Origin of the sequence: Agaribacterium haliotis (genome assembly GCF_002312815.1) — a bacterium.
Taxonomy (GTDB): Bacteria; Pseudomonadota; Gammaproteobacteria; order Pseudomonadales; family Cellvibrionaceae; genus Agaribacterium; species Agaribacterium haliotis.
This window is the reverse complement of record NZ_NKQJ01000008.1, coordinates 114,908-172,453: the sequence shown is the minus strand read 5'-3', so window position 1 is coordinate 172,453 and position 57,546 is coordinate 114,908. Positions and strand designations below refer to the sequence as shown.

The window sequence follows — 57,546 nt, the reverse complement described above, 5'->3', positions numbered from 1 at the left end:
TTTTGATAATTTTCCAAAATCGCAACCAGAGTACGGCCAACCGCCAGGCCGGAACCATTGATAGTATGCAAAAGTTCAGGTTTACCGGTTTCCTTGTTGCGAAAACGCGCTTTCATACGGCGCGCCTGAAAGTCACCAAAATTTGAACACGAGCTAATTTCGCGATAACAATCCTGGCTTGGCAACCACACTTCAAGGTCATAGGTCGTGCGCGATGAAAAGCCGACATCACCCGCACAGAGAATAACTTTGCGATATGGCAGAGCCAGTTTTTGCAAAATTGCCTCAGCGTGAGAGGTTAAGGCCTCAAGCGCCGCCTCGCTATCTTGCGGTTTGACAAACTGTACCAGCTCAACTTTTTCAAATTGATGCTGGCGTATCATGCCGCGCGTATCGCGCCCATAACTGCCCGCCTCGGAACGAAAACAAGGCGTGTGCGCACAAAAGCGCAGAGGCAGCATGCTCTCGTCAACAATCTCATCGCGCATAATATTGGTGACCGGCACCTCGGCGGTGGGAATCAAATAAAACTCGCGCTCATCGTTGAGTTTAAATAAGTCCTCTTCAAATTTCGGTAATTGGCCAGTGCCAAAAAGGCTTTGCTTGTTGACGATATAAGGTACATTGACTTCGCTGTAAGCGTGCTGTTCGCTGTGCGTATCAAGCATAAATTGAATAAGGGCACGATGCATGCGCGCAATATCTTTTTTTATCACCGCAAAACGCGAACCGGTAATTTTTGCCGCCAGCTCAAAGTCGAGCCCGTCGACACCTGAGCCAACATCGACATGGTCTTTGATTTCAAAATCAAAACTGCGCGGCTCGCCCCAACGGTTTATTTCGACATTATCGCTTTCATCTTTGCCTGCAGGCACCTTGTCAGAGAGCAGATTCGGCACACCAAAAAGCAGCTCATCAAATTTGTTTTGCAGCGTTTTCAGCTCGGCCTCAGCTTGGCTTAACTCGCCTTTTAAACTCTCAACTTCGGCAAGCAGCGGCTGAATATCTTCGCCAGCAGCTTTGGCTTTACCGATATTTTTTGAACGTGCATTGCGCTCGCTTTGCAGTTGCTCGGCCCGGCTCTGCAGCTCGCGGCGCTCGCTCTCGAGTTTTTGATATGCGCTGGCATCAAAAGTAAAACCGCGCTTGGCCAAGTTTGCGACAACGGCATCGAGATCGGAACGAAAAAGTTTAGGATCTAACATAGGTGTTAACTTAACTAATCAATTGTTTTGCGACATAAACACCAAGGCCTGCGCCCAGCACACTCAAAATAGCGGTGCCGAGCCAATAGGCCAAAGCAGTTTTCCAATAGTGATCTGTCAGAAGCGATAACACTTCTACAGAGAACGTTGAATACGTAGTAAAAGCACCGAGCATGCCGACCAGCAAAAAGTGGCGCCAAACATCACTCAGTAAGGCCTTTTCAACAATAAATACAAAACCCAGCCCCATCAGAAAGCAGCCCAGCATATTAGCGGCAAAGGTGGCTATGGGAAAACGAAAGCCGTAAGAGGCAAATGATAGAGCGAGACTGTAACGCAAGCATGCACCGATGGCTCCGCCACAGGCCACTGCCAACCAGTTCATAAACACTCCTTAACTATTCGAACGAGCCTTGTGATTTAATTCACGCAGAGAACGCATTTTTTCAGAAATTTTTATTTCCAGGCCCCGCTCCACCGGCTGATAATAGCTGCGCTCTTCCCAGCCATCGGGAAAATAAAACTCGCCAGCGGCAAACGCGCCCGGCTCGTTGTGGGCATAGCGATACTCGCGGCCGTAACCGAGCTCTTTCATCAGCTTACTGGGGGCATTGCGCAAGTGCACCGGCACATCAAAGCCGGGGCTTTGGTGGATGTCTGCTCGCGCGGATTTGAAAGCATTATACACAGCATTACTCTTTGGCGCCGCTGCGAGATAAAGCACCGCCTGGGCAAGCGCCAGCTCGCCCTCGGGGCTGCCGAGGCGCTCTTGTACATCCCAGGCATTTAAACAAAGCTGTAAAGCCCTGGGATCGGCATTGCCAATATCTTCCGATGCAATGCGCAATAAACGCCTTGCCACATAAAGTGGATCACAGCCGCCATCGAGCATCGCCATCATCCAAAAAAGCGAGGCATCCGCATCGGAACCGCGCACACTTTTGTGCAGAGCAGAGATCTGCTCGTAAAAAATATCGCCGCCCTTATCAAACATGCGCAGGCCATCGCCGATCACGTCAGCGAGCTCCTCTAAACCAATTTCGGCAGCGTCATCGACCAGGTCACTGGCTATTTCAAGCACATTTAAACAGGCTCTGGCATCGCCGCCGCTACTTTTGACCAAGCACTCAAGGGCTTCGTCGGCGATGCTTAACTGGCGCTCACCGAGGCCGCGCTCAACATCCGCCAGCGCCTGCACAACCAGTGTTTTCAGAGCGGCATCATCCAGTGCTTTTAACACATAGGTGCGACAGCGTGACAGCAGCGCATTGTTGACTTCAAAGCTTGGATTTTCAGTGGTCGCACCGACAAAAATGACCGTGCCATCCTCAACATAGGGCAAAAAGGCATCTTGCTGGGCCTTGTTAAAACGGTGAACCTCATCGACAAAAAGAATGCTGCGCTTGTTATTGGCAATACGGTACTGCTTGGCCTGCTCTATTGCCGAGCGCAGCTCTTTGACGCCACTTAGCACCGCCGACACAGATAAAAACTGCGCGTCGATTTCGTTTGCCAGCAGACGCGCCAAGGTGGTTTTGCCGACGCCGGGCGGCCCCCACAACAGCATCGAATGCGGTTGATTCTGCTCGAGCACTTTGCGCAGCGCTCGCCCGCGCCCAAGTAAGTGCTGTTGCCCCAGGTATTGCTCGAGTGTTTGCGGGCGCATGCGCGCAGCCAACGGCGCTGCTTGCAAGGCGCTGGCTTGGCTGTCAAAAAGATCAGTCATTGACGACGACGTCGACCCCCTCGGGCACAACAAAATTAAACAGGGTCTCGTCCATAGCGCCATTGAAAGCTCTATCGCTTAAAACTGTTTCAGTGCGCTGGCGCATGCGGTCTTGCATCTCGATACGTTTTAGGCCGCTGTCATCAAAGTCAAAACGAAGCGAACTGAAGGCGGCGTTTTTTTCTGTGCTTCTCGGCACAAGTAAAAAGCATGCTTGCAATTCGCACTCTTCTTCAGCAATGGCAAACTGCTCGGCCAACTGTTCTTTGCTCTGCGCCAGCATCGTCATCGGACCTTCAAGCATCGCCGCACTTTTGTAGATACTCACCTGCTCAAGGTCGGGGTCGTAGAGCCATATTTTAGCGCCGTCGCCGACAACCAGTTGCTCTTGCGGCTCGCGACAGTGCCAGCGCAGCATGGCTGGGCGTTTTAATTGCAACTGGCCGAGCTGTTCGGCAACGAGCCAGCCGGCGTGGTCGTGCACCTTTTGCTCAAAATCAGCGCTCAGCGACTGCACTGAACTAAGTCGCTCATAGAGCGCATTGGTGGCTTTACTGACACCATCCGCGCCGGCACTGGCGGCGGTGAATACAGCGAGCGCGAACAGCGCCAACTGTGCAGAACAAAAACCTAAAAGACCTGAGTTTTTATACATATTAAGCATTTCCAAACACTGTGCTTTAACGCTTTGGCGGTGGGGGCGCCAAAACTTCCCGATTACCGTTGGCGCCCATAGGGCTTACGACACCGGAACTTTCCATCTGTTCAATCAGCCTTGCCGCGCGGTTGTAGCCAATGCGCAACTTGCGCTGCACCGAGCTGATACTGGCCTTGCGTGTCTCTGTGACAAACTCAAGCGCCTGATCGTACAGGGGGTCACTTTCGTCATCGCCTCCGGATGCGCCGTCGTCCGAGCTGCTGAACCCGGGAACAGGGATCGCTTCAACTTCTTCGCTGAAGATCTCATCCAAATAATTGGGCTCGCCGCGCTTTTTCCAGTCGGCCACAACCTTGTGCACTTCGTGATCGTCGATAAAAGCACCGTGCACACGAACGGTGTGCGCCGTACCTGGCGGCAAGAACAGCATATCGCCGTGACCGAGCAACTGCTCGGCACCGCCTTGATCGAGAATGGTTCGCGAGTCAATTTTGGAGCTGACCTGAAACGCCATGCGGGTCGGCACATTCGCTTTGATCAAACCGGTGATTACATCAACCGACGGCCGCTGGGTTGCCAGCACCAAGTGTATGCCAGCTGCCCTTGCCTTCTGGGCGATGCGCGCAATCAACTGCTCGACCTTTTTGCCGACAATCATCATCATATCGGCAAATTCATCGATCACCACAACAATAAACGGCAGCGTATCCAGTACCGGTGGCTCAAAGCCCTCGGCGCCACTAACCCCCTCATCCATGGCCACATAAAGCGGGTCTTTAATTTCTTCCCCGGCTTTTTTGGCTTCGCGAATTTTTTTGTTGTAGCCGGCAATATTGCGCACGCCGAGCGCTGCCATCAGCTTGTAACGCCGCTCCATTTCGCCAACGCACCAGCGCAGGCCGGTCGCGGCCTCTTTCATGTCGGTAATAACCGGTGCCAACAAGTGGGGAATGCCCTCGTAGACACTGAGCTCGAGCATCTTAGGGTCGACCAGCATCAGGCGCACATCTTCGGGCCCCGACTTGTACAGCATGCTCACCAGCATGGAGTTGACACCCACTGACTTGCCCGAGCCTGTGGTACCGGCAACTAATAGATGAGGCATTTTGGCGAGATCGGCAATAACGGGTTGGCCGCTGATATCGTGGCCGAGCGCAAGCGTCAGCGCCGACTTGGATTTCTCATAGTCCTCCGAGGCAATCACCTCTGACAGGCGCACCATCTCACGGTGTTCGTTGGGGATTTCAATACCGACAACCGACTTGCCCTGAATCACCTCGACGACACGCACCGCACTAACTGCCAGCGAGCGGGCTAAATCGGAACTCAAATTGGTAATTCGGCTGGCTTTCACGCCCGGTGCAGGCTGAAGCTCAAAGCGTGTAACCACCGGGCCAGGCAAGACCCCGACCACTTCAACCACAACCCCAAAATCTTTGAGTTTGAGCTCGAGCAGGCGCGACATTGCCTCGAGGCTCTCTTCGCTATAACCTTTTTTGGTGCTTGGATCGGCAGGCTCAAGCAGCGCGATCGGCGGCAACTCGCCTTCCACCGGTGCATCATCAAAAAGGTTTTGCTGTTTTTCAGCTGCGGCCCGGGCGCTGACCTTAGGCTCAATTCTCGGGGTTTTAATTTTGGGTGGTTTGCGCTTTTTAGCTTCTTTTTTAACTTCTTTGACCGCCTCGCGGCGCTGTTCGACGACTGCGGCCACCTGTTTTTTCTCGGCTTGTTGCAAGCGCCGCTTTTTGAGCCACAATTTGCCTCGCGCGACGGCTTTGAGCACAAATGCGCCGATGGCATCCATCACCGCAAACCAGCTGATCTCAATAAAGATGGTTAAGCCAAATAACAGCATTGCCAGCAACAGCATTGCCGAGCCGAGATAACCAAAACTCGCCCCCATCGCCGAGGCAATTTCCAAACCGAGCCAGCCGCCAACAGAGAACGGCAAATAATCGCTCTCGGTGCCCGCCTGGATCACGGCGATGCCGCAGGCTGCAACCATCACCAAGATCAGGCCAAGCGATTTAACCGCAAAAAGTAAGGGGTCAAAACGCCAGTTTTCACGCTCCCTTAGTTGGTGCCATATCTGGTAAAGTAATAACAGAGGGAATAAATAGGCAATATTGCCAAATAGTGACAGAGCTACATCGGCGACCCAGGCCCCGGCCGGGCCGACGGCGTTTTTCACTTGCGCACTGCTACCGGTTTTTGACCACCCCGGGTCGTGTTCGCTGTAACTGAGCAAGGCCACAGTCAGATAAGCAAAGACCGTTATCAATGCGATAAGTAGTCCTTCTCGTGCAATGCGCGTGCTGAGCGCACCGGCGACCTTGGCCGCGGCAGGTGCAAGCTCCGTCTTCGCTTGTTCTGTCAAAACACATCCCCCAAATATATGCGCGTGATCATAGAGAGTCCGTCGCGGCGCTTCAACTCCCCGACGACATATCTGTGCAAACGAGCCGAGTTACAGCCCAGCAGCGGCTGACAAAGGTTTACAGATGAACAACAAATATAAACAGGGCATGAAAAGCGCCCATTTAATAGACCGCGACACAAGAGAGTGGGTCATTCTCGGTATTTGCCTGGCAGGCGCGCTCGGCGTGCTGCCCTTTACCATTCACCGTTTTCTCGAAGGCGACTGGGCGATTGCGCTGTTTGATTGTTTTGTCATGATCGCCATGCTGGGCTTGTTTTTATACGTTTACCGGGCGCGGCGCACCGAACTTGCCAGCCTTATTCTTGCCAGCCTGCTAATTGTCAGCCAGATTCTCACCGTCGCCATAAAAGGCCCGGACCAGCTAATATGGAGCTTTCCGTGCTCCATCGGAGTTTATTATTTAATTCAACCGCAGTGGGCCCTGCTGAGCTCAAGCGCGGCGGGCTTGAGCATTATCAGTCTGATCAGCAATCAAGTGGACGGCAGTACCCTGGGCGCCTATCTTGTTACGTTTATCGTCACTAACGCCTTTACCATGCTGTTTGTGATGCGCAACCGCTACCAAACCGAGCAGCTCGAAGAACTCAGCTACAAAGACCCACTGACCAACTGTTTCAATCGCCGAAGTTTTGAGCAGGCCCTGCAGGAACTGGCGCTCGCGCCGCCAAATAAAGAGCAGCTCTCTATCGTACTGTTTGAGCTTGAGGACTTTGAGCGCATGAATGCTCAACTCGGCCACCTGAGCGTCGACGAAGCACTGATCCACCTGAGCGACTTAGTGCGCACACAGCTGCACAGCGGCGAGCGGCTCTACCGCATCAGTCGCTCGAAGTTTGTGGTGCTGCCCATTCAGCTCGCCCTTGAAGAGAGCAAACAGTTTGCCAAGCGTATAAAGACCCTGGTCGAACACAGCCAGATCCAGCAGGACGTCAACTTCGAACTGAGCATCGGTGTGGCCGAGCGCGAGCCGGACGAAAGCCCGAGAAACTGCTTGCGCCGCGCCGATAAACACAGAGAGCACAGCACTGTCGACTTTAGCCATCAAAATATCGGTTAATAGTGTGTAGCTATCGGCATTATTTACGCTAGCTCATAGGAGAGCCTCTACAAATACTTTAAACTCTGCGCTGATTTTTCCTGCTGACGGACTAAATATCTTATGAGCGAAAGCAAACATCACCCGTTGATTATTCTGGGCTCAGGCCCTGCCGGTTACACTGCCGCGATCTACGCCGCACGCGCAAACCTCAACCCCGTTGTTATCACTGGCATGCAGCAAGGCGGCCAGCTGACCACCACGACCGAAGTTGAGAACTGGCCTGCGGGCGACCCGGACCTTCAAGGCCCCGACTTAATGGTTAAAATGCAGCAGCACGCTGAGCGCTTTGACACTGAAATTATTTTTGATCACATCGAAAACTGCGACCTGAGTCAGCGCCCTTTTGTGCTCAAAGGCAACGAGACCTACACCTGTGACGCGCTGATCATCTGTACCGGCGCCTCAGCTCAATATCTCGGCCTTGAAAGCGAGCAGGCCTTCCAGGGCCGCGGCGTCAGCGCTTGTGCTACCTGCGACGGTTTTTTCTATCGCGATCAAAAAGTTGCCGTAATCGGCGGCGGTAATACCGCTGTTGAAGAAGCGCTGTACCTGTCTAACATCGCCTCAGAAGTGACTCTTATTCACCGCCGCGACAGCCTGCGCGCAGAGAAAATCTTGCAGGAGCGCCTGCTCGAGAAAGAGAAAAACGGCAACATCAACATTCTCTGGAACCACCAGCTCGACGAAGTGCTCGGTGACGACGCCGGTGTGACCGGCTTGCGCGCCAAGTCCACCGTGGACGATAGCAGCACCGAAATCGAGCTCAGCGGCCTGTTTGTTGCCATTGGCCACAAACCCAATACCGACCTGTTCAAGGGCCAGCTTGAAATGAAAGACGGCTACCTGGTTGTCAACAGCGGCCTCAATGGCAACGCAACACAAACCAGCATCCCCGGCGTATTTGCCGCCGGCGACGTCGCCGACCACATCTACCGCCAAGCAGTTACCTCTGCTGGCTCTGGCTGTATGGCTGCTCTCGACGCGGAGCGCTTCCTCGACGAATAGTGAGCGCCCTGCTTTGGCTGGATGATAAGCATCCAGCCTTTCCGCCCAGCCACCTGGCGCTAGAGGAGCCAAACGGTCTTCTTGCCGCAGGTGGCAATCTTAAGCCTGAAACTCTAGTTGCGGCTTACCGCCGCGGTATCTTCCCGTGGTTTGAAGACGGCCAACCCATATTGTGGTGGAGCCCATCTCCGCGCATGTGCCTTGCACCCAAGGCTGCCCACCTTAACCGAAGCTTAAAAAAACTCGCCCGCAAACAACCGTTCAGCATTAAAGTTGATTCTGCTTTTGAGCAAGTGATGATGCATTGCGCCGATATAGACCGACCGGGGCAAGACGGCACCTGGATCACCGACTCGATGCTAAGCGCATACAGCAAACTGCACCAGCAGGGCCTCGCCCACAGCGTCGAAGCCTGGCGTGATGGCGAGCTTGTTGGCGGGCTATACGGCCTCGCACTGGGTTCTGTTTTTTTTGGCGAGTCGATGTTTTCACGCCGCAGCGGCGCATCAAAGCTCGCGTTTGCATCGCTGCTGATCCAGCTGCAACGCTGGAATTTCAAGCTCATAGACTGCCAGGTACACACCAGCTATCTGGCCAGCTTTGGCGCCAGTGAACTCGATAGAGCGGAGTTTGAACACAAACTTGCACTCGCCCTAAGCGAAGAGCAAAATCAAAACTGGCAGCAACATTGGTCCCTTGGGAAACACGGTTTTGACGGATCTGAGTGAACTTCGCTTTTTTCAAACAGCCGCGCACGATTGCGGCTACCTCGCCGACAAGCAGGCGAGTAATATTTTTGTCGACCCGCAGCAGCAGCTAAGCGGCAGTCTCTACAGCACCCTGTCGGCCTTTGGTTTTCGGCGCAGCGGCCAACACGTCTACAAACCCCGCTGTGCAAGCTGTCAGGCCTGCCAACCTATGCGTGTACTGACCGAGCTTTTCACAGCAAACCGCAGCCAGCGCCGCTGCATGAAACGCAATGAAGATCTCAGCTGTGAACTGCGCCGCGACATCGACACCGATGAGCACTACGAGCTCTACGCGCGCTATATTCAAGCTCGCCATCGCGACGGTGAAATGTACCCACCGAAGCGAGATCAGTTTCAGGAATTCCTGGCTGATGCCTGGGGTATCACCCGCTACCTTTGTTTTCGAGACCAACAGCAAAAATTACTCTCTGTTGCCGTGATTGACTTACTTTCCGACGGCATCAGTGCGATGTACAGTTTTTTCGACCCCGATGAAGATAAGCGCAGTCTCGGCAGCTTTAATGTGCTGTTTCAAATTCTTTGGGCCCGCCAACACCAGCTCCCCCACCTTTATCTTGGCTACCTGATTAAAGAATGCCGGAAGATGGCTTACAAAGCTCAGTATCGCCCCTACCAACTATTGCACGACGGCCACTGGCGAAGCTACGACTAAGCGCCAGCGTTCATGTAATTACGGCGCAAAACTACGCAATTTGCGCCATTTCTGCACTTTTCGCCTTGCTTAAGCTGTGCCGCTAAGGCAGAATTGCCGCCTTTCTTAGCAAAGCAAAACTTTGAGGTAGCAGCCGAATGGCGAAAGAAGACAACTTTGAACTTGAAGGCGAAGTCATCGACACGCTTCCAAATACCACGTTCAGAGTCAAACTGGAAAACGGGCACGTTATCACCGCCCACATTTCTGGCAAGATGCGCAAAAACTACATCCGTATTCTCACTGGTGACAAAGTTAAGGTTGAAATGACGCCTTATGACCTGAGCAAAGGTCGCATCACCTATCGCGCTCGTTAAGCCAAGAGCCAACTGAAGATACAAAAAAGGCCGGGCAAGCAACACTTACCCGGCCTTTTGTTTTCTATACGTTAATTTGCTAGCTGACCAGCTCTTCCTCTTCAAGCACCAACTGATCGTCCTCAACATCGACTTTAACGGTCCCACCTTTATCCGAAAGCGAACCAAAAAGCACCATTTCAGCAAGCGGCTTTTTCACGCGCTCCTGAATAATCCGCGCCATCGGCCTCGCCCCCATTTGAGGGTCATAACCATTTACGGCAAGCCAATTGCGCGCCTCTTCACTGATGTCCAAGCTAACACGCTTATCATCTAACTGGGTTTGCAGCTCCATAAGGAATTTGTCGACCACAGTTTTGACAATATCCAGGCTCAAGGCACCAAACTGAATGATGGCATCAAGGCGGTTACGAAACTCCGGAGTAAAAGTGCGCTTAATGGTTTCCATTCCATCAGTACTGTGATCCTGAGTCTTAAAGCCGATTGAACTGCGGCTCATCTCGGCTGCCCCCGCGTTGGTTGTCATAATTAATACAACATTGCGAAAATCTGCTGAGCGGCCGTTGTTATCCGTCAAGCTGCCGTGATCCATTACCTGCAAGAGCAGGTTAAACACATCTGGGTGAGCCTTCTCAATCTCATCGAGCAGCAGCACGCAGTGCGGTTGCTTGGTCACGGCCTCGGTCAACAAACCGCCCTGATCAAAACCAACATAACCCGGAGGAGCACCAATCAGGCGCGAAACCGTGTGCGCCTCCATGTACTCACTCATATCAAAACGAACCAAGTTGACGCCCATGGCGCCGGCCAGCTGCTTACAGAGCTCGGTTTTCCCGACACCGGTCGGCCCGGCAAACAAAAACGCACCGATGGGCTTATCGTGAGCGGTGAGCCCGGCTCGATTTAGCTTGATACACGATGCGACATTGTCGATGGCCTCATCTTGCCCAAAGACCGTCATGCGCAATGTCTCTTCAAGCTTGGCCAACTGCTGCTTGTCGTCGCTATTGACCGTTTTGGCCGGTACGCGGGCTATCTTTGAAACAACCTCTTCAATATCGCGCACCCCGACAACTTTCTTGCGCTTGTTCTCAGGCCTTAAACGCTGATAAGCGCCAGCTTCATCAATCACATCAATAGCTTTATCGGGCATAAAGCGATCGCTAATATAACGATCAGCCAACTCTGCTGCCGCTTTTAGAGCAGTATCTGTGTATTTTAAGTTGTGGTGTTTCTCAAAGCGGGATTTCAAACCGCGCAAGATTCGATAGGTGTCGTCAACACTCGGCTCTTCGACATCGATTTTCTGAAAGCGACGAGACAGCGCCCTGTCCTTATCAAAAATACCCCGGTACTCCTGGAAAGTAGTCGAACCAATGCAGCGCAGCTCACCACTGGTCAGCAGCGGCTTAAGCAGATTCGACGCATCCATAACCCCGCCAGAGGCGGCGCCAGCACCGATAATCGTGTGAATTTCATCAATAAACAACACCGCGTGTTCGCGCTTGCGAAGCTCGGCTAACAGCCCTTTAAAGCGCTTCTCGAAATCGCCGCGATACTTCGTACCGGCGAGCAAAGAGCCGAGATCAAGCGAATAAACGGTGCTTTCTTCCAATACCTCAGGCACATCACCGTCAATGATTTTTTTGGCTAAACCCTCGGCAATGGCGGTCTTACCAACACCGCTTTCACCAACCAGCAGCGGGTTGTTTTTACGTCTGCGCGCCAAGACTTGTACCACGCGCTCAACTTCTTCGTCGCGCCCCACCAACGGGTCAATGCGCCCAATCAAGGCCTCTTCGTTTAAATTGGTCGCGTACGCTTCAAGTGGGCTTTGCTGAGCATCTTGCCCCGCTACCACCTCCTCTTCTTGAGCACCTTCCGCGCCGTGTTCACCATGGTCAGAGCTGCCACCGACCTTACTGATACCGTGAGTGATGTAGTTGACCACATCAATTCGGGCGACATCTTGTTTTTTGAGGTAATAAACCGCCTGACTTTCTTGCTCACTGTAAATTGCCACCAGCACATTAGCGCCTGTGACTTCATTTTTTCCGGAGCTTTGAACATGAAAAACAGCGCGCTGTAATACACGCTGAAAACCCAGTGTTGGCTGAGTTTCTCGCTCGGCATCGTCCTCGGGAATAAGTGGTGTCGTTGAGTCAACAAAATCACTTAAATCCCGGCGCAACACACTGATATCCAGCCCGCAGGCCGTTAATACCTTGGACGCACTGTCATTATCTAGTAATGCCAACAACAAATGCTCGACCGTCATATATTCGTGGCGCTTTGAACGCGCACCCTTAAACGCCGTATTTAATGTTGTTTCTAGCTCTTTACTAAGCATAAGCACCTTAACCTTATCGCTATTCGCCCTCGTCGTCTGAAGGTTCTATCTCACACAACAGAGGATGTTCGTTTTGTTGCGAGTACGCATTTACCTGCGCGGCCTTAGTTTCAGCAATGTCCCTCGTGAATATTCCACATACGCCCTTTCCCTGAGTATGGACCATTAACATGACCCCCGTAGCCTTTTCCCTATCCATTGAAAAAAAGCGTTGCAAAATATCAACCACAAATTCCATCGGGGTATAGTCATCGTTCAATAACACGACCTTGTACATAGATGGACGCTTTAACTTGGGCTTTTGTTCCTGAAGGGCGACCGAGCCGTCAAAGTCGGCGTGCCATTCATCTTCCTTACTTAAGGTTAGTTGAGAAAAAACAAGATTACGCATTGTCTTACCGTGGGCGTATAACAGTGGCCCCAGTTTACTAGAAAGTACCGAACACTCGCAGCAAAAAACAGCCATCGTGGACAGCGCTATATATTAAAAGCGTTATTTTGTCGTATTTTTTGTTGTACTGCGCTCAAACAAGAGCTAAACAACAAAGCATAGCCTCAACACAAAAGGCGCCCCAAAGCTGAGCTTGTGCGCTTTGAAGCGGTGCAGAGCACAAGGTATGCATTACTGTACAAAAAGTTGACAATTCACCGGGGCTTGGTTAAAAAGAGCCTGTCGGCAGAGACGCTGACGAATCGATAATAATAATGCTTAAGCAGCTTTAAAGATCTCACCTAAGCTCAGCCAATTCAGCTCAGCTTGGGTAAGTTAAAGCGCCAAGCTTAACTAGACTTCAAGGATATCTACCATGCCTACCGGAACTGTTAAGTGGTTTAACAACGCAAAAGGTTTTGGCTTTATTTTGCCCGAAGGCGGCGGCGATGATCTATTTGCCCACTATTCATCCATAGAGATGGACGGCTACAAAACGCTCAAAGCCGGACAAAACGTTAGCTACGAGCTTTCCGATACAGATAAAGGCGGACACGCCAAACAAATAAAAGTCATCGGGGCAGACATAAACACCAACACCGAGCTGCACGCCAGCAGCGCTTAAAAACACACACAACAAAAAACTTGGCTTAGGCCCAATTAAAAAAGGCCGGTATTACCGGCCTTTTTTAAACTTATAACGCATCAATTGCCGCATTAAAGCTCGCACTCGGACGCATAACCTTGGCCGCTTTCTGAGGATCTGGGCGGTAGTAGCCCCCTATATCCTGCTTGCTGCCCTGCACTGAATTAAGCTCCTCAACAATCTTGGCCTCATTGTCACCAAGCTGTGCCGCCAGCGCCGAAAACGCCGCGCTCAATTCAGCGTCCTCAGTCTGCGCCGCCAGAGCTTTGGCCCAATAAAGGGCGACATAAAAATGACTGCCCCGGTTATCTAGTTCACCGGTTTTACGAGAAGGCGCTTTGTTGTTAAGCAAGTACTGCCCGGTTGCTTCATCCAGCGTCTTAGCTAAGACAGCAGCCTTCTTGTTGCCGTTTTTCTCGGCGAGGTGCTCAAAGCTCACCGCCAGCGCCAGAAACTCCCCGAGGCTATCCCAGCGCAAGTGGTTTTCATCAACAAGCTGCTCAACGTGCTTGGGCGCGGAGCCACCAGCTCCGGTTTCAAATAAACCACCGCCATTCATCAGCGGAACGATGGACAGCATTTTAGCGGATGTGCCCAGCTCTAGAATTGGGAACAAGTCCGTCAAATAGTCGCGCAGAACATTACCCGTCACAGAAATGGTGTCTTCACCTTTGGCAATTCGCTGCAAAGAAAAACGCGTTGCCGCTTTGGGCGCCATGATATGCAGCTCCAGGCCATCGGTATCGTGATCTTTCAGGTAGGTATTCACCTTGGCAATCAACTGAGCATCGTGAGCGCGATTTTCGTCCAACCAGAATACGGCCGGGCTGCCGGTGGCACGAGCGCGATTAACCGCAAGCTTTACCCAATCCTGAATCGGCGCATCTTTCACCTGGCACATGCGGAAGATATCGCCCGCTTCGACGCTGTGACTCATCAATACTTCACCGGCGGCATTCAGCACCTTAACGGTGCCCGCAGCAGACAGCTCAAACGTCTTATCGTGAGAGCCATACTCTTCGGCTTTCTGAGCCATCAAACCAACATTCGGAACAGTGCCCATAGTTGTCGGGTCGAGCGCTCCATTTTCTTTACAGAAGTCGATCGTCTCTTGATAAACGCCGCTGTAACAGCGATCAGGAATGACGGCCTTGGTATCTTTCTGCTTGCCATCCGGACCCCACATTTGCCCCGAGGTGCGTATCATTGCCGGCATAGACGCATCAATAATGATGTCGCTCGGCACATGCAGATTGGTAATACCTTTGTCGGAGTTGACCATGGCCAAAGCGGGCTGCTTTGCGTAAAGCGCTTCAATATCCGCTTCGATCTCGGCGCGCTGCTCGTCCGGCAGTGAGGCAATTTTAGCAACAAGATCACCAAAACCATTGTTCACATCCACACCCAGCTTCTCAAGCAGCTCCGCGTGCTTGTCAAAGATATCTTTGTAGAACACGCTGACCATATGACCAAAAATAATTGGGTCACTGACTTTCATCATCGTCGCTTTCATATGCAGCGAGAACAACACATCTTCGTCTTTGGCCTGCTGTACTTGCTCAGCCAGGAAAGCTCGCAGAGCGCGTTTACTCATCACTGCCGAATCAATAATCTCACCCGCCTGCAATGCCAGACCTTGCTTGAGAGTTTCACTGCTGCCGTCGGCTTTTTCCAGCACAATACTAACGGTGTCGGCATTTGCCAGTGTCAAGCTTTGCTCGGAACCATAGAAGTCACCTTCGCTCATACTGGCAACATGGGATTTGGAGTCTTTGCTCCAGGCGCCCATTGAATGCGGATTATTTTTAGCGAACTGTTTGACCGCACCGGGGGCGCGGCGATCGGAGTTGCCCTCGCGCAAAACCGGGTTAACCGCCGAACCTTTAACGCGGTCATAACGCGCCTTAGCATCTTTTTCTTGGTCGCTGCTCGCGTCTTCCGGATAATCCGGCAGCGCAAAACCTTTGTCCTGGAGCTCCTTAATCGCGGCCTTTAACTGCGGCACTGACGCACTGATATTTGGCAGCTTGATAATGTTTGCATCGGGCGTTTTAGCCAACTCGCCAAGCTCTGCCAAAGCATCGGCAATGCGCTGATCTTCTGGCAATAGATCGGCAAAATTTGCGAGAATACGACCGGAAAGAGAGATGTCACGGGTCTCGACATCAACGCCAGCGGCTTTGGCAAAAGCCTGAACTACGGGCAGGAACGAGTAAGTCGCCAGAGCCGGCGCCTCATCGGTTTCAGTGTAAATTATTCTCTCTTTAGTCATAACGTATCCTATGTAAATAATTAAGAACCACGCAGGCTCCTCATCATCGTTGTGCGACGAGTCCGGACCTGGTTCGTTCAAGGAGCGTCGGCCCGAAGGCCTTAGAAGCGGGGCCGGATTATAGCAACTTTGTATGCGCTTCTAAAGATAAGGAACTCCAGATGCAACAGACACTTACAAGCGAACGGCCCCACCTTACTGTCGCCGCGGTTGTTGAGCAAAATGACAAATTCTTATTAGTCAGAGAACTCTGTAACGGAGAACTCAAACTCAATCAGCCAGCAGGCCACGTTGAGAATGGCGAATCCTTAATTCAAGCAGTCGAGCGCGAATGCCTTGAAGAAACAGGCTGGCAGGTCACGGCAAGCTCCTTTTTGGGCATTAGCCAATTTTCTGCACCAAATGGCATCACCTACCTGCGATGCAGCTTTGTGTGCAAGGCCATTAAACAACTCGAGCATTACACCCTAGATAGTGACATCCACGAGGCGCTCTGGTTAAGCCGAGAACAAATTTTCTCTCAGCAGCATAGCCATCGAAGCGCCATGGTAGCCAATGACATCAAGCGCTACGAGCAGGGCCTGCAATTCCAGATAGAGCAGCTATATTGTCTATTAGCTCAATTCGACGCGTAATTTTGGCAGGGGAATCCTTATAACCTTACTGAAACACATACACGGTTTCATATAGGGCCTTATAATGCGCGAAAACGTGGTATGGAATCTGCGTTACCACTTTAGCTTTAAGTCATATAAGTTATAAATGTTGCTGGAGAGCATCTAATGAGTGTTGAAAAGAAGTACCTTAAGTCCAAACCTGTCTGCAAAGTAAAGTTCGTAGCCCCGGAAGAACTTGCCAAAGAGGCAAAAAAAATATACCTGGCCGGTGACTTCAATGACTGGAAATACCAGGAAACCATGCTGAGAAAACAAAAGAACGGCTCCATGGCCACCACTCTCGATCTCAACCCCGGCGAAGAGTATGAGTATCGCTACGTGCTCGACGGCGAACGCTGGGAAAACGATCACGACGCAGATAAATACGTGCCCACAACCATGGGCGTCGACAATAGCGTTGTTATCTGCTGAACAAAAAAGGAATTAAAGCGGCAGCCGTATCCGCCACTTTAATTTCTTCACAACTTCACACTTATTTTTACCGGCAAAGCCAGCCTTTTGCTTGAGGATCTTTGCGCTGCTCGATAAAGACTGCAGCGCCGGACGCCCCGCCCGGCCACACGCCAAACTGCATTGAGCCCGACCGAACTAATCTATATTGCGGTGAATACGGTTTAAACCGTTTAATGCAGCAACACGATAGGCCTCGGCCATTGTCGGGTAATTAAAGGTTGTATTGACAAAGTATTCGACGCTGTTTGCAGAGCCTTGCTGACTCATAATTGCCTGGCCAATATGAATGATTTCCGAAGCCTCCGCGCCAAAACAATGTATACCCAAAATCTGTAAATTGTCGGCGTGAAAAAGGATCTTGAGCATACCCTCTTCTTCACCGCTAATCTGACCGCGAGCCGTGTCTTTGAAAAACGCACGCCCAACTTCGTAAGGTATTTTGGCCGCGGTTAATTCGCGCTCATTCTGACCAATCGAACTAATTTCAGGCAAGGTATAAATACCGGTGGGGGCATCTAAAATAAAGCGCGACTCTCGCCCCATAATGACATCAACAATGGCTCGCCCCTGATCGTAACTGGCGCTGGCCAAACTTGGCCAACCAATGACATCACCGGCTGCATAAATATTTTCAACATCGGTCTGATACTTATTGTTCACTTTAAGCTGACCGCGATGATTTGCGCTGAGCCCAAGCGCATCCAGGCTCAGTTTATCAGTGTTTCCTGTGCGCCCATTGCACCACAACATTGCGTCAGCCTTAATCTTTTTGCCGCTTTCCAACACCAACTCCACGCCGTTTTCATGGGCATCGCAGGCAACAAAATTTTCATTGTGACGAACCATAACACCGTGATCGCGCAACTGATAACTAAGCGCATCGGAAATTTCATCGTCGAGAAAACTCAATAAACGATCGCGGCTGTTAATTAAATCAACCTTGACACCGAGCGCGGCAAAAATAGACGCGTATTCACAGCCAATGACGCCGGCACCGTAAATAATTAAGGTGCGCGGCGTGTGCTGCATATCCAGAACACTATCGCTGTCGTAAATGCGCTCGTGCTGAAAATCAATTTCTTGCGGCTGATACGGCCGCGAACCGGTGGCAATAACAATATGTTTTGCCCGAATTGTTTCGCTGACTCCGGCCTCCAAAGCAATGGTCACTTCATTTGCGCTAACAAACTCGGCCCAACCCGGAAAATAACGTATGCGGTTTTTATTAAAATAGTCCGTGCGCATTTCAACCTGCTTTGGAATAACCTGCAGGGCAGCATCTCGCAATTGGGGGTAGGTAAAGTGTGGCTTCTGCCCCAACTGCTTATAGACGGCGCTGTTGCGAAACTTAATTAAGCGCTTAATCGTCTGCCTTAACGACTTCGATGGGATCGTGCCTTTGTGGGTGCAATTGCCCCCGAGAGCCGAGCGCGCATCCACCACTGCGACCTGCAATTCATTCTTTGCCGCAGCCATTGCCGCAGCCTCTCCGGCAGGCCCTGCACCTATTATCAAAACGTCGTAGTGAAAATCATTCATACGCACGAAAGCGCTCCGCTCGCTTCTCAGTATTATTATTTTGCTTCGTAAAAGTCAGCGCCTGCGCCAGCCGATACTTTCTTTTTTTGCTCTTTGTCGCACTTGGCCTTATCGCCACCGCAAACATCACACTCTGTTTCCATACCGAGCGCCGACATGCCGCCACACGAACCGCTGATCGGTTTGCGGCCGAGGATAACACCAATAGCCATTGCGCAGACAATGACCAGCAATACAACAAACGCCAGGATAAAAGTCGTCATCATTTCACCATGTATTTCTCAAATGCTTGTGTGTAGTTTACGTCAAAGCCATCATCACCACGAACAATAAAATACGCCGCCAGCTGCAGCTTATCCGCGACGGCGCGCCCGCGCTCAGGCCCGAGTACGTTTAGCGCCGTTGCCCAGGCGTCCGCCTCGGCACTACTCGCGGCAATCACGGTTACCGATGCGAGCTTGTGAGTAATCGGCGCGCCCGAACCCGGGTCAATCGTATGGGAATAACGCTTGCCGTTTTCTTCAAAGTAGTTGCGATAGTCTCCGGAGGTCGCCACCGCGACATCGCTGAGCGCCAGAATCTGCGCGGCGCTGCCCTGGCCCAGCACAGGCTTTTCAACAGCAATACGCCACGCCTGAGCCTGAGCGTTTAAGCCACTCAGACTTAGCTCGCCGCCAATTTCAACCATGTGACTGCGCACACCCAAAGCATCCAGATACGCCGCCAAATGATCAACCGCCCAGCCCTTGGCGATGGCACTTAAGTCGATGTACAAGGCCTTGTGTTTGCGCACTAAATTCTCAGAACAATTAAGCTCTAAGGCATCGTAGCCGATACGCTCGCGCACATTGGCCAGCGCTTCTTCACTGGGTATCGATGACCGCGCTTCAGGGCCAAAGCCCCAAAGGTTTACCAGCGGCCCGACGGTCGGGTCAAATGCGCCGTCACTTGCGCGGTAAATTTCTCCGGCCAGCGCCATCAACTGACACAACTGAGGCTCAACACGAAACCACTCCCCCACTGAGGCATGATTAAAACGATTAAGTTCCGAATCGGCGATATAGGTCGACATACTCTGATTAATCGCTTGAAGCTCGGTATCGAGCTGCGCCTGCAGAGCTTGCCGATCAAGCTCCAGGGTATCGGTAGGCGTCAACTTAACGTGGTAAGTCGTGCCCATCGTCGGACCCTGAAGCTGCCACTGCTCGCTTTTGCGTTCGCTGCATGCCGCCAACAGCAACAGACAACAAAAAAAGGCTGGGTAGACCAGCCTTTTTCCGAGTGTGTTTACACTAACATTCACAATTAACCACCGAAGTCGTCGAGCAGAATGTTTTCATCCTCAACACCGAGGTCTTTCAACATCTTGATCACAGCGGCGTTCATCATTGGAGGCCCACACATGTAGAACTCACAATCTTCCGGCGCCGGGTGATCTTTCAGATAGCTCTCGTACAGAACGTTGTGAATAAAGCCGGTCTTGCCTTCCCAGTTGTCCTCAGGCTGAGGATCAGAAAGTGCAACGTGCCATTCAAAGTTATCGTTCTCATCGGCCAGCATGTCGTACTCGTCCTGATAGAACATCTCACGCAAAGAACGAGCACCGTACCAGAAACTCATCTTACGCTTAGTCTTCAGGCGCTTAAGCTGATCGAAGATATGCGAACGCATAGGCGCCATACCAGCACCACCACCAACAAAGACCATCTCTGCATCGGTGTCTTTAGCGAAGAACTCACCAAAGGGACCAAATACAGTCACTTTGTCACCCGGCTTCAAGTTAAATACGAAAGAACTCATCAGGCCAGCAGGAATACCCTGGCTGCCCGGAGGTGGCGTTGCAATACGAATATTGAACTTAACCACACCCTTCTCTTCCGGGTAGTTCGCCATCGAGTAAGCACGGATTACAGGCTCAGTCGTAGTCGACTCCAGATTAAAGAAGCCAAAGCGCTCCCAGTCACCGCGGTACTCTTCTTCGATATCGAAGTCTTTGTACTGAACGGAACCTGCAGGACGCTCAAGCTGAACATAACCACCGGCGCGGAAGTCTACGTTCTCGCCTTCAGGCAGCTTAAGAGTCAGTTCTTTAATAAAGGTCGCCATGTTCGGGTTAGATTCAACAGTACAAACCCACTGCTTAACACCGAACACCTCTTCAGGTACTTCAACCTTCATGCTCTGCTTAACAGGCACCTGACAGCTTAAACGCCAGCCTTCTTTTTCTTCACGCTTAGTGAAGGCAGCCTTTTCAGTAGGCAGCATGGAACCGCCGCCTTCAGTGACCTTACAGGTACACTGCTGACAGCTACCACCGCCACCACAGGCAGAAGGCAGGAAGATGTCCGCTGCGGCGAGGGTTTGCATCAGCTTACCACCGGCAGGAACCGTTAAAGTTTTTTCGCCGTTAACATCGATAGTGATGTCACCGCTGTTAACCAGTTTTGAGCGTGCGCTCAAGATTACCGCCACCAAAGCGAGCACGATAACCGTGAACATCACGACACCTAAGATAATCTCAGTCATGATTTATATTCCCTCGCTTACAGGCTGATGCCGCCGAAGGACTGAAAGCCCAACGACATCAAACCGACAGTGATAAAGGTAATGCCAAGGCCCTGCAGGCCAGCTGGCACGTCGCTGTACTTCATTTTTTCGCGAATCGCTGCCAGCGCAGTGATTGCCAATGCCCAGCCAACACCGGAACCAAGGCCAAAGCTTACACTTTCGGCAAAGTTGTATTCGCGCTGAACCATCAGAAGTGCACCACCCAAGATGGCACAGTTCACAGTGATCAGCGGCAGGAATACGCCCAGAGCGTTGTACAGAGGCGGGAAGTACTTATCCAATACCATCTCAAGAATCTGTACCATCGCCGCAATTACACCGATGTAACAGATCAGGCCGAGGAAACTCAGATCCACTTCAGGCATGCCAGCCCAAGCCAGAGCACCCTCTTTAAGCAGGTAGTTATAAAGCAGATTGTTAACCGGAACAGTAATTCCGAGCACAACTACAACCGCAATACCGAGGCCAATTGCCGCATCGATCTTTTTAGAGATCGCAAGGAAAGTACACATACCCAGGAAAAACGCCAGGGCCATGTTTTTGATGAAAATAGATTCAACAAAGATACTAAGTAAATTTTCCATTAGTGGGCCTCCGCCTTTTTAGTATTGGGCGCAATCTTGAACTCAGGCTCTTCTACCTGGTCAGTTTTGTACTGACGCAGAGCCCAGATCAGAAGACCAATCAGGAAAAACGCACTTGGAGCAATCAGCATCATGCCGTTGGCGATGTAGCCTTCAGGCATAACCTGAATACCCATCAACTTGCCGGCACCAAAGAGCTCACGCAAAACCGCAAGGATGATCAGCAGCGCTGAGTAACCTAAGCCATTACCAATACCGTCGAGGAAGCTCGCGCCCGGGCCATTTTTCATGGCAAAGGCTTCAGCGCGACCCATTACGATACAGTTAGTAATGATCAGACCAACAAATACAGACAGCTGCTTAGAGATATCGTAAGCAACGGCTTTCAGCACCTGATCAACCAGGATCACCAACGAGGCAATAATGGTCATCTGACAGATGATACGAATATTGTTGGGAATGTGATTGCGGATCAACGACACAAACAGGTTCGAGAACGCTGTTACAGAGGTCAGAGCGACACACATAACCAAAGTGACGTTCAGGCTGGTAGTTACCGCCAGAGCAGAACAAATACCCAGCACCTGAAGCGCAATTGGGTTGTTGTCCAGAATAGGCTTAAACAAAAGTTCTTTTGCTTTCATGACTTAGGCCTCCCCTGCTTTCAAATTTTGAATAAAAGGACCAAAACCCTGCTGACCGAGCCAGAACTTGATCATGTTATCTACGCCATTGGTAGTCAGGGTTGCACCGCTCAGACCATCAATTTTGCTTTCAGCTTGAGGAGTCGTGCTACCCACCTGACCTTTAATAACGGTCAGAGCAACAGAACCATCGGCATTAAATGCCTGCTTGCCGCCCCACAGAGCCTTCCAGTTAGGGTTGTCAACTTCACCGCCGAGGCCCGGAGTTTCACCGTGCTCGTAGTAGCCGATACCAACCACCGTTTGCAGATCAGACTCTAAAGCCAAGAAACCATAGAGTGTTGACCAAAGGCCGTAACCGCGAATAGGAAGAATGATTTTTTCAAGCTTGCCTTGCTGATCGTTGATCAGATAAACCTGAGCGTAAAATTCTTCACGCTTAATACCGGCGATATCTTCTTTTTTGTCGAGCGCACGCGAGAGCTTGGGGTCTTTAGACGCCTTGCGCTGATCGTAAGCCTGACCGTCAAGATCCGAGCTGTATTTGCCAGTGCGCAAATCAACAACGCGCGTTTCAACTTGCTTAAACTGCTCTTCAACACTGAGGCTAGGGTCGTAAAGGCCCGAGGCCATCAGAATATTGCGGTTAAAATCCTGCTGCTTGTTCTTCTGCTGCATGGGTTTCAGCGCAACGGAAGCTGCCGAAACAATAATCGAGCAGACGATACACAGAGCCAGCGTAACGGTGACCGTCTTTTTAATCGTATCGTTATTAGCCACGAGCCAGTCTCCTCTTAATGTTCGACTTAACAACAAAGTGGTCGATCAGTGGAGCAAAAATATTGGCAAACAGAATCGCCAGCATCATGCCTTCCGGAAAAGCCGGGTTCACCACACGAATGGTCACCACCATAAAGCCAATTAAAATACCAAAAGCCCACTTGCCGGCATTCGTCATCGATGCAGATACCGGATCGGTTGCCATAAAGATGGTACCAAAGGCCCAGCCACCAACAACAAAATGCCAATAAAACGGCATCTGGAACATCAGATTGTCAGTATCGGGGCTGGCCAGTGCGCTGTACAACACCGCTGTAATGGTCGTACCAAGTGCAACACCGGCAACAATACGAAACGAAGCAATGCCCATCGCCATCAGCACGATACCACCGAGCAAAATAGCCAGGGTACTCACCTCGCCGATGGAACCCGGCATAAAGCCCAGGAAGGCGTCGAACCAACTCATCTGATTTTGCAACGCTTCCATGCCTTGAGAAGCCGCAACACTCAGTGCCGTTGCACCGGTGTGACCGTCAACACCCGTCCATACGGTGTCGCCACTCATATAGGCCGGGTAGGCAAAGAACAAAAACGCACGACCAGTCAAAGCAGGGTTTAAGAAGTTTTTACCAGTACCACCAAATACTTCTTTACCGATAACAACACCGAAGCTGATGCCTAAAGCCGCTTGCCACAGAGGCAGACTCGGGGGGCAAGCCAGAGCAAAAAGTACAGAAGTCACAAAGAAACCTTCGTTAACTTCGTGGCCGCGCTTCATCGCAAAAAGCACTTCCCAGAAACCGCCAACAATAAATACGGTCATGTAGATAGGCAGGAAGAACACCGCACCGTAGACCAGGTTGTCCCACAGACTGGCAGGATCGTGACCGGCAAACAGCGCAATCAGGGCGCCGCGCCAACCTTCAATTCCGGTAGCGCCCATCTCAGCGAGAATGGTATTGCTCTGCAAACCGAGGTTGTACATACCAAAAATCATCGCCGGGAACGTACAGGCCCAAACAGTGATCATGATGCGTTTCAGGTCTATGCCATCGCGAACGTGAGCGGTGCTCGCAGTTTTTTCATTAGGCTGAAACAAGCCGGTATCGATCGCTTCGTACAGCGCGTACCAACTCTCGAATTTACCGCCTTTTACAAAATGCGGCTCGAGCTTATCGAATTGATTGCGTAAGAATTTCACGATTAACCCTCCTTCTCAATAGTGGTGAGGTTATCGCGAAGAATGGGGCCGTATTCGTATTTGCCGGGGCAAACAAAAGTACACAAAGCCAGATCCTCTTCATCGAGTTCCAAACAGCCAAGTTGTTGAGCTGTTTCAGTGTCGCCAACAATCAACGCACGCAGCAGCTGAGTCGGCAGAATATCCAGAGGCATCACGCGCTCGTAGGCACCAACCGGCACCATCGCACGCTCAGAACCATTGGCAGAGGTGGTGAAATTAAACTTACCGCCAAACAGCTTGCTCAGATAAATAGGCATGACCGAGAAGCGCTTCATACCAAGCGTGAAGTAGTGCAGGAATGGGCGCTCGTTGCCCTCTTCCAATACCGTCACCTGATTTGCGTAGCGACCCAAGAAAGCGGTTGTGCCTTCAGCAGTGTTACCGCCAAACACAGAACCGCTAACGATGCGGTTATCACCCGCCTTTAGCTGACCGGCCGTCAACTCTTCAAGGCTGGCACCAATACGGGTGCGAAGCAGGCGAGGTTTTTCAACCTGAGGGCCGGCAAGCGCAACAATACGCTCAACATTCAGCTGGCCTGTGGTGAACAACTCACCGATGGCAGCAACGTCCTGATAACCTACAGACCAGTTAACGCGGTTTTCGCTAACCGGAGCAAGGAAGTGCATCGCAGTACCAACATTGCCCGCAGGGTGTTTACCGCCAAAGGCAGCCAGTTCAACACCGGCAGGTACTTCAGGCGCTTTACCCGGAGCGTGGCTAACAAACAGCTTGCCTTCAGTCAGGCGCGACAAAACCGTCAAGCCATTTTTAAAGGCCTCTGCTTTCTCAGCAATGACTAAAGTCGCGTCGGGAGCCAGGGGGTTGGTATCCATCGCGGCAACAAATATGTTGGCAGGTACGGCGTCAATAGCGGGAACTTTTGAGAACGGACGAGTGCGAATCGCTGTCCACAGGCCCGAGTCGACTAAGTTGCCAACAACTTTATCGCGCTCAAGGCCGGCCAGAGCTGAAGCGTCAAAGCTTGCAAAGCTCAGGGCATCGTCGCCCTCAACATCGATAACAATGCTCTCGAATACGCGGCGCTCACCGCGATTAATCGCAGCAACCGTACCAGCGGCAGGCGAGGTGTACTGAACACCTTCGGTTTTCTTGTCCGTAAACAGAACTTGACCGACTTTGACTTTGTCACCAACCTGAACATTCATGGTTGGCTTCATGCCATGGTAGTCAAACCCTATAACGGCAACAGAACGTATGGTTGCCCCATCTTCAATGGCCTGAGCAGGCTCACCGGAGATAGGCAAATCCAATCCACGACGGATCGTAATCATATCGTCTCAGCCTAAAGTTATTTATATAGTTAAAATGAAAGAAGCTCGGGTTAGCGCCTCAGGGCTTATTGGGGCAGACTTTGATCTATGCCCGTTCCAAGAAGGAACCAAACAAGCACAATAGGCTCTAACCCGAGCCGCTTCTTTACCAGTATCCGTATATTTATACGCGTGAGAGCGCCACCAGCTTATTCGCCCACCGACGTTTAATTAGCTGGCCTCTTAAGTACGCAAGTACGCCGCAGACACCGTTTCTGTTTACAAAAACGCAAAAACAGAGAAAGCAAAAAGCTCTCCCGACACGTTGGCGGCACTCAGGGCACAAAAAAATCGCCCACAAAATCAGCAATTTGCACCAATTTTAGACGAAACATCCTAAATTCGCCCCACACGCGCAAAAAGCCGCGCACATTATAGGGATGACAAAGAATTAACACCAGCAAACAACGAGCATTAATTTTCGCGCCACGCTAATGCGGCTGCGCTAACGAATATTTGCAGGACAACTTGTTCATACACGAGCTATCTATACAATTGCGTGCGAACCATTTCAGCACAGATAAACAATGAAAGCTCTTCAGCAAGCACCGGAGGCGCCACCGGCTCAACAGCGCCACTATTGGCACCAACTCAACCCGAGCTCGGCGAGCTTCGCAATCAGTCGCGCACTGCTGACATCGCCCACCAGCTCGCTGATTATCTGCCCAACCATGGCCAGTGCCGACCGCACCTACAGCGAGCTGAGCACCATGCTTCAAGGCGAAAAAAAAGCGCCGCCGCTGCGCCAGTTTCCAGACTGGGAAACCCTGCCTTACGACAGCTTCAGCCCCCACCAGGATATTATTTCCGAGCGCCTTCGCTGCCTCTACGAACTGTGCTTTACCGAGCGCAACTGCGTGATCATTTCTGCACAAACCCTGCTGCAGCGCCTTATTCCGACATCGTACTTAAAAAGCAAATCTCTCAGAGTTGAACTCGGCCAACAAATTAAACGCGAACAATTTTGCAGTGAACTGACAGAAGCCGGCTACTTGCGCGTAGATACGGTCTTTCAACACGGTGAGTTTGCCGTGCGAGGTTCGCTGATTGATATTTTCCCAATGGGCTCTGACGAAGCCTTCCGCCTGGAATTTTTTGACGACGAAATAGACAGTCTGCGCCGCTTTGACCCCGAGAGCCAACGCAGTACTGAGCAGGTAAAGCGCATTGAATTGCTGCCCGGGCGCGAATGCCCGCTCGATAGCGACGCCATTGCCGGCTTCAAAGAGCGCTGGTTTGAGAGCTTTGATGTCGATCATCGCCAGTGTCCGGTATTTCAAGATATCAGCTCAGGCCTGCCAGCCGCTGGTATCGAGTATTACAGCCCACTGTTTTTTGACAAGCTTGCCAGCTTATTTTCCTACCTGCCGGACGCCACACAAATATACAGCTTTGAAGGTGTTGAGCAGGCCATTGAAGATCACTGGCGCGAATTGAGCGAACGCTACGAAAGCCGCAAAGGCGACCTGCGTCGCCCCATCTTGCCACCCCAGCAAATATACCTGCCAATCAACGAACTGTTTGGCGAACTAAAAGCCTTCTCGCGCACGGTTATCAGCGAAAACAAAGCACCGCAGGATAAAGCCGGGCACTTTGATTTTGCCACCAGTCCCATGCCACAGTTGGCTATTGAAACTCATGCGAGCAATCCGCTGCACCGCCTGCAAGCATTTCTGAGCTCAACCAACAAACGCGTGCTCTTTTGCGCCGAAAGCGAAGGACGGCGTGAAGTCATAAAAGAGCAGCTCGACAAAATCAATATTTTGCCCGACGAGCTCAGCAGCTTAAACGCATTTTTTTCCGGCGACAGCGAACACGCCATCTGCATTGCTGACCTCGGCGACGGCATTAACAGCGCCAACGATGATTTTATTATCATCAACGAAAACGCCCTGTTCAGTGGCCGGGTCAGGCAGAGCCGGCGCCGCCGAAAAGAAAGTGACGACAGCGACAACATCGTTAAAAACCTGACCGAGCTCAAGCTCGGCGCACCCGTGGTTCACATTGAGCACGGTGTCGGCCGCTACCGAGGCCTGGAGACGATCAGCGTCGACAGCCAGGCGCAAGAGTACCTAACCCTCGAATACGCCAATGAAGCCAAGCTTTACGTGCCGGTTGCGGATTTACACTTAATCAGCCGCTACAGTGGCGCAGACGAAGCCGTTGCACCTTTGCACAAACTCGGCAGTGAACAGTGGAGCAAAGCCAAGAAAAAAGCCGCCGAACAAGTTAACGACGTCGCCGCTGAGCTCCTGCACATCTACGCCCTGCGCAAAGCGCGCAAAGGCTTTAGCCACCTGCTCGAAGGAGACGCTTACGAGCGCTTTTCAAATGAATTTGCATTTGAGGAAACACCGGATCAAAGTTCGGCTATTCAAGCGGTACGCGCCGACATGTTAAGCCCCCAGCCGATGGACAGGTTAGTCTGCGGCGACGTTGGTTTTGGCAAAACGGAAGTGGCGATGCGCGCTGCATTTATTGCCGTGCAGAACAACAAACAGGTCGCGGTGCTGGTACCAACCACCCTGCTCGCTCAACAGCACTTCGATAATTTCAAAGACCGCTTTGCCAATTGGCCCATTAATATAGAAGTTATATCGCGCTTTAAAACAGGTAAAGAAAGTGCCGAGGTCATCAAGCGCATTGAAAGCGGCAACGTCGACATTGTTGTCGGCACCCATAAATTAATCATGGGCGATATTAACTTTGAACGACTCGGGCTTGTCATTATCGATGAAGAACACCGCTTTGGGGTTAAACAAAAAGAAACATTAAAATCCATCCGCACCGAAGTCGACATCCTCAACCTTACCGCCACACCGATACCGCGCACCCTGAATATGGCAATGAGCGGCATACGCGATTTAAGCATTATCGCCACACCGCCAGCCAAACGCCTTTCGGTCAAAACCTTTGTGCGCGAAAACGACAAGGCGCTTGTCAAGGAAGCCGTTCTGCGTGAAATCATGCGCGGCGGCCAGGTTTATTATTTACACAACGAAGTCAAAAGCATTGAAAAAGCCGCTCGCGACTTAGCCGAATTGGTGCCGGACGCGCGCATCCAAATCGGCCATGGCCAAATGCGCGAGCGCGAACTCGAAGCGGTCATGAGTGATTTTTATCACAAGCGCTTTAACATATTGGTCTGCACCACCATTATTGAAACAGGCATTGATGTGCCGAGCGCCAATACCATTATTATTGATAGAGCTGATAAATTTGGCCTGGCTCAGCTGCATCAACTTCGCGGCCGCGTTGGCCGCAGCCACCATCAGGCTTATGCCTACTTGCTCAGCCCCAATAAAAAGAATCTCAGCGCCGACGCCGTTAAACGCCTGGAGGCAATCGAAGAGGCTCAGGATCTCGGCGCCGGCTTTACCCTCGCCTCCCACGACTTAGAAATTCGCGGCGCCGGGGAACTACTCGGCGATGAGCAGAGCGGGCAAATGCACGCTATCGGCTTCACGCTATATATGGACATGCTCGATCGAGCAGTGAAAGCGATTAAAAAAGGCGAGAAAGTCGACCTGGAAAAACCAATTCAACTCAACGCCGAAATCAACCTGCGCATCCCTGCGCTCATACCCGATGACTACCTGCCAGACGTCAGCTTGCGCCTGCAGCTTTATAAACGCCTCGCCTCGGCCGGCAGCCACGAAGCGCTAGAAAAACTACAGGTAGAAATGATCGACCGCTTCGGCCTGCTGCCGGATGCCCTGAAAAACCTATTTCGCAGCACTGGCCTGCGCCTTCGCAGCGAAGCACTCGGCATCAGCCGTATTGAGGCCAGTGCCCGCGGTGGTAAACTAGAATTTTCAGCCGATACCAAAGTTGACCCGCTTGCGATTGTTAAACTTGTTCAAAACCAGCCACAAAACTACAAACTTGTTGGCGCAAACCAATTACAATTCATGCAAACTAGCGCGGATGCAGACCAGCGTTTAAAACTTGTCAGCGGTCTGCTGGACACATTAACCAAGGCCAGCCAATGAAAAAGTCACCCGTCAAACGCCTAACCCAGAGCCTCGTTTGTCTGTTAACAGGCACAAGCTTAAACAGCTTTGCCGAAGACAAGCCAAACTTTGATGGCTGGTACCAGGTTGAAGTGATTGTATTTGAGCGCAGCAACAAACAAACAGCCGAGCAGTGGCCAAGCAATATTAATTTGTTTTACCCGTTGAACCTGCACTTGCTTACAACACAAGAGCAAGCGCTCGCGGCCACTGACGACACCGCAACAAGCAACACAAACACTAATACGCTTGAGAACAACACAACCGAACAGCAAGTAAAGCCCACAGAAAACAAAAATCAGGCTTATCATCCCCTACCTAAAGAGCAGCGCTTATTAAATAGCGAAGCTGCGCGCCTCGACCGAAGTAGCCGCTATCAGCTGCTGTTTCACGAAGCCTGGCAACAACCGATTATCGAATACCGACAGAGCCCCTCCGTTGCTATTTTAGGCGGGCAGCAGTTTGACCAGCACTATGAACTTGAAGGCAGCATCAAACTCAGTGTGCAGCGCTACCTGCATTTAGAAACCAATCTCTGGCGCGCCAATTTTGAGACCAACTACGGCCAAGAAACCAGCTATTGGCCCGCCCTGCCCCGCATCCCCAGAGCCATACAACAAAGCGAAGCCGGCAGTGGCCTTGAAGATTTTGACCTAAATTCACTCAAGCTCGATCAACATCTGGCCAGCGACGACACACAAACAACGCAAGGCTTTTCATTAAATACAAACAGTTTTGATAACAGCGAGCTATACAGCGGCACACTGCGCAACTACGAAGAGCTCGCCACTGAAGCTTACGTTGTCAGTGAAATTTCAACGCTGCGCCAGCGCCGCCGTATGCGAAGTGGTGAAACCCACTACCTCGATCATCCCGAGCTGGGCCTGCTTATTCGTATAGAGCCCGTTGCCAAGCTTGATGTTGCCGCCAACTAATGGTGAAAAAACTTAGCAGGCGAAATCGCGCTCAAACACACGGCAACAACTAAAATAAAAGAGCGCCCTGGCTTACACCAAAGCGCTCTTGCTCAAAACATAAAAGTAAAACAGACCAATCGGCATCTGCCGGTGTTTTAGTTGGCGTAAAAATAGCTCATCAAGGTCGGCAAGAACTGCTTAAACTTCAGCACGGCCTGGCGCATATTGTTTTCAATATCCGCCATAATCAATTCACCGGGCTCGACACCGGCCGCCCAGTTCACACTCAAACACAGTGATGCGTAGGCCAGCCCCAACTCTTTCGCGAGTGCCGCTTCAGGCATCAAGGTCATGCCGACAATGTCGTTGCCATCGTTTTTTAAGCGCCGTATCTCGGCGGCGGTTTCCAACCTCGGCCCCTGCGTGCACGCATAACAGGCCCCATCCTGAATAAGCAGGTTCTGTTGGCGCGCAGCGTTTAACAACAAGCTGCGCAAATGCGCATCAAAAGGCTGACTAAAATCGATGTGTTTTAAACCGAGTTCAAAATTATCAAAAAAGCTCTGCTCTCGCCCCCAGCTGTAATCGATCAGCTGATCCGGGACAATTAAAGACATCGGCGCGGCAAATTCGGCAATGCCGCCAACAGCATTGGTCGCAACAACATGGGTTACACCAAGCTGAGCCAGCGCATAGATATTTGCGCGATAGTTAATGCGGTGCGGCGGCACCTTGTGTTCATCACCGTGGCGGCACAAAAACACAAGCGGTAAACCGCGGCATTGGCCGCTTAAACACGAGACATCGCCATAGGGCGTTTCGAGCAATAAACTTTCAGCAGCAAAGGCTTCGAGTTCGTACAAACCCGAGCCACCAATAATCCCTAGCTTCACGCCGGCAAATCTCCCACGCCAATATTCTCTGCCGGGCCACCAGTTCGCTCAGCCGAAACGAGCTCAGCCGGCGCAGAGGCCAAGTGCAAAGTACTTGTAGGAAAAGCGCATTCTGCGCCGTGCTGCTCAACAATAGCTAATACCTTCAACAATACATCCTGCTTAATTTCATGAAATTCCACCCAATTCGTAGTATGGGTAAAACAATAAATAAAAAAGTCCAGCGAGGAACTCGCGAACTTATTAAAGTTAACGATTAAGGTTAGGTTTTCATCAATCGCTTTGTGCTCGCGCAACATCGTTTTGACGTCATCGACAATTAAATGCACTTTTTGACCATCGTCATAACGCACACCAATCGTTTCATAGATACGGCGATTACTCATACGCGATGGATTTTCCACCGCTATTTGCGTAAAGGTCGAGTTCGGCACATAGAGCGGGCGCTTGTCAAAGGTTCGAATACGCGTCAGGCGCCAACCAATATCTTCAACTGTGCCTTCGATTTCCTTGTCGTGTGAACGAATCCAATCACCGACAGCAAAAGGCCTATCCATATAAATCATTAAGCCGCCAAAGAAGTTAGCGAGTAAATCTTTGGCTGCAAAACCAACTGCAATACCGCCAATACCGCCAAAGGCCAAGATGCCGCGAATCTCAACATCAAAATACTGCAGTAAAATTAATACCGAAGTAATAAATACCGAGACACGCAGCAACTTACCAACCGCCACAGCGGTCGTCTCATCGACAGGCTTGTGGCAAAATTTGGGGTCGCGAAAGTTTTTCTCAACGCGGCGAATAAAACGCAGCAAAAACCAACTAACCAGCACAACAATGCCAACATAACGCAAATGCTCAATCGAACTTAAAATAATGGACTCGCTGCGCACCGCGGCAATTTGCGCCGCTGCGCTTAAACCGATGACCCAGACCAGCCATTTTAACGGCCGGCCAAGCGCTGAAAACAGCGCATCGTCCCACAGGGTTTGAGTTTTTTTTGCTTTTTGCTCAAGACCTTTAAGGCCCCGCGAAACAAAAACGGCCGCCAACAAGGTTAAAAACACCAACACAAAACATTCAATCATCCACAGCTGATCGTGGCCCAACATAGCAGCCAACCACTGACGCAACTGCTCGTAACTATCTCGCATAGCCCTATCCGTATCTCTCTGTAAATCGCGTTAATTTGTCGCGGTTTGCCTGGTAATGCGCTTTTGACGCCGCCGCTCCGCGAACAGGTACTCGGCGCATCATGTCTAATTTCCCAGATTCGCCTAAGTTTTGAGCCTCGAGCTGCTCAAGCACACGCTCAGCTTCACGGCGCTGATTGCAAATCAAGACCACATCACAACCTGCCCCAAGTGCTTTTTGTGCCCTTAAGCTAAAGTCGTGCGCGCCATCACCGGCGGCACCTTTCATGCTTAAATCATCACTAAACACCAAACCATCAAAACCGAGCTGTTTGCGCAGCACGCTTTTAATCCAGTGCGACGAATAGCTCACAGGCTGCTCATCAACCTGAGGAAACTGTATGTGCGCCGTCATCAAAGCGTCATAGTGCGGCTGCAAATCAATAAAAGGTTGTAGATCGCGCTCGAGAATTTCGTCAAAGCTGCGCGTATCAACTGGCATCTCGTAGTGGCTATCCTCAAGCACGGCACCATGCCCCGGAAAATGCTTAGCGGTTGCCTTCATGCCCTGCGCATGCATGCCGTCGATAAACGCCGATGCCAGCGGCGCGAGCTCACTTGGTTGGTCAGAAAAAGCGCGATCGCCAATGACCGCACTGTTGAGATCGGCAATGTCCAGCACCGGGGCAAAACTAAAGTCGATATCAAAATTGCCGAGCTCTGCGGCCATCAACTCTGCAAAAGCGCGCGCGTAGAGCAAAGCCTGCTCTTTATCATCGCGATAGGCCTGCGACAAGTGGTACATTGCCGGTAGCTCACTAAAGCCCTGGCGAAAACGCTGCACACGGCCGCCTTCGTGATCAACACACAATAAAAGCTGCGGACGAATTTCACGTACACAACGCACCAGCGCCGCGAGCTGTTCGCCCGATTCGTAATTGCGGCTAAACAGGATTAAGCCGCCCAATCGAGGGTGTTGCAAAAAATCTTTATCGACATCGCTGAGCTCTAGCCCGTCGAGATCGGCGATAAGCGGCCCGCACTTAATCACGCTGCTGGCCATCCAATAAACCGGCCATCGCCGGCACCAGCATTGCTAGGGCTTCATCTAATTCAGTGTCTTGCTGGAAATCCTCCTGCAAAATTGCCCGAATGGCATCAAAGCTGCTGAGAGTAAAAACAGCTGCGCCGAGCATAAAATACAAGCGCCAGTAAAATTCGACCGAGCTTAACTTCGGCTGACTTTTGTGCATCAGACTTAATAGGCGCTGCAAACCCTCCCCGTAGCGCCCCACCAAAAAATGACGAAGGTGCTCTTGAGTTTGCGTATAAGCCAAGCCGAGCAGGCGCATAAAGCGCTGAGGGTCTTCACCCAACTCTTTGCTCGAATCAATCATGGCACTCAAACTCAGGCGGATAAGCTCGGTTTTATCGAGCTTTGCATCGCTGGCCTCGAGCTGTTCGAGCTCCGGCGTTAACTTAACCAGCACCGGATCCAGAAAGCGTGAAAACACCGCTTGAATCAAACCTTTCTTGGAACCGAAGTGATAGTTAACCGCGGCCAGATTCACACCGGCCATACCAGTAATAGTCCTAAGAGACGTCTCGGCAAAACCTCGCTCCGAAAACAGTACCGTTGCCGAGTGCAAAATGCGTTCGACCGTATCTTGTTGCGTCATAATGCTCTCCAGAGCGTTCACGGCTGCCGTCACAGCCAGTTGGGTTAGACAAATTTCCGCTTATCTTGAGGTGAATTATCGTTTTTGATTTTAAAAAAGCAACGTCATAAACGTAAGGCTTCTCACATTGCCTTTTTAATTCAGTTACTTAGCCAACCGGGGCGCAGTTTTACAGAGGCGAGCATAAATTTGCAGAAAAAAATTGTCAGGTGCACCAGGGAATAAAGGGTGTTAGTTTTTAAACACAAGGGGCAGCAAGCGTAATCTTTGCTAATGCGCCTGCGCTTTTTGAGCTTTTGATCAGGGCCTATCGACACCCGATGGCCAGCCCGCCACTTACAGATGGAGGCATGCCATGGCATCGTTCTTTCCTCTTATCGGCACTTGGTTCCGCGACGCCGAATCCGGGCAGCGTTTTGAAGTCGTTGCGATTGATGAAAAACAAAACACCATTGAGGTTCAATACACCGATGGCGATATCGGCGAATTTGATATTGAGTCCTGGGGCAGTATGAAACTCGTAGAAACAGATGCGCCCGAAGATGCCTATGGCGGTATGGGCGGCATGGAAAACAACTCCGCACTTGGCGATGGTTATGGCGACAGCGGCAGCGATGCTTTTTTGTACAGCGGTTATGGCAGCCCGCTCGATGCCATGGAACCAGAAAACTTCAGCGGTTTTGACGATCTATTCTAAGAACTAAGAGCTCAAGTGCAGCCGCCTTCAGCTGCGCAGCTACCCTCGCCCCCTGAGCTTGGCCAAACAAGCCGCCTTAGTTTTTGTGCGCTATTTTTTCAACCCAGCTTTTAGCTCTTATCAAACTAATCTAATGACTCTTAGTGCAAGCTGGCTTTTGCGCCGCGTCGCAGCTTGCGGTGAGAGTCGCCTCTTCTTTAGCCTAACTACACCCGCATACCCGAGTTTCAACGAGCCCAACTCAACGGCTGCGCATCAAAGCGCTGACGCTACCCCAAGATAAGTACAAGCCAAGTACAAACCAGCTTTTTTACACTCAAGTATTGCACTGTATAAAACACTGTATATAATCTAGACATACTGTACATAGTCACAGTATCGCTATCTTCAGCACAAGTAGCGATAGATAAAGATTGAACGGCTGAAATACTGCGACTGAAATATTGGCGACTGAAAGACAAGCAGAACTCATCGCATAGCGATGACCTGTTACAAACAAGCGCTAGCAAGACAGAAAGACGTGTACAAAGACCGTTGCAAGACAATAGCTATATTGCCGAGACAACAACTCGCTCGGACGTGCCACCGTCTTTCCGGGCCAGTTTTACAGAGCAAGGTATTTTAGTAATTGTTTTTAAATAACAAGCAAAACAGGACAACAGAGATTATGGCCAAGCTAACCGCTCGTCAGCAGCAAATATTTGACTTGATCAAATCCCATATTGACGACACAGGTTATCCGCCAACCCGTGCCGAGATAGCTGAAGTCTTTGGTTTTCGCTCCGCCAACGCGGCCGAGGAACACTTAAAAGCGCTCGCGCGCAAAGGTGTTATTGAAATGGTGCCCGGAGCCAGCCGAGGTATACGCCTACCTGATCATCAAAGCGGGCTGCCACTGGTCGGCCGTGTTGCCGCCGGCAACCCAATACTTGCCGAAGAGAATATCGAAGATCACCTGCAAATTGCCGAAGGGCTGTTTCAGCCTCAAGCTGATTATTTACTTACCGTACACGGTATGAGCATGCGCGATGCAGGCATTCTCGACGGCGATCTACTGGCCGTGCACAGCACAACACAAGCGCGCAATGGCCAGATTGTTGTCGCCCGAATCGAAGATGAGGTCACGGTTAAGCGCTTTCGTCGTGAAGGCAATCGCTCCACGGTTGAGCTCTGGCCAGAGAACCCTGATTTTAACGTGATTGAAGTAGACCTTCGCGACAACAATTTTGCCATCGAAGGTTTGAGCGTCGGCGTTATTCGCAGAGGAGTACACTGATGCTGGCCCAACAACACAGCGCGCTTGCCGTACCAGGCGTCAGCGAAGTCATCGTGCCCACCTGGGAACATGCGAGCCTGGAACTGGTACTGCCAATGCTCGCTCACCTCAGCCACCAAGCCGGTGAACGCTGGCTGACCTGGATCGCTCCGGACTTGCCACCAAAATCCGAACTCGACAAATATGGTTTTAATCCCCGTACCTTGCGCTTTATTCGCAGCAGCGGTGATGAACAAAGCCTGTGGATGATGTGGGATGCACTCAACAACGGGACCTCAGCATTTGTCGTTAGCAGCTTTGCCAAGAGCTATGGCCTGGTACAGACAAAAGAGCGCAAACATTTGCAGCAGGCCTGCTCTCAAGGCAACAGCCGTGCACTGGTGTTAACACTGCCTGGCAGCGAACTCGTTCATTAAAGATTTTAAACCGGTACACGGCGCACCTTAAAACACGTCGGCCGTTTAGAAGCAGCTGTTATTCACCGGCAAGCGGGCCTGGCCAGCTGGCTAGCAAATAACACAGGCCGCAAACAATACCGAGCAGCCAATAACACCGAGCTACTAGGCTTCAAGTGTTTTACTGATCACTTCAAAAACGTCTTTCGACAAATTTGCCTCACTCTTAATACGCTCAAGTTCCACCTTCATCAAAGCCTGCCGATCTTGATCGTAACGTCGCCACTGCGTTAACGGCGTCAACAAACGCGATGCAATTTGCGGGTTTGCAGTATTTAGGCGCAGAATTTCATCCGCCAAAAAGCGATAACCCTGACCACTTATATCGTGAAACCAGCGTGTATTTCCGGCGCAGAATGCGGCCACGAGAGAACGCAATTTATTCGGGTTTAACTTGTCGTAGGCACTGTGTTGGCTCAACTTTTTCACCTGCTCAAGTGCAGTGGCCGATGGCACTGTCGCCTGAACACTGAACCAGTGATTCATAACCAACGCTTCGCGGTGCCAGCGATCGTAGAACTGCTCTATCACACGCTCGCGTCTGCTTGTATTTGCATCGTTACAACTGTGAACAATCGCTTTGAATGCGGCGAGTTCATCACTCATATTCGACGCGCGCTGAAACTGCTGCTCAGCCAATTCAAGCATGGCCGGCTCTTCAGTTAAGACCAGGTAGTGAAGCGCCTTATTACGCAAACTGCGCCTGGCCACACTGGCGGCATCACTGCGATATTCAGCAGCAAAAAGCAACTCACTCAGACGCGTGTAACAAGCGTGAAACTCTGTTTTTAATGCAATAGCCAAGGCTGATTCAAGCCAGTTCCTGGCGTTATATATCGCCTCAACATCAACCTCAGTAGCGATTTCAGCAAGATACTTTTCAGAGGGCAAACTGAGCATCAAACTAAGCAGTGACATATCGAGCTTACGATCGGCAAGCAAAGAGCGGCACAGCTCAACAAGCTGTTGATTCAGTTCGGGCTGCTGGCCGCAGGCAAGTTTTTCTTTGGCACTGTTGATTTCTCGAATCATCAGCTGCTGGCCGGCATCCCAACGACAAAAGCCATCGTCTTCATAAGCCATAAGCTGTAGCAGCTCATCACTTTGATAAGCAAAATCGAGTTTGACCGGCGCGCTAAAGCCCCGCAGCAAGCTCGGCACAGGGCGCTCATTGACATGTTCAAATACAAAGTGCTGCTCGGCCTCACTGAGCTCAACTAAAAACTCTGTTGCCGGTTCGGCTGAACTGCCCTGCAACGCAAAAGCTAACTTGCCGTTGGCGCCAATCAAACCCACATCGATAGGAATCAAAAAAGGCAATTTCTGCTGACACTCGGCGGTCGCGCGGCAATGTTGCCTAAAACGTAAGGTATAGGTGCAAGCTTCACTGTCATACTCGGCCTCGACCTTCACTTCAGGTGTCGCCGCCTGTTTGTACCAGCGCATAAACTGGCTGAAATCGCGGCCGCTCACATCCGCCATCGCCGCAACAAAATCTTCAATCGTCACCGCCTGGCCGTCGTGACGCTCAAAATACAAATCAGAGCCTTTGCGAAACAGCTCAGGGCCGAGCAGGCGATGAATCATGCGAACAATTTCAGCGCCTTTTTCGTAGATGGTCAGCGTGTAAAAGTTAGAGATTTCAATAAACGAATCAGGCTGCACAGCGTGCGCCATCGGCCCTGCGTCCTCGGCAAACTGTAACGAGCGCAACAAACTGACATCTTCAACTCGCTTGACCGTACGCGAGCCCATATCCGCAGAGAACTCAGCATCCCGAAATACCGTAAAGCCTTCTTTTAAGCTCAATTGAAACCAGTCTCGGCATGTCACCCTATTGCCCGACCAGTTGTGGAAGTACTCGTGCGCAACCACTGCCTCTACTCGCTGAAATTCAGCATCGGTACTGGTTTCAGCTTTTGCCAGTACGCATGACGTATTAAAGATATTGAGGCCTTTGTTCTCCATTGCGCCCATATTAAAGTCGTCGACAGCGACAATCATATAGATATCAAGGTCGTATTCGCGCCCGTAAACTTGCTCATCCCAGCGCATCGCATATTTTAAGCTATCGAGTGCGTGCTGGCACTTATCGAGATCTTTATCTTCAACAAACACACGCAATAAGATTTCTCGCCCACTTTTTGTCGTGAAGTGATCATCGATATGAGCGAGGCGCCCGGCAACCAACGCAAACAAATAACTCGGTTTTAAATGCGGGTCGTGCCAACAGGCAAAATGACGGCCGTTATCCAGCTCACCGGCATCGACTTTGTTGCCATTGGCGAGTAGTACCGGGCACTGCTGCTGATCTGCCTCGATGCGAACAAAAAACTCACTCATTACATCGGGGCGATCAAGGTAATAAGTGATCTTGCGAAAACCCTCGGCTTCACACTGAGTGCAGAGCATAAGCTTGCTCTGGTAAAGCCCCTCAAGCGACGTATTTTTGTCGGGGTAGATGCGTGTTTTTATCTCTAACTGACAGTGATCCGGCAGAGAAAAGATATGTAAAGCTTCTGTGTCTAGGCGATAGTCAGCGTCACTTAACGCTTTGCCATCAAGCGCAAGCGACAAGAGCTCGAGCTCTTCACCGTGCAGGCGCACACCCTCACCGGCGACACCGGTATTGCGCTCCAAACTCAGGCGGCTGAGCACATCGACATAAGTGTCTTGAATATCAAACTCAAGTTCGGTTTTACGCAACCAAAAATTAGGCTGCTGATAGTCTTTTAAATAAATCTTCACTGGGGCATCACTACCCGGGGCTTGTTGCTCGCTTGCCATGCTAGCTCCACTTTAAAGGCTGTTCGTCGTCTTTCGGAGCACAGGGCTCCTCCTTCGGCGGCACGTAGCCGGTGCGCTCACGCTCGGCGACATTGCGATGTTCAAAAACAATAATCGCCTGCATGCAGGTTTCTCGTTGCTCCTGCGTCAGTTCACGCCCATCGGGCCACTTGCCTAGTTCAACGGCGCGTTTAAAGCGCTCGACAATATCAGTATCGAGTGCCTGTAAAAAATCTTCATCTAACATTGTTTGTACCACGATCTATCCAGCTATAGTGCAGCGCCGCAAAGGCACAACCCGCAATAAACCCTCCGAGGTGCGCCCAGTTGGCAATACCGCCTTCAGAGAGCCAATCCAAAGCGCCGATAAAACCCAGCGCCATCATCACCACAGAAAAAATAATCAAGCCCGGCGCAATCATCAGTTCACTGCGCGCGAAACATCGCCAACCGACGGCAACAAAACCCAGCAAACCGTAGACAACACCAGAAAGCCCACCAAAATAAATACTCTGGCCTGCGTAAAATTGCAGAAAATTACTTAAAATAGCCGTTACTAAAAACAGTATTAGATAATTGCCGCGACCGAGCGCCGGTTCAACTTTCTCTCCAAGCACCCACAACCACACGCCATTCATAATGATATGCAAAGGGCTGAAGTGTAAGAACGCCGGTGTAACAAAACGCCAGAACTCCGCGCGCTGAAGAATTTGCTCGGGCGGCAAAAACGCCAATAGTTGAAAGACGTATTGGCTGCGCAAGACATCAATAAAAACATAACCGACAAAGCCGAGCACAATAAACAGCGATGTCAGAGGCAGGCGCAGCATTCTGTGCGCACCGTGTCGCCAAAAAGACGCAGACGTGTCGCCGCTTTGTTGTTCAAGCTCTAGCTCTGCCCGCAACTCACCTTTTGCCCAAAGTTCAATAAAACGATCAAGCTCATCCACCATCGAATCATCGGCCAACCACAGAATCTGCTCGGCGCCCTCCTCACTAAAACGGTGAGCGACCCTGTGCGCTAACAAAAGCTGATTTAACTCACTTAAATTTTGCTCGGCGGGAAAACGCCGGTACTCAAACCAATCCACTACTCATCCTGCACGTCGGGGTTTACATAGACCCAATGGAATTTATTGTTGTCGAGTTTCGCCTCGCCATCAAAGCGATAAGCAACGAGGCGCCCGTATTTGACGGCACTGTAATCGAGGCAACACAGATTACCCGCCTGCACACGCGGGCGCCCTTGCAGCCAGTAGTGGCCAAAAAATACCGGCGGCGCAGCGTGTTGATAGTTAACAAGTTTGGCCCGCTCTTCAATGCTTAAAGGCCGCTCAACCAGGTCCTCTGGCAGGGGGTCGGGCTGAAACACAACGTCTTGATAGGTTTGGGGGTTTCTGGCCCAAAACTTTGTTCGAAAAATCTCCCGCTTAATACCGTCGCGGCTGACAACATAACGCTGATCTGGGTAGCGAAGGCTGGTGCCACGGGTAAGCCTGTCCAGACTGTCGAGCAGCGCAGTATCACCGCCCACCAAGCGCTCAAAAATATCGTTAAGCACAACTCGCTGTGAATTTGCCGCACGCTGCACGTGTGCCACGCTGGCGTCGTGCCAACACGCGTGCACAACACGACAGTGATCAAATTCAAGAAACAAAGGCAGCGACTTAAACCAACTTAAATAACTGCGCCACTCCTCAGGGTACGGCGCAAACTGCACTAACGTTTCCTGAATAAGCCGATTGTTGCGCTTGTCGTGTTTGCGTAAAAAGCGCGGGTCGTCTAACTCTTCAACAACAGTGGTGTAAGCGACCGCGTTAAATTCGTGATTGCCGAGTATGCACCAGGCCCGACCACTTTCGACCATGCGCCGAACAATTTTTAACGACTCGCGAATACGCGGGCCGCGATCAATCACATCCCCCACAAAAACAGCTTTGCGTTTAGGGTGAAACCAAACCCCATCCTGCTCGCGATAATCGAGCTTGTGCAGTAATTTCTCCAGGGTGTGAGCGCAGCCGTGAACATCACCGATGATATCGATACCATCTATTCCCGCTTGATCAACGACCGCCGTGTTCATACTTAGTTGTGATTAACTCTCTGATTTGCCCAACCGAGTTTACTGCGACAGGTTTCAAAGAAGTTGTGCCCTTTCGGATGAATCAGATTTAGCGGCCGGTCGGACTTTACAATTTCAATTTCATCGCCAACTTCCGTCACAACATGGGTCTGACCATCGCAGGTCACATGGGGGCTCAGGTGATTGCTATAGCTGATAAAAATTTTGATTTTACTGAGCGCGTTGACGACGATCGGGCGGCTGCTTAAAGTGTGAGGGTTCATCGGCACAATCGCTATCGCATCGAGGCTCGGGTGCATAATTGGGCCGCCACCACTTAAGGCATAAGCCGTCGAGCCGGTCGGGGTCGATACAATCAAACCGTCTGAACGCTGACGACAAACAAACTCTTCGTCAATAAACAGCTCAAATTCAATCATGCGAATGAACTTACCCGGGTGCAGCACTACGTCGTTAAGTGCACAGCCCTGAGCAATTTGTTTTTCATTGCGCGATACCGAGGAGTCGAGCAAAAAACGCTGCTCCAGGTCAAAACTGCCCTCTAACACCTCACCGACTTTGTATTCAATTTCTTCGGGGCTGATATCGGTTAAAAAACCTAAGCGGCCGCGATTAATGCCCAAGATTTTAACGTCGTGACCAGCAAAGGCCCGGGCTGCTGCAAGCAAGCTGCCATCGCCACCGACGACAATTATAAGGTCACAGCAGCGCGCAAGCTCAGAGCGCGTTTTAATGGGCAGGCCACAATCGGGCATTTGCGAGGCGCTCTCTTCGTCGAGGTAGAGCTTGACGTCTTGCTTGCCTAAAAAATCGATTAAACGCTGTAGGGAATACTGGGTCGATTCGCTATCGCGACGCCCCAAAAGGCCAATATGTGAAAAAAAACTCATTAGTTATCCAAAATGGGTGTGCAATTGGAGCCGAGCTGGGGCGCTATTCAACCGGCGCAGCTCGCCCGTCGCGCAGCAGATAAGACTTGTGCTGAGTAAGCATTGTCGTTAGCCCTTGAGCTTCAAGGCCACCGTGCAAAGCGGCGACATTATAGCCTTGTTGACTGAGCAAATGGGTAGCGGAACGGCTGCGCAAACCGCTGTCACAATACAACAAATAGGCCTGCTCTTTATTCAGCAGGCGCCGCTTCATCGCCATCACCGCCAGCGGCACATTCACAGCTTGATCTAAATGACCGAGCCCATATTCCGCATCTGTGCGAATATCAACCAAAACACGCTCAGCTCGGTCGCTCCAGCTTAGGCTATCAACCTCTGGCTCTGACAACAAGCGAACAAACGCTTTCTTATCAAGGCGCAGCAGCTCTGCGTCACTGACAAATTCAACAGACGCGTTGCGCGGTTTGTCGTCGATCAGCGCGTCTTCGCCAAAACAGCGCCCGGGGCTAATTTTGGCAAGCGCCCGCTCGGCGCCATCAATCGTTTTGAGCACCTGCGCCTCACCGCTTTTCAGAAAATAACAGCAGTCGCCCACCTCCCCCTCGCGTATTAAGCGCTCGCCGGCCTTCACCGACAGCGGCTCAAGCTCCGGAATAATGTGTCGGGCATTGGTCGGCGGCACCTTAATAAACAAGTTCGACGACAATACCGTTTTTATCCAATCGAGATCACCGTCAAAATCCGGGCTAACGGCAAGTTCCGAAAGCATGTAATCGGTCGTTTGGCTCCAGGCCAAACACTGCTGTAAACGCGATACATCAATCGCTACCGCCAGCACATCGCCAAGCGCAATGGCGCTGCAGGCTCGCGGCTGAGTATGCGCAAGCGCACTGATGCAATTTTGCGCATTGAGCCTTACACAATTTGCTTCAAGCCGCTCACTTGTCGAGGCCAGTTTTTTAGCCGCGCTAAAGTTCAGCGCCACTTCGCCGCTTAACAGGAAGATATAGCGCTTGTCGCTCTGCCCTTTTTCGAACAGGTACTGACCGTGAAACAAACTCAGAGCACTGGCGTGCTGAAACAGCTCTTCGAGGTAGCCGTGGCGCAGAGACTTTAGTGGCACCAGGGACGATGCGGTTGCCAGTGCATCGCGCAAAATAGGCGACAACGGGTCTACAAGATTGGTAACAGTGTGCATAACAATTTCCTAAAACAGTCACTCAACTAAGGAGCGATTTCCCTGGAGACCTCCGGTGTGTATCGCCAGCAGGCGCTGGCCGGGGCGATATAAACCCGCCTCTATCCAATGCTTAAGCGCCCAAAACAGCTTGAGTGTATAAACCCGATCCAGTGCCAGCGCAGTTTCGCTTTCAAAACAGCACTTAAAAGCGCTCAGCTCAGGCTTGAGCTTAGCAAAACCTCCGGCGTGCCATTGATTGCTGCAGGCCCAACTCAACCGGCGCCCCGCTAATGCTGCGCGCAGCTTTGAGGCAATGCTGTCACCAGCGGCCAGCGCCGATACCGCCCAAAGCTGAGGTATTTGCGCTTGCGCCAGCGCACTAATCGAGCTGTGTTTCGCCAAAGCCTCAGCGACACCTTGCGCCAGGCCGAGAAAGCTCGTTCCGGTACCTGCGCTGATAACAGTATGCTGCCAACCCTGGTTCGCCAAATGCCGGCCGATTGAACGCATGCCAATTAGGCCAAGCTCTCCGTCACCACCTTCGGGAATCACCAGGCTGGTTTCCGGCAAGGCAAGCTGCTTGAGCAAAGAACAAACATAGGCAGGCTCTGAGCGCCGACGATAGGCCTCGCGGCTGACAAAATGCAGCCGCATACCCCGCGCTTCGAGGTCAACAAGAGTCGGGCTCATCTGCTTGGGGCGCTGACCGCGAATGATGGCATGACAGTTCAGGCCCAACAACTGCCCGAGACAGGCCAGGGCGTGAAGGTGATTACTGTAGGCTCCGCCAAAACTAAGCACCGGCGCCGCCGGCGAATTGTACTGATGGTGGCGAAGATAACCATAGAGTTTGTAGAGTTTGTTGCCGCTGAGATCGGCATCAATAAGGTCATCGCGGCGCACATAAAGCTCGAGCCCCGCCCGCTTTGCGACAGACCAGCTCAAACGCTGATGAACAACTGAATTAGTTAATGTATCAATGCTCGCGTATTTGTTACCTAAAAAAGCAATTAACTGCTCGCGAGTTTTAATTGGCTGCGCTTGAGCTGCGCCCGGCACTTGCTGCAACAATCACTCTCTCCGACCGTAAAATCCATTGGGTTTTCTATACGGTCGATATTTTCACCACAAAGCGTGGCGTCGTCGAGGGTATTTCTGCAAACAGGTAAACGATAGTGCTCCAGCCAAGCCTCGTAGAGCTCGGGGCTCACTCCACATTGCCCTGCAGCATAGGCCTCGGGATCATCGAGGTAATCGGCAAGCTCGTTGATCGGCACGCTCATATTGGTAAGGCCGGGCTGAAACGACACCAGTGACAAGCCACTTTCCAATATACGATTGAGTATCTGCTCACCGCTGTCGGTCAACACTTGCTCGCGCTCCTGGCGCAAACGGGCGAGCTCACACTGGAGCTGATCTTCCATTTCGTTGCGATACAAAAGCTCCAGCTCTTTGGCTTGCAGGGCTTCTTGCAGCTCCCTATTTCGCCCCTCATAGCGCGCGCGATACTCGGCCTCCAGGCTGTGCCTTAAAACTTGAATATTATCTTCTTCAGAGCCCCTGGCCTCATCGATTTTACGAGTAAAATACTCGCGTACGGCGGACAATTTATCTGCCTGCGAGGCCAAATCCTCGCTCAGCTCCTGCTTTTGGTTTAGCGCCTGCGCCAGCGCTTGCTCTTTCACATGTAGCTGTTGTTTAAGGGCCTCAGACTCTAACTCAAAGTCTCGACGCATAATTAAACTGCGCTTTTCAAACTCGCTGTTCATGGTTGCAATGCGCAAGCGCTGCTCTTTAAGTAACTGCGCCATGCGATCGCGCAGGTCCTTGTCATACTCTTTGCGCAAGCGCGTGCTCAGCTCCTGCTCGAGGCGAAGGCGCTCATCGGCGCCGACCTCAGCACCGGGCCTATGCTCGGCTTCGCGAAACTGTAAACCAATGCTGTTCTCAGCCGCAGCGCGTTTTAACGCAAGCAGCATATTGTTATTCGGGCTGAGCTCGGGGTCCCATAGCGCGCGGCGCAAATGCGGTATCGGACACTTGCTATAACAGGCCATAAGCACGGGCCCGGCGCCCAGATCACGGCTCTTGGCACCTTCAGCGGCAAGGTCGGCCAAAGGCAAACCCCAGGCTTTGAGTATTTCTCCGCTATCGTTGATCGGCAGCCGAAAAAACACCAAACGCCTGACGTTCAGCCCGTTGTCGATTTCGGCGTAGGCGCAGCGCGCTTCTTGAGCGCGAAGATCGTTGAGCGCGACAAAACCGTCGACAACAGCCTCAAATTCACTGATGTGCAGCTGTTTACAGACGCGCCCCTGGTCGTCAAAAAAGAACACTGCGGACGCTAATTCATTTGCATCAAAAATCACTGAGTGAGCCCCGCCACCGGAAGTAGCTGTAGATTATTATCACTATGGACGAGCACAGACAGAATGCCACACCATCACAAGAATGCTGTGAAATACAGCAAGCTTCAGCACAGCCACACGAAGCAGCCAAGGCCTAGGTTATAGGGGCGGCGATTTTGAAAATCAAAAGATGTATTGATTGGGGAAATAGTACAGCGGGTAGAACACCCGCTGAGAACAACTAAAAATGAACTTCGTCCAGTTCATCTTCATCCAGCTCAAGCAGATGCTCCAAACTGGCTTCTTCTAACATGTCATCGACATAATCTTGCATGACACACCTCTCTTTCACTTACTTGTGGGGCTAGTGTGCTGGTAATTGTTGACAGTTTTATGACAAAACAGCACATCCTTTGTACAGGTTCAGTATAGTTTGTGATAGCGATAACGTTAGTAATTCTTTGAGGGAATATGCGCCTTTATTTTCAAGGGCAACAACAGCGCCTACGCTCGCATTGCGCCAGCATCCCGATTTGCTTCTGACAAAGCGCTGAGCCCTGCGATTATGATTAAACGTTCTTCGGCTGCTTATCAAACACACATAAAAAAACCCGCACATTGCTGTGCGGGTTTTTTTATGTCATATGGCGATCCGGAAGGGACTTGAACCCTCGACCTCCGGCGTGACAGGCCGGCATTCTAACCAACTGAACTACCGGACCGCGGTAGTCATTCGTAACGTGAATGAAGCGTGGTGGGTGGTACAGGAGTCGAACCTGTGACCTACGCCTTGTAAGGGCGCCGCTCTACCAACTGAGCTAACCACCCAATCGAGGCGCGCATATTATAGAGTTTCAGAAACTTGTCAACGCCCTTTGCAAACTTTTTTACAAATAGTGATAACGCCCCTCTGCATAGACCAGCGCCTGCTGTTTTAAGTCGCTAACTAACACCTCGTCAACGTTGGCGACGTAAATACTGTGAGTGCCGTGTTCAAACACTTTTTGCTTGGCACAGACAAACACCGCCGGCGCGTGCTGCAAATAATACAGGCCACTCTTTTGGTACTGCTGCCAGGTACCAACACTAAAACGCTCTTCTCCGAGCTCAGGCGTGGCACACACTTCACTGACCTCTTGTTGCTCTGAACTTAAGATATTCACGCAAAAATGCTCGGAGCCTTTTAAGACCTCGTCCATCTGCGCACTCTTATTTACGCAAACAAGCAGCGAAGGCGGCTCGTCAGACACCGACGTTACCGACGATGCTGTCATCGCCGCTCGGCCAAGCGTTTCGCTAAAACCACTGATTACACACACACCCGATGCCAGTCGGCGCATGCCCTGGCGCAGACCGTCTGCAAGATCATCAACTTTTTTCAATGTAGGCCATCTCTAAACCGGAAAACGCGCATTATAGCCCGCCCCCGCCCAGCAAACGAAATTCAATCTTTGGGCGCAAACGGGTTGTCTTGTTCATCCTCATCTTCTTCTATCGCTTCAAGACTCAACTCTCCAAAACTTGCGGGGGCCCCAACCTCAGCCGGTTCAGGCTCTTCAGGTTCAGACTGGCCACCCTCGCTCTCGGCAAGTTTGATGCGCAAACGCAGGTTGTTTGCCGAGTCGGCATTGGCTATCGCATCGTCGTAACCAATTTTACCGCTGCGATAAAGGTGAAAAAGTGCACCATCAAAGGTTTGCATGCCGAGATTTTCACTCTTTTCCATGATTTCTTTGATTTCTTCAAGCCGCGCTTTAAGCACCATTTCTTGAATAGTCTTGGTGCCGAGCAAAACCTCCACCGCCGCGCAGCGCTTGCCATCAACCGTTGGCACCAGGCGCTGACTGACAAAAGCGCGGAGGTTTTGCGACAGCGACAACAGCAGTTGTGGCCGGCGCTCTTCCGGGAAAAAGTTAATAATTCGCTCCAGCGCCTGGTTGGCATTATTGGCATGCAAGGTGGAAATGGCCAAATGCCCGGTTTCGGCAAATTCGAGTGCGTGCTCCATGGTTTCCCGATCGCGAATCTCGCCAATTAGAATCACATCGGGCGCCTGCCTTAAGGTATTTTTTAAAGCGTTGCGAAAACTGCGCGTATCTACACCGACCTCTCGCTGATTAATAATGCTTTTTTTGTGTTTATGTACATACTCAACCGGATCTTCAATGGTAATTATATGGCCGCCAAAACTGCTGTTTCGGTGATCAATTAACGCCGCTAATGATGTTGATTTACCCGAGCCTGTGCCACCGACAAATAACACCAAGCCCCGCTTGTTCAGAATCACTTCTTTTAATACCGGCGGCAAGCCGAGCTGATCAAACTGGGGGATTTCGGTGTTGATATTGCGCGCGACGATGCTGACTTCGTTGCGCTGCTTAAAAATATTTATGCGAAAGCGGCCAACGCCCGAGACCGACACCGCGAGATTCATCTCAAGCTCGTGCACAAACTGCTCGCGCTGCTCCTCATCCATAATCTGGTTGGCGATCTGCTCAATTTCACCGGGTTGATAGGGTGTTTGCGACAGCGGTTTTAAGGTGCCCTGAAACTTAGCGCACGGAGGCGCGCCCGTACTCAAGTACAGATCCGAGCCATCCTTCTTCGACAAAATGTTCAAAAAGTTGTCAATTGGCGTAGTCATATAAACCTCTTTTAGTCACGGTTTTTGAAGTATAGAAAGGAAAAGCCTGCGCGCTTGCTTAGGATTCAGCCACCTTTAATGCTAGACTCGCGGCCCGAATTCACCTCAGTAGAGACAAGCTATGAGCGACTACAGCACTGTAGAGAAAAAGGTCAGCTACGGCATCGGCCTGCAAATGGGCCAGCAACTGGCCGCCAACCCTTTCGACGGCGTTGATCTGGATGCCCTCGCCCAGGGCATCAAAGATATATTTGAAGGCAAGGAACTCGCTGTTCCCCACGAAGAGCTTGACGCGGCGTTTAAAGAAATCAACGAGCGCATGACTGCTAAAAAAGCAGAACAAGCAAAAGTCGCCGGCGCCGAAGGTGAAGCTTTCCTCGCTGAGAACGCTAAAAAAGATGGCATTACCGTCACCGACTCGGGTCTGCAATACGAAATCCTGGTTCAGGGCGAGGGCGAAACCCCTAGCGCATCGTCAACCGTGAAAACCCACTACCACGGCACTTTGATTGACGGCAGCGTGTTTGACAGCTCTGTCGAGCGCGGCCAGCCCGCTGAATTCCCTGTCGGTGGCGTGATTGCCGGTTGGACCGAAGCCTTGCAATTAATGCCGGTTGGCTCCAAGTACCGTTTGTATATCCCCCACAACCTGGCCTACGGCGAACGCGGCGCCGGCGCTCAAATCGCGCCTTTTTCCGCGCTTGTATTTGAAGTTGAATTGCTCGAAATTGTCTCTTAAGAGTCAAACCGCGCCGCATGGAAACGTGCAAGAGGGTCTTCGATAGACCCTCTTTAAACACAGCTTAATACGATAAAAATAAATATTCGAAATAAAACGAAACTCTCTTAGCTCTTGCGCTGTCACAGTTATGCAACGACAAAAACAATGAGGAGTGCATCCATGAGAGTTGATGTTTCAGGTCACCACGTTCAAGCCACTCAAGCCCTGCGCAAGGCTGTCGACCGAAAACTCAAACGTATCCACAAACACTTCCCCAAACTCGGCCGTTTAAACGCCAAACTCAAGGTCGAAAATAAAATCCACAATATCGAAATTGATACCCAGTATTCAGGCAGGCACTTTAGTGTAAAAGCCAAAGGCAAAAATATGTACGCAGCGATTGCCGATGCCAGCAATAAATTGCACGAAGCGCTGCTGCGCCAAAAAGAACATACGCTGGCAAGGCGACAGCGAAGCCTCGATTATTCATGGCAAGATGCTGAAGCCTCGTAAGATCTAAAACCCTGAGTCCTAAATCAAAAGCTCTACAAGTTAGAAGGCTTGGCACACATAAGCAGGCCTTCTAACTCCAAGCTATCTTTGTTTCTAATTACTCTAGCAACAACAATTATTTAAGCGCCAAACTACCTTACACTATGCGTATGTTTGAACAGTACCTTGGCACTTCGCCATCAGGGGTATCGGCATGCGAAAAATCATCTTTTTAATTCAGGCCTGGGTGTTATTTGTTCCCGCACTTGTTTTTGCAAATAGCAGCCCCACCCCACAGCTCCCTCCTCATGTCGCAAGCGAAGTTGCGGTGTACGCCATACCTTCGAGCTTAAAAAACTACTCAATTAAACACTATCACCGCTGGGCGGGCATCAGTGTTGTCCGGGTTGCCCCGGGCAAAGAGCTTGCTGAGCTAAACAAACTAAGAGCACGCGGACTGAAAGCCGGCCTAAATTTAAGTTATCAAAAATCCTACCAACCCAATGACAGCTATTTAAACTTCCAGTGGCACTTTGACAAGGTCCAGGCAAGCCAAGCTTGGGAGTTTAGCAGTGGCGCAGGGGTTGATGTTGCAGTGCTTGATACCGGTTTTGCCAGTGGCGGCGACGATAGCCCCAACTGCGTGCTTAGCGGCGCCAATACCTACAGTGGCGGATTTAATACCGATGATGGCGACGGTCACGGCACCCATGTCAGCGGCACCATCGCCCAGGCAACAAACAACGGCCTCGGGCTTGCAGGTTTGGCCTTTGATGCCTGCATTATGCCGGTAAAAGTGCTTTCTGACAGCGGCAGTGGTACCAGTGCTTCAATTGCCGACGGGCTCGCATTTGCCCGCATACAACAGGCCAAGGTTATTAATATGAGCCTAGGTTTTAATGCGCGTTTTGGAATACGCAGCGACCCCCTAATCGACCCACAGCTAGAGCTCGCGTACGCTGCGGGAATTACCGTTGTTGTTGCCGCCGGAAATGACGGCAACAAACGCAACGTCAGCTACCCCGCCATATATCCAACAACCATTGCTGTCGGCGCAAGCGATTTTCGCAATCGCCTTACTCGTTACTCGAATCGAGGTGATGGCCTGGATCTTGTTGCCCCCGGCGGCGACACATCAAGAGATGACAATGGCGACGGTTACGTCGATGGTGTGCTCCAGGAAACTCGTATAAATGGCAGCTGGGGTTATTATTTTTTCCAGGGTACGTCTATGGCCAGCCCTCACGTTGCCGCGGCAGCAGCCATGCTTATTGCTTACGGCGCGGCCAGCACGCCCGACGAGGTAAAACAACGATTGCAAATGAGCGCGCTGGATCTCGGCGAAACGGGCGCAGACAGTAGTTACGGTTATGGGCTGATTCAAATTGGCGACGCCCTGCAGCCGGCTCCAGAACCAAGCCCAACGCCAAGCAACGAGCCCTCACCACCGGCAGAGCCTGAGTGTATAGACAACGACGGAGATGGTTATTGCTCAGTAGCGAGCGGCGGTGAAGACTGTGATGACGACGCCAGTAACGTGCATCCGGGCGCCAATGATACGCGGGGCAAACGAGGCAGAGATGGCGTAGATAACGATTGTGACGGTGTTGTTGACGCATGACTGCGCCAACAACACCGTCACAACCACAGAATAAACTACTCTCCGCTCAAGTCGGCAGTAATAATATTTGTTGCGTAGCTTTGATATTCGCTTTCAAACATCTTGGCCATTGAGTCTGGGAACAGATGAAAGTCACCGCTAGCAAGCGCCTTCACAATGCCTTCCGAAACACTGCTCGCTGGATCCGCTTCATCAAAACCTGCCTGCGCCGCCATATCCGTTTTAATTGGGCCGGGGTGCACACTCAATACTTGTATACCCTTTTCAGCAAACTCGTCTTTCAGGCCCTGAGTAATGGAATAAGCAGCCGCTTTGGACGCGCTATAAGTGGTGAACGGCGTAAAGTTTTTAATTGATGCAACAGAATTTAGTTGCACAAACGCCGCCTCGCTTTTTTCTTGCAGAATCGGTGCAAATTTCTGGGCGATATGAATCAAACCGTAGACGTTGACCGTCATTTCGTATTCAAGGGCTTTAACGGCGTTATCGGAAAGAGGCGCAGCGGGTTCAAGCACGCCGGCATTGTTCACAACCAGCTCAACATCCTGGGCCTGCTCAGCAAGTGCGGTAAATGACTGTTCGTCGCTCGCGTCAAACTGCAAGGCGAGCACTTTGTCGCCATAGCGCTGACTAAGCTCCAGGGTTGTTTCCGGGTTGCGAACGGCTAGGTAAACTTTTTTTGCCCCGTGAGCAATAAGCGACTCAACAATAGCCTTGCCTATGCCGCGATTTGCACCGGTCACTAACGCCACTTTACCTTCTATAGAAAAACTCATGAGTTACGACTCCTTTAACGTAGATCGTGATTTTAGATATTCGCCCTGTTCCAACTTCACACCTCAACCATGGTTTGACTGCCGCAAAACGCAGTGTGCACATTGCTCGACAGTACTTCGGTAGGGTTTTGTACCGATCGGTAAGGTTGACGCAATTCTGTACCGATCGGTATTATTGTGTCAACAGTTAATTTCTAAGGGCTGTTACACGAGTTTAAATACGAACGTTAGAGGCTTGGTTTTAAGCAAATATGGCAGGCGGTCGAAAAAAAGCATTTGATAAGAACCAGGCGCTTGACGCCGCGATGCGTGTCTTTTGGCAAAAAGGCTACGCCAGCGCATCCTTAAGTGAGCTTACTGAAGCCATGGGCATCAACAAGCCCAGTTTATATGCAAGCTTTGGTAACAAAGAGGCGTTATTTATCCAGGCCACGGAACACTACGTAAAGACCGTTGCTGCTAAACACGGGCAGTTTCTGCACGATAGTTCACTGTCGCTGCGCGAACGTTTACGCCTATTTTTACGCTCGGTTATTGAACAGCAATGCCATCACGATGCACCAAAAGGCTGTTATATCGCCCTGTGTGCGGCGGAGAACGAAAGCCAGGAGCTGCCAGAGCCTGCAAGGCAAAAGATTCTTGAAGTCAGCAATCTAAGCTATGACAGCCTTTATTCTGTATTAAGCGAAGACAAGCAAGCTCGGGCGATGAAACTGCACGTTCAGGCTGCTGATCACGTTAATTTTTTACTTGCGCTGATGTTTGGCTGCGCCTCAATGTCGCGCGCCGGTAAAACATTAAGTGAACTTGAACCTGTTATTGAACACGCCCTAGCGGGCATTGGTCTCGCTAACGAGACAGCACAACACTAGGGCCTAGACTAATTTCACTAAGGCCCACACTGGCCGTTTTGCTGTGGCAAATTACAAAGCGCATCTTCTCCGGGTGCAAAACTCAGCTCGATCAGCTCAGTGCTTGGCAGCGGAATTTGTTGCCGTTGGTAAAGGTCATTATTATCTTCAGAAGCTAGGCAGTTAAAAGCGAGTGTGTAATCGCCAGCCTCAATAAAAGGCATCTGATAACTGCCATCGGCCAATACCGGCGCGATCGCATACGGCATCACAATAGTACTTGGTGCAGAAGCCAGTGAATCGTGAGCGTCTGATAACAAACTCACATCGTGGCCGTGACCGGGGTAAAGATAAACAGCATTGCCTAGTTCCAGCTCGGCTTTGTCGCTGCACGCTTCAACCTGATGAAGTGCAATCAAGTCTACATCCCCGACCAGTGTTGCCGCCTGCTCCAGGCCGACTATGCGCACACCGCGAGGCTTTAAAATATAGCGCTCGGGGCTCGGGTTGTAAGTCATTGCCTGATTTAAATCAAACTCAACAATCAAGGTCTGCGTGCTGCGCTCATCCACATTAAAGGCACCGAGTTTAAGCTCCCCACTTGGCACCTTAAGCTCGAGCGGTGTATTACTATCGGTCTCGAGTACGTAACTTTGCTCAATATCGTGTGCAAGCACATTAACAATCAAACTTTGATACTGGCCTATGGGCAGTTCAACATCGTCGAGCACCAACTTGTAGTCGTTGCCCTGCACATCGAGCAGATCAAAACTGAAGCGTTCAGCAGCCTCAAGCCCCAGGTCTTTGCTGGTAAATTGCTCCACAACAATCAGCTCATCATCGCTGCGAAAGCTCAGGCTTTCTACTGTCAGCACCACAGCTTCTACCTCCTGAATAGGAAAGTCAGAAAAACCGACACTGACACTACTGGTAGACACTGACTCGTCACCACCATCACCACAAGCCGCCAACATCAGCAAACTCAGAAGTGACAAACAATTTAGTTTTTTAGCTTTCATTATTATCCCCCTTAGGTCTAGCGAATTAGACAATAACAAAGCAACCAGCACTAAAGTGTGATTTTGCTCTTGTTTGACCTAAGCCGCGATAAGCAATTGGCTTAAGCCAAGACTGATTCGCACTTTGCGGGAGCTAAGGTATGCGCAGCGGTTATAACAAACCCAAAAGTAGAACTCTCAAAGGCGCAGCGCTTAAAGTCAACGGAAACAAACCGCGAGCCTGCAATAAAATGAACAAAACAAGATAAGGACAAAAATGCAAAAATCTCGCGCCCAAATACAGGCGCTTATGTGCAAATATCTGTGCGCGGCTACCTGTGCGCGGACGCGTACTCAGAGGCGCGCAAATACCAGAGAATAAACAAGAACGAAAAAGCCATAAGCTAAGGAGCTACTGATTCGCGCCGCACTCCTCACAAAACGGCGTGCCGTCTTCGGCGGCCTGAATAAGCGCCTCGGCCTGCTCCGCCTGAGCGTCCTTAACAGTTGTTTGTACACCCTGCTGTTTTTCAGTCTGGGGCCCCAGGCTTCGTGTTTTTTTCTGCACGGGTTCGGCATCAGCGGCCGCGTGCTCAACCAGGGTACGGTTTGCGCGCGCCTGGCTATACAGCACCACTGCACCACTTTCGATTAAGCTGTAGAGGCTGGCTCCGGCAAGGCCGGCACTTGCCATCGTATCATCGAGCGACGCGCTATCGAGATGCCCGTCGTCCAGCAGGCGCACGGCTTCATTTTTACTTAAGACGCGGCGATTGGCTTTGGCTGGGCTGCGAGCCAGGTTTTGGGCTGTACCGATATAAATATCCGCCGAAGCGCCGTTTACACCGCGCACACTGCCCGGTTTTAGCAAGGTCAACGGTTGCGGTTTTACATTTAAACCAGCAACTTCACCGACATTGGAAACAATCGCTAAACGGCGCTTAACAAGCGCAGAGGCCAGCGCTTTTAATACACTATCGCCCGAGCTGAACTGGCCATCCAAACCAAGCTCCGCTGCAATTTTTCGCAGCTGCTGGCGACTGACCTTGAGATTGCGCAAAAAGCGCAAGCAGGCGAGTTCATCGTTAAAATGCAGAGCACCGCCAGGCGCCATGCTCGACGATGATTGAATTCGATAGTGCTGATCAAAGCGTCCTTGCAGCTTTTTACTGAGCATAACCCTTGTTTGCGCCTCGTTTTTGCGACATGTTTTTACAACATCACTTTTACAATATTGCTTGTTGCAGCTTTAGACCTTATTAAACTGCCGTGAACTGTATTCGCCAAGGCCTTGAGCCCATGATAACTCTCACCGAAACGGTCTTAAGCCGACGCTTAAGACGGCAAAAACTCGATCGGGAAGGTCACGGTCACAGGCTCAACAGCACGCGCGCCAAAATTAAACGTTTTGATGCGTGCAGCCAGACGGCGTTCTAACCCCGCATCGTTAAGTTCACTGCTGAGCACCTTGACAGCGCTGACCTGACCGCTTGGCTCAACCGTCACTTCAAATACAATTTTACCCTGCAAACCCGGGTTGCGACGGCGCTCTCGATTATAGATCGATTGCAACCTCGCCTTATTCTGATCAAAGACAACGCTGATATCTTCTTCGCTGCGCAAGTGATCGCCGCGGCGCTCACCGTCTTGAGTCTGCTGAGCCTCAGCCAAGGCGCGGGCATTTTCCTGGGCGAGCAGCTGCCCGTTTGCCGCTACCAAGTCGGCCGCACTCAGCCCCCCCGTTTCAAGCGCAAGCACCTGGCGCGAACCCGCTGCTCTGCCGGCACCGGCCTTGGCTGTCGACGAAGCCAGCAGCGCTGCTACATCGGGGCCGCTTGCCTTGTCTTTGCCACCGGCGCCCGTTTTAACTGTACTCGAAACCGCCGCATCAACAGCGGAACTGTCTATCAGATCGGAAAACTCACTCGCCAAAGCCAGCAAGCCAGTATTGGCTGCCTTGTCGCGCGCTTTTTTCTGCTGCTCGGTCAGAGGTTTTTGAACTTCTTCACGCTTTTTGGCCACTTTGGGTTTGGGCGGTTCAACAGGTTTTGGCGGCGGTTTAGGCTCGGCCTTTGGTGGCGGTTGCACAGGCTTGGGTTTCTGGCTAATAAATTTTGCCACACGCTCGGGAACCTTTACTTTCTGCCTGGGCTCATCGGGCACCTGAATGAAGCTTATTAATACCGCCAACAAAGTCGCCAATAACAAGGCGCCGAACAGCAGCCACAGAAAATGCTTCTGCTCTTTTGCATCCGGCTGCCAACTTAAGGCCAGTTGTTCATAGGAAGTCACTTTCATGAATTAACTAGCTCTCTTCGCCTTTTGATTAGCCGCAAACGAGATATTGGTATAACTGCTTTGCTGGCAGGTGCTTAAGACCTTGCTCACCACCTCGTAGGGGGTATTTTCATCGGCGAGTATCGTTACTGAGCGCCCTTCGTCACCGGCCTCAAGCTCAATATCGCCCGCCTGAAACTTAAGCTCATCCGCCAAGGCCTGAATGTTTTTGTCCGGCTCGGCAAGCACCTCAGAGACGCTGGCAACCTTGCGACCTTGCACGATGATATCGCTGCGCGTCACCATAATCGTCAGGGTCTCTTTGGGCGCAGCTTCGGCGACGGAGTCAGGTAACACCAATTGTTTGGCATTAGGAAGCTGCTCGGAGCTCGACGAGTTCACCAATAAGAAAAATACCAAAATGGTAAAAATATCCATCAGCGATACCAGGTTTAAGCCCGGCTGCTTACCTTTTTGATGATGCCGCTGCATGCGCCTGGCTCGGCGGCTCTGATTATCCTTCATTTAACGCACTCTGATTCTCACTGGTGACAGGCTCGGCCTCCGGCAAGTCACCAATACTGATATTCGGAAATAGCTCGTAGCTTTCAAGGCTTGCGGCAACCACCTCGCTATAGCTTCGCAAGTGATCCATAACAGCAATCATGCTGCGATAGTCAACATCGGCCGCAATCAGCAAATCAACATCTTCCGCTTCTGGAAATTTAGCTTTAACTTTTTTTACAAAACCATCGAACTGGACCCAGTTCTGATTGACTTCGTCTCGCTCAATTCGATTTAACAACAGGCCGCTGCGGCCGTCTTGAAATAGAAACTCACCTTTGCTCACTAAAACCTGCAGGCGGAACTTTTGCTCAGACTCGGCCTGTTCGGCAGCATCCAGTGCGGGCAGGTTGAGATCGAGCACAGTCATGCGCGAGAACACCGCGGTAATCAACAAAAACGGCACGAGGATAACCATCAGGTTCATAAACGCCGTAATATTGAGCTCAACCGCTTCTTGTGTGATGCGCTTGCGTCGAAGACGTCTCATGATATTAATCTTTACTCATAATATTGAGGCACTTCACCGCCGCCATTTCGATACTGTCGACGAGTTTGCTGGTACGCGTGGCCAAATATGAATGAAACAGCAAAAGCGGAATCGCTGCACACAAACCAAAAGCGGTGGTATTCATCGCCACTGAGATACTGGCTGAAAGCAAGTTGGCTTTTTCAGCAGGGTCGGCATTGGCAACAGCGGTAAAGGCCTGAATCAGACCGATAATAGTACCGAGCAGGCCGAGCAAGGTGGCCACATTCGCCAGTGTTGCCAAATAGTGAGTGCGCTGCTCAAGTGCTGGCATCACTTCCATAATGCCCT

55 protein-coding genes and 2 tRNA genes (2 of these 57 only partly in view) are annotated in these 57,546 nt (G+C 51.2%); 17 read left to right on the top strand and 40 right to left on the bottom strand.

Translation table 11 applies throughout. The annotated features are described in order from the left end of the window. The 5 genes in view from serS to CFK45_RS11060 are tightly spaced (at most 25 nt apart) and all read right to left on the bottom strand, a layout consistent with a single transcriptional unit that may run on beyond the window. On the bottom strand, positions 1-1,205 hold the 5' portion of the coding sequence (gene serS, locus CFK45_RS11080) for a serine--tRNA ligase (RefSeq protein WP_096086504.1). Its footprint begins 76 nt before the window's first position; only the first 1,205 of its 1,281 coding nucleotides appear in the window; its start codon is at positions 1,203-1,205; its stop codon lies off the left edge, out of view. A 10-nt stretch (positions 1,206-1,215) separates the two neighbouring features. Next, entirely contained in the window at positions 1,216-1,590 is a 375-nt protein-coding gene (gene crcB, locus CFK45_RS11075) for a fluoride efflux transporter CrcB (RefSeq protein ID WP_096086503.1), read from the bottom strand. Between the two features lie 9 nt (positions 1,591-1,599). Further along, complete coding sequence (locus CFK45_RS11070) at positions 1,600-2,931, bottom strand: replication-associated recombination protein A (RefSeq protein ID WP_096086502.1); 1,332 nt, start codon at positions 2,929-2,931, stop codon at positions 1,600-1,602. Continuing rightward, positions 2,924-3,586 (bottom strand): outer membrane lipoprotein periplasmic chaperone LolA, encoded by a 663-nt coding sequence (gene lolA / locus CFK45_RS11065; RefSeq protein WP_158224674.1) that lies wholly within the window; start codon positions 3,584-3,586, stop codon positions 2,924-2,926. Before lolA ends, CFK45_RS11070 begins: the two co-directional genes overlap by 8 nt. 25 nt (positions 3,587-3,611) lie before the next feature. Next, on the bottom strand, positions 3,612-5,966 hold the full coding sequence (locus CFK45_RS11060; protein WP_239923646.1) for a DNA translocase FtsK: 2,355 nt from the start codon (positions 5,964-5,966) through the stop codon (positions 3,612-3,614). A 124-nt stretch (positions 5,967-6,090) separates the two neighbouring features. Here CFK45_RS11060 and CFK45_RS11055 point away from each other — a divergent pair, with 124 nt between their 5' ends. From CFK45_RS11055 to infA, 5 genes are all read left to right on the top strand, one after another. Continuing rightward, a complete protein-coding gene (locus CFK45_RS11055) occupies positions 6,091-7,086 on the top strand; it encodes a GGDEF domain-containing protein (protein ID WP_096086499.1) in 996 nt (331 codons plus the stop codon). 102 nt (positions 7,087-7,188) lie between these two features. After that, positions 7,189-8,133 (top strand): thioredoxin-disulfide reductase, encoded by a 945-nt coding sequence (gene trxB, locus CFK45_RS11050; RefSeq protein WP_096086498.1) that lies wholly within the window; start codon positions 7,189-7,191, stop codon positions 8,131-8,133. After that, a complete protein-coding gene (aat, locus tag CFK45_RS11045) occupies positions 8,133-8,861 on the top strand; it encodes a leucyl/phenylalanyl-tRNA--protein transferase (RefSeq protein WP_096086497.1) in 729 nt (242 codons plus the stop codon). Before trxB ends, aat begins: the two co-directional genes overlap by 1 nt. After that, positions 8,845-9,555: an arginyltransferase gene (locus CFK45_RS11040; RefSeq protein ID WP_096086496.1), complete on the top strand. Its 711-nt coding sequence runs from the start codon at positions 8,845-8,847 to the stop codon at positions 9,553-9,555. Before aat ends, CFK45_RS11040 begins: the two co-directional genes overlap by 17 nt. A gap of 137 nt (positions 9,556-9,692) precedes the next feature. Continuing rightward, positions 9,693-9,911 carry a translation initiation factor IF-1 gene (gene infA / locus CFK45_RS11035; RefSeq protein WP_096086495.1) on the top strand — a complete coding sequence of 73 codons (219 nt, stop codon included), beginning with the start codon at positions 9,693-9,695 and terminating at the stop codon, positions 9,909-9,911. A 79-nt stretch (positions 9,912-9,990) separates the two neighbouring features. Here the strand turns inward: infA and clpA are convergent, their stop codons facing one another. Both clpA and clpS read right to left on the bottom strand, forming a co-directional pair. Next, positions 9,991-12,261, bottom strand: coding sequence for an ATP-dependent Clp protease ATP-binding subunit ClpA (gene clpA, locus CFK45_RS11030; protein ID WP_096086494.1), 2,271 nt, complete (start codon positions 12,259-12,261; stop codon positions 9,991-9,993). Between the two features lie 19 nt (positions 12,262-12,280). Further along, the gene (gene clpS, locus CFK45_RS11025; protein WP_096086557.1) at positions 12,281-12,652 is read right to left on the bottom strand and encodes an ATP-dependent Clp protease adapter ClpS; all 372 of its coding nucleotides are present in this window, start codon (positions 12,650-12,652) and stop codon (positions 12,281-12,283) included. 415 nt (positions 12,653-13,067) lie between these two features. On the opposite strand from clpS, the gene cspD reads away from it, so the two are divergent. After that, positions 13,068-13,316 (top strand): cold shock domain-containing protein CspD, encoded by a 249-nt coding sequence (gene cspD, locus CFK45_RS11020; protein WP_096086493.1) that lies wholly within the window; start codon positions 13,068-13,070, stop codon positions 13,314-13,316. A gap of 70 nt (positions 13,317-13,386) precedes the next feature. Here cspD and CFK45_RS11015 read toward each other — a convergent pair whose 3' ends face one another. Further along, entirely contained in the window at positions 13,387-15,609 is a 2,223-nt protein-coding gene (locus CFK45_RS11015) for an NADP-dependent isocitrate dehydrogenase (protein ID WP_096086492.1), read from the bottom strand. A 161-nt stretch (positions 15,610-15,770) separates the two neighbouring features. Here CFK45_RS11015 and CFK45_RS11010 point away from each other — a divergent pair, with 161 nt between their 5' ends. Continuing rightward, entirely contained in the window at positions 15,771-16,244 is a 474-nt protein-coding gene (locus tag CFK45_RS11010; RefSeq protein WP_096086491.1) for an NUDIX domain-containing protein, read from the top strand. Positions 16,245-16,391: 147 nt separating this feature from the next. Then, positions 16,392-16,697: an isoamylase early set domain-containing protein gene (locus tag CFK45_RS11005; RefSeq protein ID WP_096086490.1), complete on the top strand. Its 306-nt coding sequence runs from the start codon at positions 16,392-16,394 to the stop codon at positions 16,695-16,697. A 177-nt stretch (positions 16,698-16,874) separates the two neighbouring features. On the opposite strand, the gene sthA is transcribed toward CFK45_RS11005, so the two are convergent. From sthA to CFK45_RS10960, 9 genes are read right to left on the bottom strand one after another with little or no spacing between them, the layout of a single operon-like run. Beyond that, positions 16,875-18,278, bottom strand: a complete 1,404-nt coding sequence (sthA, locus tag CFK45_RS11000; RefSeq protein WP_096086489.1) for a Si-specific NAD(P)(+) transhydrogenase — start codon at positions 18,276-18,278, stop codon at positions 16,875-16,877. Positions 18,279-18,313: 35 nt separating this feature from the next. Next, a complete protein-coding gene (gene nqrM / locus CFK45_RS10995) occupies positions 18,314-18,541 on the bottom strand; it encodes a (Na+)-NQR maturation NqrM (RefSeq protein ID WP_096086488.1) in 228 nt (75 codons plus the stop codon). Further along, complete coding sequence (locus CFK45_RS10990; RefSeq protein WP_096086487.1) at positions 18,541-19,581, bottom strand: FAD:protein FMN transferase; 1,041 nt, start codon at positions 19,579-19,581, stop codon at positions 18,541-18,543. Before CFK45_RS10990 ends, nqrM begins: the two co-directional genes overlap by 1 nt. Positions 19,582-19,583: 2 nt before the next feature. Beyond that, on the bottom strand, positions 19,584-20,807 hold the full coding sequence (gene nqrF / locus CFK45_RS10985) for an NADH:ubiquinone reductase (Na(+)-transporting) subunit F (protein ID WP_192870761.1): 1,224 nt from the start codon (positions 20,805-20,807) through the stop codon (positions 19,584-19,586). A 14-nt stretch (positions 20,808-20,821) separates the two neighbouring features. Continuing rightward, a complete protein-coding gene (gene nqrE / locus CFK45_RS10980) occupies positions 20,822-21,430 on the bottom strand; it encodes an NADH:ubiquinone reductase (Na(+)-transporting) subunit E (protein ID WP_096086485.1) in 609 nt (202 codons plus the stop codon). Further along, entirely contained in the window at positions 21,430-22,074 is a 645-nt protein-coding gene (locus CFK45_RS10975) for an NADH:ubiquinone reductase (Na(+)-transporting) subunit D (protein ID WP_096086484.1), read from the bottom strand. Before CFK45_RS10975 ends, nqrE begins: the two co-directional genes overlap by 1 nt. A 3-nt stretch (positions 22,075-22,077) precedes the next feature. After that, the gene (locus CFK45_RS10970) at positions 22,078-22,854 is read right to left on the bottom strand and encodes a Na(+)-translocating NADH-quinone reductase subunit C (protein ID WP_096086483.1); all 777 of its coding nucleotides are present in this window, start codon (positions 22,852-22,854) and stop codon (positions 22,078-22,080) included. After that, entirely contained in the window at positions 22,847-24,055 is a 1,209-nt protein-coding gene (locus CFK45_RS10965; protein WP_096086482.1) for an NADH:ubiquinone reductase (Na(+)-transporting) subunit B, read from the bottom strand. Before CFK45_RS10965 ends, CFK45_RS10970 begins: the two co-directional genes overlap by 8 nt. A gap of 2 nt (positions 24,056-24,057) precedes the next feature. Beyond that, complete coding sequence (locus CFK45_RS10960) at positions 24,058-25,392, bottom strand: Na(+)-translocating NADH-quinone reductase subunit A (RefSeq protein WP_096086481.1); 1,335 nt, start codon at positions 25,390-25,392, stop codon at positions 24,058-24,060. 566 nt (positions 25,393-25,958) lie between these two features. On the opposite strand from CFK45_RS10960, the gene mfd reads away from it, so the two are divergent. Further along, on the top strand, positions 25,959-29,423 hold the full coding sequence (gene mfd, locus CFK45_RS10955; RefSeq protein ID WP_096086480.1) for a transcription-repair coupling factor: 3,465 nt from the start codon (positions 25,959-25,961) through the stop codon (positions 29,421-29,423). Continuing rightward, complete coding sequence (locus CFK45_RS10950; RefSeq protein ID WP_096086479.1) at positions 29,420-30,379, top strand: CsiV family protein; 960 nt, start codon at positions 29,420-29,422, stop codon at positions 30,377-30,379. Before mfd ends, CFK45_RS10950 begins: the two co-directional genes overlap by 4 nt. A gap of 137 nt (positions 30,380-30,516) precedes the next feature. Here the strand turns inward: CFK45_RS10950 and CFK45_RS10945 are convergent, their stop codons facing one another. From CFK45_RS10945 to CFK45_RS10930, 4 genes are read right to left on the bottom strand one after another with little or no spacing between them, the layout of a single operon-like run. Further along, positions 30,517-31,254 (bottom strand): S-methyl-5'-thioinosine phosphorylase, encoded by a 738-nt coding sequence (locus CFK45_RS10945; protein WP_096086478.1) that lies wholly within the window; start codon positions 31,252-31,254, stop codon positions 30,517-30,519. Then, positions 31,251-32,408: a mechanosensitive ion channel family protein gene (locus CFK45_RS10940; protein WP_096086477.1), complete on the bottom strand. Its 1,158-nt coding sequence runs from the start codon at positions 32,406-32,408 to the stop codon at positions 31,251-31,253. The genes CFK45_RS10945 and CFK45_RS10940 overlap by 4 nt, the downstream gene beginning before the upstream one ends. A gap of 4 nt (positions 32,409-32,412) precedes the next feature. Continuing rightward, entirely contained in the window at positions 32,413-33,450 is a 1,038-nt protein-coding gene (nagZ, locus tag CFK45_RS10935; protein ID WP_096086476.1) for a beta-N-acetylhexosaminidase, read from the bottom strand. Further along, positions 33,431-34,066, bottom strand: coding sequence for a TetR/AcrR family transcriptional regulator (locus tag CFK45_RS10930; protein ID WP_096086475.1), 636 nt, complete (start codon positions 34,064-34,066; stop codon positions 33,431-33,433). The genes nagZ and CFK45_RS10930 overlap by 20 nt, the downstream gene beginning before the upstream one ends. Before the next feature lie 355 nt (positions 34,067-34,421). Between CFK45_RS10930 and CFK45_RS10925 the strand changes: the two genes are divergently transcribed. The 3 genes from CFK45_RS10925 to CFK45_RS10915 all read left to right on the top strand — a co-directional run bounded on the left by CFK45_RS10925 (position 34,422) and on the right by CFK45_RS10915 (position 36,455). Beyond that, positions 34,422-34,763 carry a DUF6763 family protein gene (locus CFK45_RS10925; RefSeq protein ID WP_096086474.1) on the top strand — a complete coding sequence of 114 codons (342 nt, stop codon included), beginning with the start codon at positions 34,422-34,424 and terminating at the stop codon, positions 34,761-34,763. Positions 34,764-35,430: 667 nt separating this feature from the next. Further along, positions 35,431-36,039 carry a transcriptional repressor LexA gene (lexA, locus tag CFK45_RS10920; protein ID WP_096086556.1) on the top strand — a complete coding sequence of 203 codons (609 nt, stop codon included), beginning with the start codon at positions 35,431-35,433 and terminating at the stop codon, positions 36,037-36,039. Continuing rightward, positions 36,039-36,455: a hypothetical protein gene (locus CFK45_RS10915; RefSeq protein WP_096086473.1), complete on the top strand. Its 417-nt coding sequence runs from the start codon at positions 36,039-36,041 to the stop codon at positions 36,453-36,455. The genes lexA and CFK45_RS10915 overlap by 1 nt, the downstream gene beginning before the upstream one ends. Before the next feature lie 144 nt (positions 36,456-36,599). Here the strand turns inward: CFK45_RS10915 and pepN are convergent, their stop codons facing one another. The 12 genes from pepN to CFK45_RS10855 form a co-directional block, all read right to left on the bottom strand. Then, a complete protein-coding gene (gene pepN, locus CFK45_RS10910; protein WP_096086472.1) occupies positions 36,600-39,281 on the bottom strand; it encodes an aminopeptidase N in 2,682 nt (893 codons plus the stop codon). 1 nt (position 39,282) lies between these two features. Further along, the gene (locus CFK45_RS10905) at positions 39,283-39,528 is read right to left on the bottom strand and encodes a YeaC family protein (RefSeq protein ID WP_096086471.1); all 246 of its coding nucleotides are present in this window, start codon (positions 39,526-39,528) and stop codon (positions 39,283-39,285) included. Further along, entirely contained in the window at positions 39,518-40,372 is an 855-nt protein-coding gene (locus tag CFK45_RS10900) for a rhomboid family intramembrane serine protease (protein WP_096086470.1), read from the bottom strand. Before CFK45_RS10900 ends, CFK45_RS10905 begins: the two co-directional genes overlap by 11 nt. Continuing rightward, the gene (locus CFK45_RS10895; protein WP_096086469.1) at positions 40,372-41,364 is read right to left on the bottom strand and encodes a metallophosphoesterase; all 993 of its coding nucleotides are present in this window, start codon (positions 41,362-41,364) and stop codon (positions 40,372-40,374) included. Before CFK45_RS10895 ends, CFK45_RS10900 begins: the two co-directional genes overlap by 1 nt. 2 nt (positions 41,365-41,366) lie before the next feature. After that, positions 41,367-42,254, bottom strand: a complete 888-nt coding sequence (locus CFK45_RS10890) for an NAD(+) kinase (protein ID WP_096086468.1) — start codon at positions 42,252-42,254, stop codon at positions 41,367-41,369. 43 nt (positions 42,255-42,297) lie between these two features. Continuing rightward, on the bottom strand, positions 42,298-43,452 hold the full coding sequence (locus tag CFK45_RS10885) for a cyclic nucleotide-binding domain-containing protein (RefSeq protein ID WP_096086467.1): 1,155 nt from the start codon (positions 43,450-43,452) through the stop codon (positions 42,298-42,300). Positions 43,453-43,470: 18 nt separating this feature from the next. Then, on the bottom strand, positions 43,471-44,505 hold the full coding sequence (locus CFK45_RS10880; protein ID WP_096086466.1) for a 1-aminocyclopropane-1-carboxylate deaminase/D-cysteine desulfhydrase: 1,035 nt from the start codon (positions 44,503-44,505) through the stop codon (positions 43,471-43,473). Then, positions 44,445-45,803: a sodium:proton antiporter gene (locus CFK45_RS10875; protein ID WP_096086465.1), complete on the bottom strand. Its 1,359-nt coding sequence runs from the start codon at positions 45,801-45,803 to the stop codon at positions 44,445-44,447. The genes CFK45_RS10880 and CFK45_RS10875 overlap by 61 nt, the downstream gene beginning before the upstream one ends. A gap of 624 nt (positions 45,804-46,427) precedes the next feature. Next, a tRNA-Asp gene (locus tag CFK45_RS10870) sits at positions 46,428-46,504 on the bottom strand. Between the two features lie 30 nt (positions 46,505-46,534). Then, positions 46,535-46,610 (bottom strand) — tRNA-Val (locus tag CFK45_RS10865). A 59-nt stretch (positions 46,611-46,669) separates the two neighbouring features. Then, positions 46,670-47,164 (bottom strand): flavin reductase family protein, encoded by a 495-nt coding sequence (locus CFK45_RS10860; protein ID WP_239923644.1) that lies wholly within the window; start codon positions 47,162-47,164, stop codon positions 46,670-46,672. 62 nt (positions 47,165-47,226) lie between these two features. Further along, positions 47,227-48,426, bottom strand: coding sequence for a PilT/PilU family type 4a pilus ATPase (locus CFK45_RS10855; protein WP_096086464.1), 1,200 nt, complete (start codon positions 48,424-48,426; stop codon positions 47,227-47,229). Positions 48,427-48,547: 121 nt separating this feature from the next. On the opposite strand from CFK45_RS10855, the gene CFK45_RS10850 reads away from it, so the two are divergent. The 3 genes from CFK45_RS10850 (at position 48,548) to CFK45_RS10840 (ending at position 51,260) form a co-directional block, all read left to right on the top strand. Further along, positions 48,548-49,165, top strand: coding sequence for a BamJ family beta-barrel-assembly machinery protein (locus tag CFK45_RS10850; RefSeq protein ID WP_096086463.1), 618 nt, complete (start codon positions 48,548-48,550; stop codon positions 49,163-49,165). 162 nt (positions 49,166-49,327) lie between these two features. After that, a complete protein-coding gene (gene hpf / locus CFK45_RS10845) occupies positions 49,328-49,660 on the top strand; it encodes a ribosome hibernation-promoting factor, HPF/YfiA family (RefSeq protein ID WP_158224673.1) in 333 nt (110 codons plus the stop codon). Positions 49,661-49,853: 193 nt separating this feature from the next. Then, a complete protein-coding gene (locus CFK45_RS10840) occupies positions 49,854-51,260 on the top strand; it encodes a S8 family serine peptidase (protein WP_096086461.1) in 1,407 nt (468 codons plus the stop codon). A gap of 35 nt (positions 51,261-51,295) precedes the next feature. Here the strand turns inward: CFK45_RS10840 and CFK45_RS10835 are convergent, their stop codons facing one another. After that, a complete protein-coding gene (locus CFK45_RS10835) occupies positions 51,296-52,036 on the bottom strand; it encodes an SDR family oxidoreductase (RefSeq protein ID WP_096086460.1) in 741 nt (246 codons plus the stop codon). Between the two features lie 251 nt (positions 52,037-52,287). On the opposite strand from CFK45_RS10835, the gene CFK45_RS10830 reads away from it, so the two are divergent. Then, the gene (locus CFK45_RS10830) at positions 52,288-52,908 is read left to right on the top strand and encodes a TetR/AcrR family transcriptional regulator (RefSeq protein ID WP_096086459.1); all 621 of its coding nucleotides are present in this window, start codon (positions 52,288-52,290) and stop codon (positions 52,906-52,908) included. Between the two features lie 17 nt (positions 52,909-52,925). Here the strand turns inward: CFK45_RS10830 and CFK45_RS10825 are convergent, their stop codons facing one another. The 6 genes from CFK45_RS10825 to CFK45_RS10800 form a co-directional block, all read right to left on the bottom strand. Further along, positions 52,926-53,906, bottom strand: a complete 981-nt coding sequence (locus CFK45_RS10825; protein ID WP_096086458.1) for a DUF4382 domain-containing protein — start codon at positions 53,904-53,906, stop codon at positions 52,926-52,928. A 391-nt stretch (positions 53,907-54,297) separates the two neighbouring features. Continuing rightward, positions 54,298-55,062: a hypothetical protein gene (locus CFK45_RS10820; RefSeq protein ID WP_143247556.1), complete on the bottom strand. Its 765-nt coding sequence runs from the start codon at positions 55,060-55,062 to the stop codon at positions 54,298-54,300. A gap of 158 nt (positions 55,063-55,220) precedes the next feature. Further along, positions 55,221-56,183: an AgmX/PglI C-terminal domain-containing protein gene (locus tag CFK45_RS10815; protein WP_096086456.1), complete on the bottom strand. Its 963-nt coding sequence runs from the start codon at positions 56,181-56,183 to the stop codon at positions 55,221-55,223. Positions 56,184-56,186: 3 nt separating this feature from the next. Beyond that, positions 56,187-56,687 carry an ExbD/TolR family protein gene (locus CFK45_RS10810; protein ID WP_096086455.1) on the bottom strand — a complete coding sequence of 167 codons (501 nt, stop codon included), beginning with the start codon at positions 56,685-56,687 and terminating at the stop codon, positions 56,187-56,189. After that, the gene (locus tag CFK45_RS10805; RefSeq protein WP_096086454.1) at positions 56,677-57,216 is read right to left on the bottom strand and encodes an ExbD/TolR family protein; all 540 of its coding nucleotides are present in this window, start codon (positions 57,214-57,216) and stop codon (positions 56,677-56,679) included. Before CFK45_RS10805 ends, CFK45_RS10810 begins: the two co-directional genes overlap by 11 nt. Positions 57,217-57,220: 4 nt before the next feature. Continuing rightward, a protein-coding gene (locus tag CFK45_RS10800; RefSeq protein ID WP_096086453.1) for a MotA/TolQ/ExbB proton channel family protein crosses the window boundary here: on the bottom strand, positions 57,221-57,546 show its 3' portion. It continues 292 nt past the right edge of the window; only the last 326 of its 618 coding nucleotides appear in the window; its start codon lies beyond the right edge, outside the window — the gene reads right to left on this strand; its stop codon occupies positions 57,221-57,223.

Coding starts and splice junctions, on each gene's coding strand:
- crcB (WP_096086503.1), bottom strand. CDS start 1,590: ATGAACTGGTTGGCAGTGGCCTGTGGCGGAGCCATCGGTGCATGCTTG.
- CFK45_RS11070 (WP_096086502.1), bottom strand. CDS start 2,931: ATGACTGATCTTTTTGACAGCCAAGCCAGCGCCTTGCAAGCAGCGCCG.
- lolA (WP_158224674.1), bottom strand. CDS start 3,586: ATGTATAAAAACTCAGGTCTTTTAGGTTTTTGTTCTGCACAGTTGGCG.
- CFK45_RS11055 (WP_096086499.1), top strand. CDS start 6,091: ATGAACAACAAATATAAACAGGGCATGAAAAGCGCCCATTTAATAGAC.
- trxB (WP_096086498.1), top strand. CDS start 7,189: ATGAGCGAAAGCAAACATCACCCGTTGATTATTCTGGGCTCAGGCCCT.
- infA (WP_096086495.1), top strand. CDS start 9,693: ATGGCGAAAGAAGACAACTTTGAACTTGAAGGCGAAGTCATCGACACG.
- clpA (WP_096086494.1), bottom strand. CDS start 12,261: ATGCTTAGTAAAGAGCTAGAAACAACATTAAATACGGCGTTTAAGGGT.
- clpS (WP_096086557.1), bottom strand. CDS start 12,652: ATGCGTAATCTTGTTTTTTCTCAACTAACCTTAAGTAAGGAAGATGAA.
- cspD (WP_096086493.1), top strand. CDS start 13,068: ATGCCTACCGGAACTGTTAAGTGGTTTAACAACGCAAAAGGTTTTGGC.
- CFK45_RS11015 (WP_096086492.1), bottom strand. CDS start 15,609: ATGACTAAAGAGAGAATAATTTACACTGAAACCGATGAGGCGCCGGCT.
- CFK45_RS11010 (WP_096086491.1), top strand. CDS start 15,771: ATGCAACAGACACTTACAAGCGAACGGCCCCACCTTACTGTCGCCGCG.
- CFK45_RS11005 (WP_096086490.1), top strand. CDS start 16,392: ATGAGTGTTGAAAAGAAGTACCTTAAGTCCAAACCTGTCTGCAAAGTA.
- sthA (WP_096086489.1), bottom strand. CDS start 18,278: ATGAATGATTTTCACTACGACGTTTTGATAATAGGTGCAGGGCCTGCC.
- nqrM (WP_096086488.1), bottom strand. CDS start 18,541: ATGACGACTTTTATCCTGGCGTTTGTTGTATTGCTGGTCATTGTCTGC.
- nqrE (WP_096086485.1), bottom strand. CDS start 21,430: ATGGAAAATTTACTTAGTATCTTTGTTGAATCTATTTTCATCAAAAAC.
- CFK45_RS10975 (WP_096086484.1), bottom strand. CDS start 22,074: ATGAAAGCAAAAGAACTTTTGTTTAAGCCTATTCTGGACAACAACCCA.
- CFK45_RS10960 (WP_096086481.1), bottom strand. CDS start 25,392: ATGATTACGATCCGTCGTGGATTGGATTTGCCTATCTCCGGTGAGCCT.
- mfd (WP_096086480.1), top strand. CDS start 25,959: ATGAAAGCTCTTCAGCAAGCACCGGAGGCGCCACCGGCTCAACAGCGC.
- CFK45_RS10950 (WP_096086479.1), top strand. CDS start 29,420: ATGAAAAAGTCACCCGTCAAACGCCTAACCCAGAGCCTCGTTTGTCTG.
- CFK45_RS10940 (WP_096086477.1), bottom strand. CDS start 32,408: ATGCGAGATAGTTACGAGCAGTTGCGTCAGTGGTTGGCTGCTATGTTG.
- nagZ (WP_096086476.1), bottom strand. CDS start 33,450: ATGGCCAGCAGCGTGATTAAGTGCGGGCCGCTTATCGCCGATCTCGAC.
- CFK45_RS10930 (WP_096086475.1), bottom strand. CDS start 34,066: ATGACGCAACAAGATACGGTCGAACGCATTTTGCACTCGGCAACGGTA.
- CFK45_RS10925 (WP_096086474.1), top strand. CDS start 34,422: ATGGCATCGTTCTTTCCTCTTATCGGCACTTGGTTCCGCGACGCCGAA.
- lexA (WP_096086556.1), top strand. CDS start 35,431: ATGGCCAAGCTAACCGCTCGTCAGCAGCAAATATTTGACTTGATCAAA.
- CFK45_RS10915 (WP_096086473.1), top strand. CDS start 36,039: ATGCTGGCCCAACAACACAGCGCGCTTGCCGTACCAGGCGTCAGCGAA.
- pepN (WP_096086472.1), bottom strand. CDS start 39,281: ATGGCAAGCGAGCAACAAGCCCCGGGTAGTGATGCCCCAGTGAAGATT.
- CFK45_RS10905 (WP_096086471.1), bottom strand. CDS start 39,528: ATGTTAGATGAAGATTTTTTACAGGCACTCGATACTGATATTGTCGAG.
- CFK45_RS10895 (WP_096086469.1), bottom strand. CDS start 41,364: ATGAACACGGCGGTCGTTGATCAAGCGGGAATAGATGGTATCGATATC.
- CFK45_RS10890 (WP_096086468.1), bottom strand. CDS start 42,254: ATGAGTTTTTTTTCACATATTGGCCTTTTGGGGCGTCGCGATAGCGAA.
- CFK45_RS10885 (WP_096086467.1), bottom strand. CDS start 43,452: ATGCACACTGTTACCAATCTTGTAGACCCGTTGTCGCCTATTTTGCGC.
- CFK45_RS10855 (WP_096086464.1), bottom strand. CDS start 48,426: ATGACTACGCCAATTGACAACTTTTTGAACATTTTGTCGAAGAAGGAT.
- CFK45_RS10850 (WP_096086463.1), top strand. CDS start 48,548: ATGAGCGACTACAGCACTGTAGAGAAAAAGGTCAGCTACGGCATCGGC.
- hpf (WP_158224673.1), top strand. CDS start 49,328: ATGAGAGTTGATGTTTCAGGTCACCACGTTCAAGCCACTCAAGCCCTG.
- CFK45_RS10840 (WP_096086461.1), top strand. CDS start 49,854: ATGCGAAAAATCATCTTTTTAATTCAGGCCTGGGTGTTATTTGTTCCC.
- CFK45_RS10835 (WP_096086460.1), bottom strand. CDS start 52,036: ATGAGTTTTTCTATAGAAGGTAAAGTGGCGTTAGTGACCGGTGCAAAT.
- CFK45_RS10830 (WP_096086459.1), top strand. CDS start 52,288: ATGGCAGGCGGTCGAAAAAAAGCATTTGATAAGAACCAGGCGCTTGAC.
- CFK45_RS10825 (WP_096086458.1), bottom strand. CDS start 53,906: ATGAAAGCTAAAAAACTAAATTGTTTGTCACTTCTGAGTTTGCTGATG.
- CFK45_RS10820 (WP_143247556.1), bottom strand. CDS start 55,062: ATGCTCAGTAAAAAGCTGCAAGGACGCTTTGATCAGCACTATCGAATT.
- CFK45_RS10815 (WP_096086456.1), bottom strand. CDS start 56,183: ATGAAAGTGACTTCCTATGAACAACTGGCCTTAAGTTGGCAGCCGGAT.
- CFK45_RS10810 (WP_096086455.1), bottom strand. CDS start 56,687: ATGAAGGATAATCAGAGCCGCCGAGCCAGGCGCATGCAGCGGCATCAT.
- CFK45_RS10805 (WP_096086454.1), bottom strand. CDS start 57,216: ATGAGACGTCTTCGACGCAAGCGCATCACACAAGAAGCGGTTGAGCTC.